Consider the following 57,291-nt stretch of genomic DNA (forward strand, 5'->3'; position numbering starts at 1 on the left):
ACGGTCGGGACGGTCAGGCCTGGTCGGGGAGGCTGATCACGGCCTCCACCGGATCCAGCGGCCGCGGCGGCCCCTCCAGGCCAACCTGCGCGATCCGCACCCCCAACTGGGTCCGGCTCGCCGCACCGAGCGTCTCCGACAGCCGGGCGATGTGCGCCCGGCAGGTGCGGACGCTGATGCCCAGCCGTTCCGCGATCACGGCGTCCTGGTGGCCCTCCGCGAGCAGTGCGGCGATCGACTGCTCCCGGTGGGAGATGCCCTCGATGCCGGTGTCGGGCAGGGGCGCGGTCAGCGGGATCGCCAGCCGCCACAGCCGGTCGAAGACGGTCACCAGGTACTCGACCAGCGCCGGGTGGCGCAGTTCGAGCGCCATCGTGCGGTCGGCGTTGGCCGGCACGAAGGCGACCGTGCGGTCGAAGAGGATCAGCCGGTCGATCACCTCGTCCAGGGTGCGGGCCTCCACCGCGTCGCCCATCAGGTCGAGGTAGTTCAGCAGGCCCTGCCCGTGCCGGGCCACATGGTTGTACAGGTCGCGCATGCGCACGCCGCGGCCGCGCAGCGCCAGCGCGCGGTGCAGGCCCTCGGAGAGTTCGTGTTCACGCCGGATCCCGCCGGGCTGGACGGTCAGCACCTCGGTCGTGCACGCCTCGGTCGCCTCGTCCAGCGCCGCCTGGATACGTGACGGGCCGTCCAGGACGCGGAGCGCGGTGCCCTCTCCGGCGCCGACCGTGGAGGTGCGTCCGCCGAGGCCCGCGTACCACTCGAAGGCGGCGACCGCGGATCCCATCCGCCGCTGGCTTTCGCTGACCTCGTCGTACACCCCGCGCAGCAGCCGGGTCATGACCTCCTGCGGCGAGGTCGGCACCAGCCAGTCCATGTCGTCGGGGTCGGGGTGGAGCAGGGCGAGCTCCAGCAGACAGGGCACCGTCTCGGCGTCCCTGCGCGCCACTCTTCCCCGGCGCACGGCCCGGGAATACACACGATCCCCGGCCTCGCACAGTCGGTCAGCACCATGTGGGTGCTCGTCCGTCCCGGGCCCGGCCATGGTTCATCCCACCCCCGGTTCCAGCGTCTTCCGCAGCGCAACTATGCGCGGACCGGACCTGCTCCGCAACACGGCTCCTTGCGCCATGGCCCGGGTGATCCCCTGGTTTGCGGGTTTTCGCTCCCCCCGCCGTCGGGCACATCGCAACAAGCCGACGGCGCGACCGACCGGAAATTTGCAGCCGACGCCCCGTCACACGCGGTACGCGCCCGAGCGCGTCCTGTCCCGTCGCGACGGCGTGGCAGCCGTACGGCCCGGAGCGGGCGGCCGTGGCCGACGCGTACGGGCGCTGCGGGCCCCGGAAGGGTCGGCTGGGGTTCAGCGGGCGGCCACGATGCCGGAGACAGCGCTCACGGGCCCTGCGCGGGGGACATACGGCCGACCCCCGAAGGTGACTGCCCGCCCCGGACCGCCACGGCGGCTGCGGACGGCCCGCACCCAGGACGGCTGGCGCCCACGGACAGCCCGCACGCGGACGCGGACGCACCCGCGCGGCCCAGCCCTGCGGGAGACCTCACCGGCCCGCGTCCGAACACGGCGCGGGCTGGCCGGAAACCGCCTGCCGCGACGAAGTCGACGACAGGGCGGCGGAACGGCTGCCCCTTCGCGTGCGGCTACTTGAGCCCGGCCGCCTCGCACGCCGCCTTGTAGTCGGCCGTGCAGATCTCGGAGAGCTTGTAGATCCCGTCCGCGACAACGGTGTCCTTGATGTTGTCCTCGGTCAGCGCGGTCACCGTCACCAGCTGGGCCGGGATGCCCTTGTGGGTGGGGCTGTCGACCTTGTCGCGGGTGAGGGCGTCGAACTGGATGTTCTTGCCCTGGACCTTGGCCACCGCCATCTCCGCGGCGGCCTCGGCCTCCTGCGGGTAGGACTTGTAGACGCTCATGTACTGCTCGCCGGTGAGGATCCGCTGCACCGCCACGAGCTCCGCGTCCTGACCGGTGATGGGCGGCAGTTCGGTGATGCCGACGGCCTCCAGGGCCTCGATGACACCACCGGCCATACCGTCGTTGGCGGCGTAGACGGCGGCGATGTCGTCCTTGCCGATCACCTCGATGGCCTGCGCCATGTTGGCCTTGGCGTTCTCCGGCTTCCAGTCCTTGGTGTCGAAGGACTGGGCGATGTTCACCTTGCCGCTCAGCTCCGACATCGCGCCCTGCTTGAACTGCTTGGCGTTGGGGTCGGTGGGCGAGCCGTTCATCATGACGATCTTGTCGGAGGAGTCGACGTCACTGCCGAGCGCCTGGAGGACGGAGCGGCCCTGCACCTCGCCGACCAGCTCGTTGTCGAAGGAGATGTACGCGTCGATGGGGCCTTCGGCCAGCCGGTCGTAGGCGATGACCGGAATCCCCGCCTCCTTGGCCTTCTCCACACCCTCGGCGATCGCGTGCGAGTCGACCGCGTCGAGCAGGATGACGTCGACCTGGTTGTCGATCATCCGCTGCAACTGGACCGCCTGCTGCTCCGCGGAGGCGTCGGCGTTGGCGTACTCGACCTTGCCCCGGTTCTTCGTGAGCGAGGCGACCCGCTCCTTGATGATGGGGTAGTCGAACTTGTCGTAGCGGGTGTTGGCCGTCTCCGGCAGCAGCAGCCCGACGGTGATGTCGTTGCCCTTCGTCGGACTCGCGTCACCGCCGTCACTCGTCGCGTTGAGCACACCGCAGCCGGCCAGCGACAGGGTCAACGACGATGCGACCACGGATATGGCGATACGACGACGCATGGGGGAGCTCACTTCTGCTGCCTTCCGGACGTGGCCGCGACGCTGCGACCCGGATGACTGAAAAGCCAACGCGGCGACGCACCCCAGCGTCAAGCGGAATCACTTAACGAGATGGCAACATCACGTTCCGCTTAGGGTGTGAACACACCGCGAAATCCCGTCCTGACAGCCTTCACAACCCCTCCTCGCAAGGGAAGTTGGGGTGTCGACCGGGAACCGCACAACCAATCCCTTTCCTCACGAGTCGTGATCACGAGGGCTGCCCCAGCCCTCGTGATTCGACCAGAGGACCGAATGAACCCAGCCAGACGCACGACCTCCGCGGCAGCCACCGCGGTCGTGCTCGCCACCGCGGGCGGCCTGCTCACCGCCGCCGCCGCGCCCGCGTCCGCCGCGACCACGTGCACCTCCCCCGTGTTCAAGCGGCAGTTCTACGCGAACACCTCGTTCTCGGGTACTCCGAAGAAGACGGACTGCGACAGCGCCGTCGACCAGAACTGGGGCACCGGCGCACCCGCCTCGGGGCTGCCGAAGGACAAGTTCGGCGTCCGGTGGACCGTCACCCGCGACTTCGGCTCGGGCGGACCGTTCACCTTCACCGCCTCGGCCCAGGACGGCGTGCGCGTCTATCTGGACGGCAAGCCCAGGATCGACCTGTGGAAGAACGTGTCGTCGACGGTCTCCAAGACGGTCAACGTCACGATTCCCAAGGGCAAACACGCTCTGCGCGTCGACTTCGTCAACGTCACGGGCCGCGCCAATGTCAAGTTCACCTACGCACCCCGTACTTCGGCCTCGGTGGACAAGGTCGCACCGCTGGTTCCGACGGGCGCGGCCGTCACATACGACCAGGCCACCGGCAAGGCAAAGCTGACCTGGGCCAAGAACAAGGAGATGGACCTCGCCGGGTACCGCGTCTACCGCAGGGCCAAGGGCGGCTCGTCCCCGGGCACCCGGTTGACCACGACGACGTCGACGTCGTACACCGACGCAACCCTCCCGGTGACCGGCGCGGCGTACGAGTACACGGTGCGCGCCGTCGACAAGGCCGGCCACGAGTCGGCGGGCACGGCCACGCTCCCGGTCACCACCACGGACCGCACGGCGCCCGAACCGCTCGGCGAGCTGTCGTCGGTGGGCACGACCGCGGGCAACGCGCTCACCTGGGAGGCTTCCCCGTCGTCCGACGTCCATCACTACGAGGTGTGGGCGGCGCCGGCGGGGCAGCAGGATCCGGACGGGCCCGCCACGGTGTTCGGCACGTCGTGGACGGACGTCGTCGCCGAGGCGGGAACCGAGTACCGCTACACGGTGCTGGCCGTCGACGGCGCCCGGAACGTCTCCCCGGCCTCCGTCGTGACCGCCACCCGGCCCGTGCCCTCCGGTGCCCCGGCACCCACAGGCGTCCAGGGCACCCCCGCCGACGCCCACACGCGCCTCACCTGGGCCCCGGCCGAGGGCGACATCGGCGGGTACCGCGTCTACCGGCGCACCGACCCCAACGGCGCCTGGAACGCCATCGGCGACACCGGTTCGGCGGCGGGCTCCTACGAGGACACGTCCGCCCCGCGGGGCAAGGCGTACTACTACGTCGCCACCGTGGACGGCGCGGGTGCGGAGTCGGTGCCTTCGGCGGCCGCCACCGTGGACCGGCTCACCCCGGCCACCGCGGCCGGGCCCGCCGCACCGCGTCTGACGGTGAACTCGCAGGGCGGCACACGGTTCCCGATCAGTGTCGGCGTCGAGCCGGGCGCCGGCGACGAGCAGCGGCTGCTCAAGGGCTACTTGTGGGAGATCTCCGGCGCCTGCGGGTCCAGCGGGCCTCCCCGGCTGACCACGACGGACACCATCTCCTGGATTCCGTCGGCCACCGGCCCCTGCGCGGTCGCCGTGCGGGCCGTGGACGCCTACGGGCGCACGGGGCAGGAGGCCTCCGTCGAGGTCATGGTCGCCCGCTGACGCCCCACCGCACAGCGCGAAGGGGCCGGGAGGTCTGCCCTCCCGGCCCCTTCGTCGTTCCTGTGCGTCAGTCCGAGGGCTGCTGCCGCTTCGGACGCCACACCACCAACGCGCTGGTCTGCTGGACCTCCTGGTACGGCACCAGGTCGCGCCGGTAGGAGGCGTGCACGGCGGCCTCCCGCTGCTGCATCGCCGACGCGGCGCCGTCCAGGGCCGCCTGGAGTTCGGCCACCCGGGACTGGAGCGCCGCGACCTGGTTCTCCAGTTCGATGATGCGCTTGATGCCCGCGAGGTTGATGCCCTCGTCCTGCGACAACTGCTGCACCTGCCGGAGCAGCTCGATGTCGCGGGCCGAGTAGCGGCGGCCCCGGCCGGCCGTGCGGTCCGGAGACACCAGGCCCAGCCGGTCGTACTGGCGCAGTGTCTGCGGGTGCAGGCCGGACAGCTGAGCCGCCACCGAGATGACGTAGACCGGGGTTTCCTCGGTCAGTTCATAAGGGTTGCGTCGTCGGCCGTCCATCTGACTCATGCTCCCTTCGCTGCCTCGAACAGCTCCGCCCGCGGGTCCTCGTCCGAGGTCGCCGCGCGATACGCCTCCAGTGCGTCACGAGCCTTCCCCGTCAGGTCCTTCGGGACACTCACCTCGACGGTGACCAGGAGGTCGCCGCGCGTGCCGTCCTTGCGGACGGCGCCCTTGCCGCGGGCGCGCATGGTGCGTCCGTTGGGTGTGCCCGCCGGCAGCTTCAGGGTGACCGCGGGCCCGCCCAGGGTGGGCACGCGGACCTCGCCGCCCAGTGCCGCCTCGGTGAACGTCACCGGCACCGTCACGGTCAGGTTGTCGCCCTTGCGGCCGAACACGGGGTGCGCGTCGACATGCACCACGACGTACAGGTCGCCCGCCGGGCCGCCCCGCTCGCCCGGTGCGCCCTTGCCGCGCAGCCGGATCCGCTGGCCGTCCGACACCCCGGCCGGAATGCGGACCTGCATGGTGCGGGACGACTTGGCGCGACCCGAGCCCTTGCAGACCTCGCAGGGGTTCTCGGCGATCAGGCCGCGGCCCTTGCAGTCCGGGCACGGATCGGTCAGCGAGAAGCCGCCGCCCGAGCCGCGCGCCACCTGGCCGGTGCCGACGCACGTCGGGCACACACGCGGGGTGCCGTTGGCGTCGCCGGTGCCCGAGCAGGCCTTGCACGGCGACTGGGACGACATCCGCAGCGGGACCGTCGCGCCCTCGATCGCCTCGGTGAAGCTGAGCGTGACCTCGGACTCGATGTCCTGCCCGCGGCGCGGGTGCGTCCGGCCGCCGGTCGTGCCGCCCCGGTTGAACAGGCCCCCGAAGACGTCACCGAGACCGCCGCCGAAGCCGCCGCCCGCTCCCTGGCCCTGGGCGCCGCCTCCGAAGAGGTCGCCCAGGTCGAAGTTGAACGATCCGCCGCCCGCGCCGGGGCCCGGACGGAAGCCGCCGTTGCCGAACAGGGCGCGGGCCTCGTCGTACTCCTTGCGCTTCTTGGGGTCGCCGAGGACGTCGTTCGCCTCGGAGATCTCCTTGAAGCGCTCCTCGGCCTTGACGTTTCCCTTGTTGGCGTCCGGGTGGTTCTCGCGTGCGAGCTTCCGGTACGCCTTCTTGATCTCGGCCTCGGTGGCGTCCTTGGGGACGCCGAGGACCTTGTAGTAGTCCTTCTCGATGAAGTCCTTGGTGCTCATCCTCGACGTCCCTCCTCTCTCGTCTGCGTCGTCAGTTCAACGTCAGCCCTCGTCCGGGCCACCGTTCTCCTTGTCGTCGGCGTCGGCGGACTGGGTGGTCTCCTCCGCCGGCTTGACCGTCTGCGCGCCCGGCTGGGGCTCGGCGACGGCCACCCGTGCGGGACGGATGGTGCGCTCGCCGATGCGATACCCCGGCTGGAGGATCGCGACGCAGGTCGTCTCGGTGACGTCCGGTGCGTAGCTGTGCATCAGGGCCTCGTGGATCGTCGGGTCGAAGGGCTCGCCCTCCTTGCCGAACTGCTGAAGGCCCATCTTGGCCGCCACGGTCTCCAGCGACTCGGCGACGGACTTGAACCCGCCGACCAGCTCGCCGTGCTCCCGCGCGCGTCCGATGTCGTCGAGCACGGGCAGGAGTTCCGTCAGGAGGTTCGCGACGGCGATCTCCTTGACGGTGATCCGGTCCCGCTCCACCCGGCGGCGGTAGTTCTGGAATTCGGCCTGGAGCCGCTGGAGGTCCGCGGTGCGCTCGTTGAGCGCGGTGCGCACCTGGTCCAGCTGGGCCACCAGACCCGCTGTCTGGCTCGCGTCCCCGGCCGGGGCCGCCCCCTCCTCCGGGGAGGGGGTGGCGGCCTTCGGCTCGGCGTCTTCAGGAGTGGCGCCGGAGGGGACGTCGGGCTTCTCTTCGAAACCCGGGGTCTCCTCCGTCACGCGGCACCGTCCTTGCGCTCGTCGTCCACGATCTCGGCGTCGACGACGTCGTCGTCGGCCTTGGCGCCGGCACCGGCGCCGGGGGCCTCGCCGCCCGCGGCCTGCGCGGCCTGGGCGTCGGCGTACATCGCCTGGCCGAGCTTCTGCGAGACCGCCGCGACCTTCTCCGTGGCGGTGCGGATCTCGGCGGTGTCCTCGCCCTTGAGCTTCTCCTTCAGCTCGGCGAGGGCGGCCTCGACCTCGGTCTTGATCTCGCCGGGGACCTTGTCCTCGTTGTCCTTGAGGAACTTCTCCGTCTGGTAGACCAGCTGCTCGCCCTGGTTGCGGACCTCGGCGGCCTCGCGGCGACGGTGGTCCTCCTCCGCGTACTGCTCGGCCTCCTGGCGCATGCGGTCGACCTCGTCCTTCGGCAGCGAGGAGCCGCCGGTGACGGTCATCTTCTGCTCCTTGCCGGTGCCGAGGTCCTTCGCCGTGACGTGCATGATGCCGTTGGCGTCGATGTCGAAGGCGACCTCGATCTGCGGGACGCCGCGCGGCGCCGGGGGCAGACCGGTCAGCTCGAACATGCCGAGCTTCTTGTTGTACGCCGCGATCTCGCGCTCGCCCTGGTAGACCTGGATCTGCACCGACGGCTGGTTGTCCTCGGCCGTGGTGAAGATCTCGGAGCGCTTGGTCGGGATGGTCGTGTTGCGCTCGATCAGCTTGGTCATGATGCCGCCCTTGGTCTCGATACCGAGGGACAGCGGGGTGACGTCGAGCAGCAGGACGTCCTTGACCTCGCCCTTGAGGACACCGGCCTGGAGCGCGGCGCCGATGGCGACGACCTCGTCCGGGTTCACGCCCTTGTTGGCGTCCTTGCCGCCGGTCAGCTCCCTGACCAGCTCGGCGACGGCCGGCATACGGGTGGAGCCACCGACGAGGACGACGTGGTCGATCTCGCTGAGCTGGATGCCCGCGTCCTTGATGACGTTGTGGAACGGCGTCTTGCAGCGCTCCAGCAGGTCCGCGGTCAGCTGCTGGAACTGGGCGCGGGTCAGCTTCTCGTCGAGGTGCAGCGGCCCCTCGGCGGAAGCGGTGATGTAGGGGAGGTTGATCGAGGTCTCGGTGGACGAGGACAGCTCGATCTTCGCCTTCTCGGCGGCCTCGCGCAGACGCTGCAGCGCCATCTTGTCGCGGGACAGGTCCACGCCGTGACCGGACTGGAACTGCTTGACCAGGTAGTCGACGACACGCTGGTCCCAGTCGTCACCACCGAGGTGGTTGTCGCCGTTGGTGGCCTTCACCTCGACGACGCCGTCGCCGATCTCCAGCAGCGAGACGTCGAAGGTGCCGCCACCGAGGTCGAAGACGAGGATCGTCTGGTCGTCCTTGTCGAGGCCGTACGCCAGGGCGGCGGCCGTCGGCTCGTTGACGATGCGCAGCACGTTCAGACCGGCGATCTCGCCGGCCTCCTTGGTGGCCTGACGCTCGGCGTCGTTGAAGTACGCCGGGACGGTGATGACCGCGTCGGTCACCTTCTCGCCCAGGTAGGCCTCGGCGTCCCGCTTCAGCTTCTGCAGCACGAAGGCGCTGATCTGCTGCGGGTTGAACGGCTTGCCGTCGAGTTCGATCTTCCAGTCGGTGCCCATGTGGCGCTTGACCGACCGGATGGTCCTGTCGACGTTGGTCACGGCCTGACGCTTGGCCACCTCGCCGACGAGCACCTCGCCGTTCTTGGCGAAGGCGACGACGGACGGCGTGGTCCTGGCGCCCTCGGCGTTGGTGATGACGGTGGGCTCGCCGCCCTCCAGAACGCTGACGACGGAGTTAGTCGTGCCCAGGTCGATGCCGACCGCACGTGCCATGGTTGATCCTCCAGCTGACTTGAGTGGAACGGACTCAAGTGTGCACGACGGCCCCCGTGGGGTCAACAGACCTGAGTCGGACCGACTCAAGTCTTATCCGTTCCTTACACGCAACTGCCCTGTGACCTGCACAGACGCCGTGGACGTGGCGGTGGTTGCCTTCACTCTTCCGGTTGTTCCGGTGATCCCGGTGGTTCCGGTGATCCCGGTTGTTCCGGCGATCCCGGTCGTCCCGGTGATCCCGGTGGTTCCGGTCACCCCGGTGGTTCCGGTCACCCCGGTCACCCCGGTCGCTACGCCCGCCCTGGCGGTCCGCACGGGCAGCAGCCCGCACACGACGACCAGCGCGCCGCCCGCCACCCAGAGCACGGCGCTCTCCCCGGCCCACCCGGCGTGCATGAGCACCCCCGTGAGCACCGCGCCGAAGGCCGAGACGCCCAGCAGCAGCGCGGCGCCCTGCGGACTGAGCCCCAGCCGCTGCAACCGGTGGGCCAGGTGGTCCGGTCCGCCGCGCGCCACCGGCCGCCCGGCCAGCCGCCGCGCGACGAGCACCAGCACCACGTCGGCGCTCGCCACCGCGCTGAACGCGAACAGCACCCCCGCCGAGGCCAGCGGCTCGTGCCCGGCCCGGGTCAGCACCGCCGCCGCGGCCAGCAGGAACCCGGTGAACAGCGATCCGCACGCGCCGAGCGCGATCTTCGCCGGATGCCGGTTCTGCATCAGGAACCCGGTCAGGGCGGCGGCCAGCACGCTGAGCAGGGCCGCGAGCCCGTCCATCATCTCGGCCGTCGCGCACGCGCCCACCCCGAAGGCGGTCACCACCCCGACCGTGCCGGCGAGCGCGTCCGCGTGGTCGAGCGCCCGGAAGGCGACGGCGACGGCGGCGATCCACGCCACGGCGAGCAGCCCGACCAGCGGCCCGGTCTCCTCGTACGGCACCACGCAGGCCGCCGCAACCGCCGTACCGCCGAACAGCACCCGCACCCGCAGCCGCCAGACGTCCGCCAGCAGGCCCACCGCGGCGACGCCGGCGCCCGCGATCAGCAGGCCGTCGGCCCGCGTGCCCAGCGGCGCCACACCCGTCCACTTGCCCACGCCCGCCACGCCGAGCGTCACCACGACCACCGCCACCCCGCCGAGCAGCGGCACCGGACGACGGCGCCGCCGCCGGTCGTGCAGACCGAGCCTCACCGCGGGCACGCGAAGCAGAGCCGCGAGCACGGAGGTGAGGAGAAGGGCCGCGACGGCGGCGGCAATCCCGTAGAGCACACCCCAAGCTAAGCGGAATGTAACGATTTGTGATGAATACTGAGATCAGCTCGGCGCGCCGCGCCCCCCTGCGGTCAGGCATGCCTCAGCGACGCAGATCACCGGCCCCCTGGCTACAGTGCGGCTGAGGAAGTGGGTAGTCTCAGACGGACTGCATAAGTTACCGCTTAGTAATTACGAATCACCCCCTCGCAGGCCCGAGGAGCCCCCAAATGCAACTCGCCGCGATCATCGTGTCGCTGGTCCTCACCGTGGTCGGCGTCGCGCTGCTCGCACGCGCCGTCGGCCAGTTCGTCCGGTTCTTCAAACTGGGTCAGCCCGTCCCGGCCGGCACCCGGACCGACAACCCCTACCAGCGCAGTGTGACGCTGGTCAGGGAGTTCCTCGGCCATACCCGGATGAACCGCTGGGGCGTCGTGGGCTTCGCCCACTGGTTCGTGGCGATCGGCTTCCTGACGCTGCCGCCGACCCTCGTCCAGGCGTTCGGCCAGCTCTTCCAGGCCGACTGGGTGCTGCCCGTGATCGGCGGCTTCCTGCCGTTCGAGATGTACATCGAGTTCATCGGCGCGATGACGATCCTGGGCATCGCCGTACTGATCGTGATCCGCCTGCTGAGCCTGCCCTCGCGGGCCGGCCGCAAGTCGCGGTTCGCCGGTTCCAAGGCGGGCCAGGCGTACTTCGTCGAGTACGTCATCCTCACCATCGGTCTGGCGATCTACGTGCTGCGCGGCCTGGAGGGCGCGCTGCACCACGTGGAGCACTACGAGGCCGGGTACTTCGCCTCGTACCCCCTGGTGCTGGCGTTCAAGGGCCTGAGCGTGACGACGCTGCAGAACCTGGTCTACCTGGTCGCGATGATCAAGGTCGGGACGTCGTTCGTCTGGATGATCGTGGTGTCGCTGAACACCAACATGGGTGTGGCCTGGCACCGGTTCCTGGCGTTCCCGAACATCTGGTTCAAGCGCGACGCCACCGGCGGGACGGCCCTCGGCGCGCTGCAGCCGATGACCTCCGGCGGCCGGCCGATCGACTTCGAGGACCCGGGCGACGACGACGTCTTCGGTGTCTCGCAGGTCGAGCAGTTCTCCTGGAAGGGCCTGCTGGACTTCTCCACCTGCACCGAGTGCGGCCGCTGCCAGTCGCAGTGCCCGGCGTGGAACACCGGCAAGCCGCTCTCCCCGAAGCTGCTCATCATGTCGCTGCGCGACCACGCGCACGCCAAGGCCCCCTACCTGCTGGCCGGCGGCGGCAAGACCATGGAGGGCGAGGAGAAGGCCTCCGAGGAGCAGCTGAAGGACGTCCCCGCCGCCGCGCTGGCCGAGGCCGAACGCCCGCTGATCGGCACCGTCGAGGACAACGGTGTGATCGACCCGGACGTGCTGTGGTCGTGCACCACCTGCGGTGCCTGTGTCGAGCAGTGCCCGGTGGACATCGAGCACATCGACCACATCGTCGACATGCGCCGCTACCAGGTGATGATCGAGTCCTCGTTCCCGTCCGAGGCGGGCACGATGCTGAAGAACCTGGAGAAGAAGGGCAACCCCTGGGGCCTGGCCAAGAAGCAGCGGCTGGAGTGGCTCAAGGAGGTCGACTTCGAGATCCCGGTCGTCGGCAAGGACATCGAGGACCTCTCCGAGGTCGAGTACCTGTACTGGGTCGGCTGCGCCGGCGCCCTGGAGGACCGCGCGAAGAAGACCACCAAGGCCTTCGCCGAGCTGCTGCACATCGCGGGCGTGAAGTTCGCGATCATGGGCGGCGACGAGAAGTGCACCGGTGACTCCGCCCGCCGCCTGGGCAACGAGCCCCTCTTCCAGGAGCTCGGCATGGAGAACGTCATGGCCCTGAACACGGCGTTCGGCGAGGAACTCGACGACGACGGCAAGGTGACGGAGGAGTCCCGCAAGCCGAAGTCGGCGAAGAAGATCGTCGCCACCTGCCCGCACTGCCTGAACACCATCGGCAACGAGTACCCGCAGCTCGGCGGCGACTACGAGGTCATCCACCACACCCAGTTGCTCCAGCACCTGGTCGACGAGGGCAAGCTGGTCCCGGTCACTCCGGTCGAGGGCATCATCACCTACCACGACCCCTGCTACCTGGGCCGCCACAACAAGATCTACACGCCCCCGCGCGAGATCATCGCCAACGTCCCCGGCCTGCGCAACGAGGAGATGCACCGCCACAAGGAACGCGGCTTCTGCTGCGGCGCCGGCGGCGCGCGGATGTGGATGGAGGAGCGGATCGGCAAGCGCATCAACAACGAGCGCGTCGACGAGGCTCTCTCCCTGAACCCGGACATCGTCTCCACCGCCTGCCCGTTCTGCCTCGTCATGCTGACCGACTCCGTCAACGCCAAGAAGAACGACGGCCAGGCGAAGGAGTCCATCCAGGTCGTCGACGTCGCCCAGCTCCTGCTGGACTCCGTGAAAACGCCCGCCGACCCCGTCGACGAGGCCGAGACCGAGAGCGAACCGGAGCCCGAACCGGTGAAGTGACCGGCCGCGACAGCGGTCCACGGCGCACGGCGACGCTCCCCCGCCCCGGCGGGGGAGCGTCGCCGTTTCCGTCGCCGTTTCCGTCGCCGTTTCCGTCGCCGCCCGGCATCCGTCACATCCGCCGCACCCGCCGCACGGATCACGTGAAGAAAATCTGAAATCCCGTACAACTTTTACCCACACACGCGTGTCTCTTGATCACCGACCGCTCGGTGCCCCCGAGGCCACCCCGCCTCGCCGGCCGGCCCGGACGGTCGACTCCATCGGCTGTGGATGCCCACCGGCATCCCCGCATGCAGCAGGAGAACCCGCATGCAGCACACCCTGCGACTCGCCCTCGCGACGGCCACCGCGGCCGCGCTGACGGGCGGTCTGCTCACCTTCTCGGCCGCGACGGCGACGGCCGCGGACGCGACGACCGTCCCGCAGGCCGACTTCAACAACGACGGCAAGGGCGACGTCGCCTTCTCCGCCGGCGGTGCCCAGGTCGCCGGCAAGAAGGCGGCCGGCCAGCTCGTCGTCCTCTACGGCACCTCCACCGGCGTCTCGTCGGCGAAGCGCTCCACCATCAGCCAGAACACCACCGGCACGCCCGGCAGCGCGGAGACCGAAGACGGCTTCAGCTCCGACACCGCGTACGCGGACTTCAACGGCGACGGCTACGACGACCTCGCCGTCTCCGCCCCGTACGAGGACGTCGGCAGCGACAAGGACGGCGGCGCTCTCGCCATCCTGTGGGGCTCGGCGTCCGGCATCACCGGCAAGGGCGTCACCGTCGCCGACCCCGCCCCCACGTCGCACGACCGCTGGGGCAGGACCCTCGCCGCCGGAGACTTCGACGGCGACGGCAAGGCGGACCTGGCCGTCGGCAGCAACACCGCGACCATCCACGTCCTCAAGGGCGGCTTCAACTCCTCCGGCACCCCGGGCGGCCGCTACACGATCAAGCCGCCGATCCAGGGCACCGAGGCGGGCGGCCCGCTCAACCTGACCGCGGGCAACATCAACGGCGGACCGGAGACCGACCTCGTGGTCGACGGCTACGAGACCGGCACCGAGTGGGGCTGGAACCGCAACTACTTCATCCCCGGCACCGCGAGCGGCCTGAAGTCCTCACTGGCCAAGACGCTCAAGCCCGGCATCATCACCGCGATCGGCGACATCGACGCCGACGGCTACGGCGACGTGGTCAGCGGCGCGTACTGGAACACCACCACCGAGGACGGCACCCCGGTGCCGGACTCCGGCAAGGGCGGCAAGGTCTGGATCACCCACGGATCGGACGGCGGCCCCCTGACCGGCAGCGCCACCGGCATCACCCAGGACACCGGCAGCGTGCCCGGCACCGCCGAGGGCAACGACTTCTTCGGCTACGAGCTGGACCTCGGCGACGTCAACGGCGACGGCTACCTGGACCTCGCGATCGGCGTCGCCGGCGAGAACATCGGCAGGGCGGCGAACACCGGCACGGTGGTCGTCCTCTACGGCGACGCGAACGGCATCAACACCTCCTCGGGCGCCCAGTCCTTCGCCCAGGACACCGCGGGCGTCCCCGGCAGCGACGAGACCGACGACTACTTCGGCCTCGACGTCAAGCTCGACGACGTCACCGGCGACGGCAAGGCCGACCTCGTCGTCGGCTCCATGGAGAACGCCGGCGACGGATCGGTGGTCTACCTGCCCTCCGGCGGCACGAAGATCACCACGTCCGGCGCGCGCTCCGTCTCCCCGAGCGCCTCGGGCGTCTCGACGACCGGCTCGCCGTACTTCGGCGCGAACTTCGCCGACTGACCCGCCGACCGGAGTCCTGACCCCGGTCCCCACGGGGGGCGCGGCGATATCGCGCCCCCCGTACCACCGTGGCGAAAAAGTTTCGAACTGACGTACAACCTTCAACGGGTCACGGCGGTCTCATGATCGCCGACCGCCACAAGCGTCCCGTCAGCCCATCGGCTCACCGGCGACCACGAGGCGGACCGCACCCTGTCGACCGTGGATGCCCGTACTCACCCGGGCCGGTTCCCCGACTGGAGCCCCGAACTTGCGCAAGCGAACACTCCTGCTCGCCGCCACCCTCACCACCGGCCTGCTCACCGCCCTGCCCGCCGGCCCGGCCGCCGCCGCGCCCTCCGGTCTCGCCTGGGACTTCAACGGCGACGGCTACCGCGACGTCGCCATCGGCGCGATGAGCGCCGACGTCGGCTCCGTACAGGGCGCCGGCGCCGTCGTCGTCCTGTACGGCTCGTCCTCGGGTGTCTCGACGGCCAAGAAGACCGTGATCACCCAGAACTCCACCGGCGTCCCCGGCACCGCCGAGTCCGACGACCGCTTCGGCAGCAGCCTCGCCGCCGGCGACCTCAACGGCGACCGCTACGCGGATCTGGTCGTCGGCGCCCAGTTCGAGAGCGTCGGCGACCGCGACGGCGTCGGCACGGCCACCGTCATCTGGGGCGGTCCGAAGGGCCTGACCGGCGGTTCGGCCCTGCCGCAGCCCGGCGGGCTGAGCGAGTGGGGCGGCTACTCCTCCGGCGTCGCCACCGGCGACTTCGACGGCGACGGCAAGACGGACGTCACGGTCACCGGCCAGAGCACCACCCAGCTGTACCGCGGCCCCTTCACCCGCACCGGCACCCCGCTGAGCCGGCAGCGCGTCGGCGAACTCGGCTCCACGTACGAGGTGTTCGCGGGCGACCTCGACGGCGACAAGAAGGCCGAGCGGGTCTACCCGTTCCTCGTCGACGGCGACTCGGGCGGCCAGATCCACTACTTCCGGCACGACCCGGGGAACGTGGAGCACCCCGAGTCGGACTACGCCATGCTCGAACTGCCCCAGGCCGACGGTGAGAAGGGCGCGATCGCCGACATCAACGGCGACGGCCGCGGCGACCTCGTCCTCGGCGACTACTCCGACCCCGGGAAGGAGAAGCCCGGCGGCCACAAGGGCGGCCAGATCACCGTCTGGTACGGCGGCGAGAACGGCCCCGACCCGGCGCAGAAACCGACCGTCATCCACCAGGACACCGCGGGCGTGCCCGGCGCGGGCGAGTACGGCGACGTCTTCGGTTCGGCGATCGCCGCCGGCGACGTCAACGGCGACGGCTACGCGGATGTCGCGGTCGGCGCCATGGGCGAGGACAACGGCACCGCCGAGGACTCGGGTTCCGTGACGATCCTGTTCGGCTCGGCCGCCGGCCTGAAGGGCTCCGGCGCCAAGTCGTACACGCAGAACACCACCGGTGTGCCCGGCAGCAACGAGGACGGCGACCACTTCGGCATCTCGGTCCGCCTCGTCGACCTCGACAAGAACGGCAAGGCCGACCTGGTCACCGGCACCGGCTACGAGAACGGCTACGGCTCGGTGACCGTCCTGAAGGGCACCTCCACCGGGCTGACCACGACCGGCGCCAAGTCCTTCACCGCCCGCGACGTCTCCCTCAAGGGCGGCGCCGACTTCGGCTGGGTGATCGCCCAGTGAGGTACCGCCGACTCGCCGTCCTGGTCGCGGCGTCCCTGACGCCGCTCGCCCTGTCCGCCCCGGCCGCCCAGGCGGCGACACCGGCGGCACCGTACGACTTCAACGGCGACGGCCGGGCCGACCTGGCCGTCGGCGCGCCCGCCGCCACCGTGGCCGGCAAGGCGCGGGCGGGCGCGGTCTCCGTGGTCTACGGCAGCTCCACGGGCCTGAAGTCCTCCACGTACAAGGTCATCACGCAGAACTCCCCGGCCGTCCCCGGTTCGGCCGAGACCGACGACGCCTTCGGCTCCTCCCTCGCCTCCGCCGACCTGAACCGCGACGGTTACGCCGACCTCCTGGTCGGCGCGCCCGGCGAGGACGTCGACGGCGACACCAACGACGGCACCGTCGTCATCGTCTGGGGCTCCAAGTCCGGCCTGTCCGGCGCCCGGACGCTGGTCAACCACAACCAGCGCGAGAACGACCGCTACGGCAAGGCGGTGGCCGCGGGCGACTTCACCGGCGACGGCCTGCCCGAGGTCGCCACCGGCTCGACCGGCATGTTCGAACTCAACTTCGTCTCCGGGCCGTTCACCAAGACCGGCCCCTTCGGCGGCGGCAACGGCGGCTCCCTCGCCGACGGCCTCCCGCCGTTCTCGTCGTCGTACGGCGTCGAGTACCTCTCCGCGGGAGACGTCATGGGTCGGGGCTTCTCGAACCTGGTCGCGCACGGCCGCGTCAAGGGCACCGACGACGCCGTCACCGTCCTGGTGGACGGCAAGATCGGCAACTTCAACAACTGGCTGGTGCGCATGCCGTCCGGCTACGTCTCCGCCGTCGGCGACATCGACGGCGACGGGTACGCGGACGTCGCGGTCGGCAACCACCGCGAGACGTCCGCCGACCCGGCGGGCGCGAAGGGCGGCCGGGTCACCGTCCGCTACGGCGGCCCCGACGGCGTCGACCCGAGCCGGGCCCCGCTCACCCTCACCCAGGACACGCCCGGCGTCCCCGGCTCCGCCGAGACCGGCGACGCGTTCGGCTCCGGCGTCTCCGTCGGCGACATCAACGGCGACGGCTACGCGGACCTCGCGATCGGTGCCTCGGGCGAGTCCACCGGCGCCGCGACGACGACCGGCTCCGTGACGGTCCTGTTCGGCTCGGCCCGCGGGCTGACCACGACCGGCGCCAAGACGTACACGCAGAACACCGCGGGCGTGCCCGGCGCCGAGGAGAAGTCCGACCGCTTCGGCGGCCGCACCTCCCTGCTGGACCACTCCGGAGACCGCCGCGCCGACCTGGTGATCTCCGCGCCGGGCGAGAACGCGGGCGACGGCGCGGTGACATCGCTGCGCGGCACGGCCACCGGCCCCACCACCACGGGCGCGACCACCTTCGGCCCGTCGACCACAGGCATCGGCACCACCGGCACCCCGGGCTACGGCTCGATCCTGGGCGGCTGACCCCGGAGGAAAGCGACCCGCGGCCGGCCGGGGCAAAGGCCGAGGTGACCGCCCCTCGCGGTCACCTCCCGACCTGACACCGGAGACGGCCGACCCGCCGTCCCCCAGGGGATGTCACAGCTCGGCCGCAAAGCCGGGCCCGGTACCCCGGGCCCGGCACACCGCCGTTCGAGACCAGGTACGTTCGATGACGTGGCTGGATTCAGGATGGGACGCGGCGGCCGCAACGACCGCGCCCCGCACACGCGACCGCAGCAACCCCCGTACGGACAGCAGGCGCCGCAGGCACCGTCGTACGGCTATCCCCCGGCGCCGCAGCCGCACCCGCGGCAGCAGCACGGGAACAGAGGCGGCGGCGCCCAGTGGCCGCAGACGCACGGCGGCTACGGCGGTCAGGGTGGCGAGCCCGAGTACTTCGGCGACGACCACGGGCACCGGCACGGCGCCCCGGACCCGTACGCGGCCAACAACCCCGGCCACACCCAGGCGTTCTCCATCAGCGAGGACCCCTACAGCCAGGGCGACACCTACCGCGCCGGCTCCGCCCCCGCCGCCCCGGCCGGCCCGCCGCTGCACTGGAAGGCCCTGCTGAAGGGCATCGTCACGGCGCCCGACCGGACCTTCCTGCGCATGCGCGACTACACGATGTGGGGCCCGGCCCTCGTCGTGACGTTCCTCTACGGCCTGCTCGCGGTCTTCGGATTCGACGGCGCCCGCGAGGACGCGATCAACGCCACGCTCTCCAACGCGATCCCGATCGTGCTGACGACGGCCGTCGCGATGGTGCTGAGCGCGTTCGTGCTGGGCGTGGTCACCCACACCCTCGCCCGCCAGCTCGGCGGCAACGGCGCCTGGCAGCCGACGGTCGGCCTCTCCATGCTGATCATGTCCATCACGGACGCCCCGCGTCTGGTCGTCGCGATGTTCGCCGGCGGTGACGCGCCCCTGGTGCAGATCCTCGGCTGGGCCACCTGGATCGCCGGCGGCGCCCTGCTCACCCTGATGGTCGGCCGCTCGCACGACCTGCCCTGGCCGAAGGCGCTGGGCGCGTCCGCGATCCAGCTGATCTCGCTGCTGTCGATCGTGAAGCTGGGCACGTTCTAGCCCACCGGCCCGGTCCGCCCGGCAGCGGGTCCGCGCCGGCCACCGGGCCGGCGTGCACCGCCCGGACCAGCCGCCCCTTCGTCGAGGCCCTCGGCGTGACCGTGCCGGACGCGCCCTTCCACGCCGAGGGGAACATCGCCACGGCCGGGGGCTGTACGGCGTCGCCGTACCTCGCCACACGGGTGATCACCCGGACGCTGGGCGAGGACGCCGCGCGCGGCGTCCCGGGCTACGTGGCCCCGGTCGGTGAGAACCGGGAGATGGCCGAGCGCGGCCTGCGGGCCGGCCGCACGGGCGAGGCGGCACTGCGCTGAGGCCCGGGACGGAGAGCCTCTGTCCTCACCGGGCCTCTCGTGTCCTCAGAGGGCCTCTTTGGACGGCGTGACCGGCTCCCCCGACTTGCGCACCACCGGCAGAACGCTCCACGGGAAGTTGATCCAGTCGTCGGTCCGCTTCCACACGTAGTCGCACTTCACCAGGGAGTGGGACTTCTCATAGATCACGGCGGACCGCACCTCGGCGACGGCGTCGAGGCAGAAGTCCCGCACCAGCTTGAGCGTCTTGCCGGTGTCCGCGACGTCGTCGGCGATCAGGACCTTCTTGTCGGAGAAGTCGACGACATTGGGCACGGGCGCGAGCATGACCGGCATCTCCAGCGTCGTCCCCACCCCCGTGTAGAACTCGACGTTCACCAGGTGGATGTTCTTGCAGTCCAGGGCGTAGGCGAGCCCGCCGGCCACGAACACACCACCACGGGCGATGGAGAGCACGATGTCGGGCTGGTACCCGTCGTCCGCGATGGTCTGCGCGAGCTCCCGGACGGCCACGCCGAACTGCTCGTAGGACAGGTTCTCTCGTACTGCGTCGCTCATGCCCGGCTCACACCTGCGTCCGATGGAAATTGATGAAGGACCGCGAGGCGGTCGGCCCGCGCTGCCCCTGGTACCGCGACCCGTACCGCTCACTCCCGTACGGGGCCTCGGCCGGCGAGCTGAGCCGGAACATGCACAGCTGCCCGATCTTCATGCCCGGCCACAGCTTGATCGGCAGCGTCGCGAGATTCGACAGTTCGAGCGTCACGTGCCCGGAGAACCCGGGGTCGATGAAGCCGGCCGTGGAGTGCGTGACCAGCCCGAGCCGCCCCAGCGAGCTCTTGCCCTCCAGCCGGGAGGCGAGATCGTCGGGCAGCGTGATGACCTCGTACGTCGACGCGAGCACGAACTCCCCGGGGTGCAGGATGAACGGCTCCTCCCCCTCCGGCTCGACGAGCCGCGTCAGATCGGCCTGCTCGACGGCGGGGTCGATGTGGGGGTAGCGGTGATTCTCGAACACCCGGAAGTAACGGTCCAGCCGCACGTCGATGCTCGACGGCTGCACCATCGATTCGTCATAGGGATCGATCCGTACCCGCCCGGCGTCGATCTCGGCCCGGATGTCCTTGTCTGAGAGAAGCACGCCCCGAGGATACGCAAGGCGCGCGGAGCCACGACAATCGTGGCAGCTCCGCGCGCCCTGTGCTGAACCGATACCGCCGGTGCTACCGCTTTTCGAGCGTGACCGGCACGACACTGCGCAATCGCGCGCATCGCGGACAGCGCAGGAGCCGACCCGGACCGAGTCGCTCGGCCTGCTGCATCGGGAACGAAGCGGTACTGAACACGTGCCCATCGGCACATCGGACGACGGTGCGCTCCATCAAGTCCTGAAGTCCCTTCCCCAAAGAGCCACGTCCGGCTGATGCCCTGACGAGGAAGGCCACATTACGGGATGAATGGGACGGCCCTCCAGGCGGCACTCCGACCCCGCGCGGACCCTCTCCCACCCCTCCACGGTACGCCCCAACTCCCCCCGCCCGCAGTCGCATCCACCCACCGAAACACCCGCAGGCCCCACGGCAAGAGCGCCTGGGGCCTGCGATGGGGTAGAGTGAGCGAGCATTCGGACCCGACCTCGGTCGGCGTCTTACGCGGGTGTAGTTTAATGGTAGAACATCAGCTTCCCAAGCTGAGAGCGCGAGTTCGATTCTCGTCACCCGCTCCATGTGAAACCCCCAGGTCGATGACCCGGGGGTTCTTTGTTGTCCAGACCATTCGGCGGCTGCCGCAGCACAGCCGCGCCAGCAGCCTTCCGGCGGCGCCTCCTTGTGGTACGCGCGGTCGCCGGTGTGGCGCTTCGCACGTTCGGCGCGCACCAGGTCGTGGAGCCCGGCGGCGGCCTCCCGTTGCCGCTCCTGCTCGGCGTGCCTCCCGGCCTCGCGCGCACTGCCGCGTGATCGAATGGGGCATGGCATCGTCCTGGACCGGTAGACAGGTACGTCTGCGTGCTGTCGAGCCCGACGACTGGACAGCGTTCATGCGCCTCGCCGGCGAGGACGGGCGGCGCGGGAGCCGGCTGGATCTGCCGCGGTCCGCCGAGAGCTACCGAGCCTGGGCGAAGGACCAAGCCGTGGCCGACTGCGATGACGACCGCTTCCGGCTGGCAGTGCAAACGACGGTCACGGGAGAGCTGGTTGGCACCATCGGCTCGCATCGCACCGGCCCTCGTTCGGGCTGGTTCGAGTTCGATGTCACGATCGGCGCGGACCACCGGCGCAAGGGCTACGCGGCAGAAGCCCTGGTGCTGCTGATGCGCTTCATGTTCGCCGAGCGGCGCTATCACAAATGCCTTGGAGCGATCTTCGCCCACAACGAGGCATCACTGGCACTCACTCGCCGGCTCGGCTTCACCGAGGAGGGTCGCCTGCGGGAACACGTCTTCTTCGCCGGCCGGCACCACGACCTCGTCATGATGGGCATGCTCGCCGACGAGTTCGACCGGCGACACACGCTGAGCGGACCGTGAGCCGGTCGTCCGAGTGTGCGGGACGGCACCTCAACCGGAAGCAGGACTTCCGTCAGCCGCGCGGAGTGGCACGCAGGCGCAAGCCGACAGTCGCGAGACCTTCGAAGGTGGTGACCTCGAAGCCGGGTTCCGGTCCGGGCGGCTCGCTCAAGTGGTGGCGGCGGGCGGTCTGCGCGGTCAGGAGCGTCAGCATCGCCATGGCCAGAGCCACTCCCTCGCAGGCGTGCGGCCCGGTGCCGAAGGAGAGGAAGGCCCCGCACTTCGCCGGCGAGCCCGAATCGTCGAGCCAGCGCTCGGGTTCGAACCGGTCCGGCTCGGGGTGTTCCCGTGCGTCGCGGTGGGCGGTGTAGGGGCAGACGAGAACGGTGGAACCGGCGTCGACGGTGTAGCCGGCGAGCTGCGTCCGCCGCGTGGCGCGCCGGGTCAGCAGCCAGCTCGGGGGGTGCAGTCGGAGCACCTCGCGTATCAGTGCCTGGGTGTACGGCAGGCAGTCGAGGTGGGTGCTGGTCGTCGCGGCCGGGTCCGCGGGCAGCAAGGCGGCTTCGGCCGCGACGCGGTCCGCTGCCCGGGGGTACCGGGCCAGGTGGAGCAGGATCCATCCGGCTGCCCGGGAAGGTGTCTCGAAGGTGGCGACGGTGATTCCCGGAAGAGTGTCGAGGACGGCCTCTTCCGGCAGTGGGCCGTAGCGGGAGGTGGGACGGAGCATCTGTCCGAGCAGGTCGTCACCGAGCCGGCCCGATGAACGGCGCCGGCGGACGATCGGCCGCAGAGCGTTCGTGAAGGCGACTTGCTGCCGTGTGCGGAACCGCCGTGCCGGTGTGGGGATCCAGCGCGGCCACACCCAGCGCGAGGGGCGTATCAGCACCTCCCGGGCCAGGAAGAGCTGCGAGGCGAAGGGCAGCAGGGTGGGAGCGTCTTCGGAGAAGAGGTAGTGCAGGCCGGTCTCCGCCAGGACGTGGCGGACCGGCGGCAGAACCTCGACGCACTGGCCCGCGGGCCACCGGTCGGCGAATCGAGCGGTCCTGGGCGCGATCTCACCGATCCGGGCTGCCACCGCCTGCGCGCGCAGTCCGCGCATACGGGCGGCGTGCGCATGGGCGCGCTCCTCCGCCGTCGGTGCTCCGTCCGACTGCTTCAACGGCGGGAAGAGAGGCGAGGGCGCCTTGGGGAAGTCCTGCGCGCGGCGCAGGACGTCTTCACACGACCCGGCCGTGGCGGCCACGTAGACACCCGGCTCCAGCTGCCAGACGTCCCCGCACTCGTCGGCGCCACGGCGCGCCAGCGCCAGCCGGTCGCGGCTCCATGCGGCGAAGCCGCCGTCGGGCAACCGCGGCGGCTCGTTGCTTCGGCCCATGAGATGGTCCCTGGCTCTTGTACCTTTCCGGTACCTTTCCAGGCCGATGTCGTCGGCAGCGCGGCCGACGGTCGGCGGGCGCCCGAGGGCACCCGCCGGCAGTTCGGTCAGGTTGAGTCGGCGCCGGCGTACGCGTCCCATTCGTGTTCCCCGTACGCACCGTAGTGGCGGGTGAAGGACAGCTTGCCCAGCAGCTTGGCGATCATGATGCACTCCTCTCGCCTGCCTGAGCTTTCCCGACTAAGAGTTCACTGATGAAGCTCCCCTCAGCAGTAAATGCCCTATATCCCATGTTGCCACATTTGTCACTTTGACATGTTCAGACTTTCGTGGGCGCGCATGGAGATACATCGACGAGCACCGACGGCAACCCGTGCGCGAGGCGCGCCCGGCTGCGGGAAGCCGGGCGCGCCTGTGGCTCGTCGGTGCGTGGGGAGAGCGTTCCAGGTCACGCACGCGGGGTTGTGATCAGCGGCGGTAGTCGCCGTGGCGGCGGTCGGAGCCCCAGGACTCGCTGTCGACGAAGCGTCCGCGGTCGTTGCGGAGAGTGGCGGTGTCGGAGCGGTTGTCCCAGACGTATTGGCGGCGGTCCTGGTAGAGGTCGGTGTCGGTGTCGCGGCCGTAGCCGGTGTGGATGCGGACCGTGGCGCGGCCTTCCAGGCGGTAGTGGTCGAAGGTGTAGGTGTGGCCGTCCTCGTCCTCGAGGGTCCAGCCGTCGAGGTTGACGCTGCGCCGGGTGGTGTTGGTGATTTCCACCCACTCGCGGTTCAGGGAGCGGGCGGAGCGGTCGTCGCGGCCCGGGGAGTCGTACTGGACGTCCGAGATCTGCACCTTCGGCCGCTCGGAACGGTCGTGGTCGGCGGCGGACGCCGGCAGCGTCACCACCGAGGCCAGAGCGCCGGCGGCGAGCGCGGCGGCGGCGAGACGGCGCGCGCTGACAGAAGTGGAAGCGGACAAGAGGTCTCCCATGGTGCGGACACCTTCCCCGAGAGGCCGCTAGGGCTGCCGGGGAGTCGGTGCGGTGTGGTGGCGGCCGGCTGGTCGCACGCACACCTTGTCCCCGACGTGGAGGACTTGAGGGGATAGCCTCACCCCTGTTACGTGTTGTCCATATTTCTATGACTCTCGGATGCAACGTCCACTTATGCCGTCTATGGCCACATGCTGGCGCACTGACGGGGCGGAAGGCCTTGCGGGCGTTGGGGTGTGACGTCTCCGCACCGCGACGCGGAACCCCGCGAGGGAGCGGGTCATCACCCGAAAGTGAGTAACAGCAGGTTGCCGTCTGCTCGGGCCCTGGCGTGGAGAACCCTGCCTCCGAGCAATCAGGGCGGGGTTCGGCGGGTGGTGTCGGACCAGGAGCAGCGCCGTCGACGCAGCAGCCCACGGCGTTCCACTCGCGACCCGCTTGGGCGGGGACACGGAGGCTCCTCCTTGTCCGAGCGGGCGCCTGCGTTGCGCTTCGGATGTTCGGCGCGAGTGCCGCCAGCGCCTGCCCCGTACGAGCCGGGTCACGACCTCGTACGGGGCAGCCGTCATGGCAGAAGCCGGCGGAGAGGTCAGCCGGCTGGAGCAGTGGTACGAGGCCCCGTGCGACGGCGATTGAGCCACCGTCCGAGCAGCGGACCGGTGTCGGTCGGTCGCGGCCCTCGGTGTCGGCGCATCGGTGATCGGGGAGGGAAGGGGCCCTCGCCTACGGCCCCGGATCGGCCACAAACCCGGTTTACCGGGAGGGAGTCGGTCGGTCAGGCTGGGGGTATGCCTCGACGGATCATGTTCGTACAGCTCAAGACGGGCTACGACACCGACCACGGGCCCGCGTGGATCGGGTGGGTGGACTTCTCCAAGACGTGGAGCACGGCCTACTTCCAGGGGCGAACGCTGCGGCGCGCCACCGGCCTGGGCCTGTTCGACGCGAACTTCTACGACGTCGAGTCCGGCGAGTCGTTCTGGATCTCCGGACCGAAGCGGGACCGGACCGACGCACGGTACGGACCGGAGGTTCCGGCCCTGGAGGACGACGCCGCGGACGCCTACCGGGCGTTCCTCCGAGGGGCCCCGCTCCCCGGCCGGGAAGCCGGCTAGCCACGGACCGCGCCTCCGCAAGCGTCCGGTGTCCTCCGGCAGCTGCCCGCCGCAGGCGCGAGCGTCGACTCAGGGTGTCCTGCGACAGCTCGCCCCTCCAAGGTGGTGGTCAGGGGACCGGCTCCGCCATACGCGCCCTCCGTACGCCGAGGCCGGCACGAGCCATTTCCAGGACGCGCTGCCGTGCCTGCCGGAAGTCCTCGTACGCCTGGTCCCGGCCGCCCGGTTCTGTCGCGGTACAAGCGAAGGTGCCGAGGTAGCGGGCATGGCCATGCTGTTACGCTTCGCGCTCACGCGCGTGGGGGAGCGGCTGGGGGGCCGGGAAGTTGCCAGGGCGATGCCGTACGTCCCGCCATGCCTTCTTCTTGGCTTTTTTCGCTCCTGGAGGAACGGTGGCCCGACTCGGCCGAACTCGTCACAGACACAGACCGTCTCTCGGAGCGGCTTCAACGCGGCCGGGCCCGGCCGCGGCGCGGGCCGCGGCCGTCCTGGCGGCGGCGCTGAGTCTCGGTCTCCCCCTCACCGCCCCGCCGTCCCCGGCCGTCGCCGCGGTCGCCGGCGAAGTCGTCCTGGACGCGGCCCCGCGTGCCGTTCCCAGGGCCACGCAGATCCTCAACGCCGGCACCAGCGGCTTCCTGTGGGCCCAGGAGGGCGATTACCGGCTCCTGTGGACGGAATACGCCACCGGCACCACGACCGCGCTGGAGCAAGAGCTGGACTTCGACCTCCAGTACGACATCGACGGCGGCTACTTCACCCGGTCCGCGCCCTCCGAACCCGGCTATTACGGGGAAGGTTCCGACACCGTCGCCCTCTATTCGAACGAGGACCGCAAGGTCACCCTGATCGAGGGGGCCGGTACCTCGGGCGGCACCGCCGTGGTGGCGCTGCCCGAGCGCCACTCCTACCGGGGCACCTTCGGTGACGCGGTCCTCACCAGCACCTACGGGTACAACGGCATCCCGGACAGCTTCCAGATCTGGCGTGCGACGACCGGGGGCGAGCCCACTCGGACTCCCGTCACCGGGCTGCCGCAAGGCAGCGACTTCCAGATCGAGGACGGCGACGCGCGGTCCGTCATTCTCAGATACACCGTGGACGGTCCCGACCGCTGGGGCATCGTCGACCTCGCCACCGGCACGTTCAGCGCGCTGCCCGACCGGGTCCGCCCCGAAAACGAGTGGGAGGTGACCGGCTTCCGGCTGGGCGCCGACTCGGTGTTGCGACTGCGGACCGAGCCCGCCAAGGCCGACGTCTACGACCGCGACGATCTGTCCGCCGCACCCCGCACCTTCGACACGAGCTCCATGGGCCTCGAAGCCGCGTACGGGACGGTCGGCGACGCGCTGCTCGGCGTGGAACCGCTGTCGTCCGGCGACAACAGATACCGGGGCCGGCCCTTGTGGGCCCTGACCTCCGACGGCACGGACACCGACCTGACCAGGGTCATGGACCCGGCCGCCTACGAAATGGTCCAGGCCCCGGACGGCTCCGTCCTGGTGGCGGGTGCCGAGAAGTTCCTGGAGAGGGGCGACCTCGACTGGGGCGTGTACCGGATCGCGCCGGGCGCCGACGGCTCGGTCACCCGCACCCGCGTGACCGCCGTGCAGCCGATGCCCGCGACGGTACGCGGACTCGCGTTCGGCAGCGGCGTCGTCACCACAGCCGACAACAGCACGCGGTACGAGCCGGCCGCGATCCTGGGCGCGTACCGCAGCACCTGGCTCGCCACCGGCGGCACCCCCGGCGTGGCGAAGTCCAGTGTGGACGCTCTGGTCACCGCATGGGACGGCATCAAGCTGCTCGCCGACGGCACCGGTCGCCACGGCCGCCGGTACTCCACCGAGTCCGGCCTGACCATGCTGTACACCAACGGCGACACCGGCTGGGGCCCTCGCCTCGACATCGGCGACAGTTCTCCGGAACTCCAGGATCTCTCCGGACGGTACGCGGTCGTCGACGGCGCGTCCTCCGGTCAGCAGTACATCGCCGAGTTCCCCGTCGACGGGACGACGCCGAAGGTCCTCCAGAAGCGCGACCGCGTCGCCGCGGCCGTGTGGGGCGACACCCTCTGGAGCGGGACGGCCACCGGCGGCAGAGTCACGGCCACCCGGCTCCCGTCCGGTGGCACCGTGGAGTCCTTCACCACCCGCGACGGCTGCAACCCGTCCGAACTGCAGGCGGTGGGCCGCTGGGTGTACTGGACCTGTGTGGACTCCTGGGGCGAGGTGCTGGGCTCGGGCCTCTACGACCGTACGACCAAGCGCGTGGCGAGCGCCCCCGAAGGGCCGGTTCTGCTCGGCGACGGCTACCTGGTCGAGCACCTCTCCGGCACCCAATCGGTCAGCGGGCTGACGCTCTTCGACCTGCACGGCGGACTGCCGTCCAGCGGCGACCACGCGGAACTGCCGAGCCGCAAAGTGGCCCACTGGACCGAAATCGGCCGGAAGAAGGGCCTGGTGGGTACCGACTGGACCGTGGACCGCTTCGGCGGCGGCGTGGCGTACGTGGACACCAAGCAGCGCGTCCACGTGGTGCCGCCCGGCTTCCCGGCTTCCGCGATGACGGCGATCGACTCCTCTGTCACGAACAAGACCGCGAGCTGGTCGGGTACTTGGTGGCTGTCGAAGCCCGCCGCTTCATGGAAGGTGACGATCCGCAACAAGGCTTCCGGAGCCACCGTGCGTACCGTGTCCGGCTCCGGCGCCCGCGGACTGCTGACGGCCGCATGGGACGGCAAGGACTCCGCCGGCCGCCTCGTCGCCAACGGCACCTACACCTGGTCGCTCACCGCCCAGCCCGCCGACGGCCAGGGCACCGCCCTCAGCCTCTCCGGCAGCGTCAAGGTGACGACCGGAGCGGCGGCCCCCCGCGACTACGCGGGCAACGACGGTGTCGGTGACGTCCTGACCCTCAACTCCTCCGGCACACTCACCGTCCAGCGCGGCACCGGCACGGGCACGTTGGGCAGCAAGGTGTCCGGCAGCGGCTGGCCGACGAGCGCGAAATTCGTGCCGTACGGCGACCTCGACGGCGACCGGTGCAACGACACCCTGGTCCGGCTGAGCAGCGGCGCGCTGCGGGCCTATCGCCCCGCCTGCGGCAAGGCACCGACCCCCTCGACGCCGTACACCTCCCTCGGCACGTCCGGCTGGAACCAGTACGACGTGCTGGCCTCGCCCGGTGACGTCAGCGGCGACGGCCGCCCGGACCTGCTCGCCCGCAGCGCCTCGACCGGTGCCGTCTACCTCTACAAGGGCACGAGCGCGGGCAAACTGTCGGCGCGCGTGAAGCTGTACGACAGCTGGAAGACGTACAAGAAGGTCATCGGCGCCGGCGATCTGAACGGTGACGGCATCGGTGACCTCCTCGCTCAGGACAAGTCGAACAACCTGTACCGCTACAACGGCACGGGCAAGGGTACGTTCGGCGCCCGCGTGAAAGTCGCCTCCGGCTGGGGTGCCTCGTACAACGCGGTCGTCGGGGTGGGCGACATCACCGGCGACGGAAAAGCCGACCTGGTCTCCCGCGACACGAGCGGGAACGTGTGGCGCAACAGCGGTGACGGCAAGGGCTCGATCGGCGGTCGTTCGAAGATCACGACGGGCTGGCAGGGGTACAAGGCCGTCGTGTGAGCCACCTCGCCCTGTGGCGCCGCCGGCCGCCGGCCGGCGTCACAGGGCCTTCCTGCCCCGCCCGGCTCCTCCTCCGGCACCGGCCCCGCGGCCTCCCCGGGAACCACCCCCCACCCCCGCGTCAGGCGAAGTACCCGATCTTCGCCCCCCGTTCACTCTCTCGTCCCGGCTGGCTTTGTCCGGGAGTGGCACGATCCGGCGCCGTAGTGGACCCACCGGAGGAACGATGTCCCAGAAGAGAACCTACGCCGCGCTCGCGGCCCTCGCCGTGGCCGCCGGCTCCCTGGCGGGCGCGGGCGTGGCGAACGCGGAGCAGAGAACCGGCGGCGGGCACGGCGCCCAGCGGCCCGCGGCGTTCGAGCGCACCGCCACCTACCCGGTCTTCCAGAACCGCCCCGCCGGCGAGGACGCCGCGGCCGCCACCGTCGCGGAGATATCGGCGGTCAGCGAGGACGGCCGCACCCTCGTGCACACCGACGCCGCCGCCCGGCGGATCGGGTTCCTCGACATCGGGGACCCCGGACGCCCGCGCGGCCTGGGCACGCTGTCGCTGGCCCGGCTCGGTGACGCCGAGGACGAGCCGACCTCGGTGTCCGTGGTCGGCCAGTACGTCCTCGTGGTGGTGAACACCAGCGCGAGCCACGCCGACCCGTCCGGCCGGCTCGACGTCATCTCGCTGCGCGACCGCCGGCGGGTCGCGAGCTTCGACCTCGGCGGGCAGCCCGACTCCATCGTGGTCAGCAAGGACAAGCGGTACGCCGCCATCGCGATCGAGAACGAGCGGGACGAGGAGGCCACCCCGCCCGGCGGGGAGGAGGGCGACCTGCCGCAGGCTCCGGCCGGGTTCGTGCAGATCGTGGACCTCAAGTCCATCTCGTCGCCGACCGGTTGGCGCACCCGGGCCGTGCCGCTCACCCAGCCCGACGGTACGGCGCTGCCCGTGCTGGCCGCCGCCGGGATCGCCGAACCGACCGACCCGGAACCGGAGTACGTCTCCGTCAACGGCCGTGACCAGCTCGCCGTGACGCTCCAGGAGAACAACGGCGTCGTGCTCGTCGACCTGCCGACCGGCCGGATCACCAAGGCGTTCAGCGCCGGTACGGCGTCGGTGAGCGGTATCGACACGGTCGAGGACGGCCGGATCGACCTGACCGGCTCGATCACCGACGTGCCGCGCGAGCCCGACGCGCTGGGCTGGATCGACGACCGCTACCTGGCGACCGCCAACGAGGGCGACTGGCGCGGCGGTACGCGGGGCTGGTCCGTCTTCGACAGCCGGACCGGCAAGGTGGTCTGGGACGCCGGCAACAGCTTCGAGCGGATCGCGGTGCGGCACGGGCTGCACAACGAGGACCGGGCCGAGAAGAAGGGCACCGAGCCGGAGGGCGTGGTGATCGCCGAGTACCGCGGGGTGCGCTACGCCTTCGTCGGCTCGGAGCGGAGCAACTTCGTCGCGGTCTACGACATCAGCAATCCGACCCGCCCGGTCTTCCGGCAGGTTCTGCCCGCCACCAACGGGCCCGAGGGCCTGCTGCCGATCCCGTCGCGCGGCCTGCTCGCGGTCTCCAGCGAGGAGGACGACGCCGAGACCGGCGTACGGGCCACGGTCAGCCTGTTCCGCCTCGGCAAGGGCACCCCCGAGTTCCCGGGCGTCGTCTCGGCGGAGGATTCCACCGGCGCTCCGATCGGCTGGGGCGCGCTCGGCGCGCTGTCCGCCGTCCCCGGCAAGCCGCACCAGCTGTACACCGTCACCGACGCCGTGTACTCCCCCACCAGGATCCTGACCGTCGACACGGCGCGGCAGCCGACGACCGTCACCCGGGCGCTGACCGTCAAGGACGCCGCGGGAAAGCCGGTCGGCTATGACGCCGAGGGCATCCACGCCCGGCCGCAGGGCGGCTACTGGCTCGCCGTGGAGGGCAAGACCGGTACGGGCAACCAGCTGGTCCGGCTGGACCGCGACGGCGTGACCCGCCAGGTCGTGCCGCTGCCGGCCGACGTGGCGGCGGGCCTCGGCGGACAGGGCTTCGAAGGGGTCACCGCGACCACCGACCGGCACGGCCGCGAGATCGTCTGGGCGACGCTCCAGCGCGAGGTGGCGACCGACCCGGCGGGTGTGGTCCGGCTCGGCCGGTACGACGTCGAGGCCGATACCTGGAGCTGGTTCGGCTACCGGCTCGGTTCCACCGCGACGCCGGGTGACTGGATCGGCCTCTCGGAGATCACCGTGGTCGGCGACCGGCTCGCGGTCATCGAGCGCGACAAGCTGAACGGCCCGGCCGCCCGGGTCAAGCGGATCTACACGGTCGAGCTGCCGAAGTCGGCCTCGGCACCGGGTTCGCTGCCCGTGCTGGCGAAGAAGCTGGCCCACGACGTGCTGCCCGACCTGCGGGCGACGAACGGCTGGACCCAGGAGAAGCTGGAGGGGCTGGCCGTGGCCGGCGACGGCGAGGTCTACGCCGTGACCGACAACGACGGCCTGGACAACGCCACCGGGGAGACGGTCTTCCTGAACCTCGGTTCCGGCAAGAAGGTCTTCGGCCGGCGCGGCTGACCGGTCGTACGGCACTCCGCGGGCGCGCGCCGCACGGCACTCGGCGGCGCGCGCCCTACGACACCCGGCGGCGCGCGCCCGTCGAGGTTCGGCGCGCGCCGCGCCGCGTTCAGCGGCGCGCGCCGCACCCCCCGCCCGGCCGGGTCAGGCCGGTGTCGTGGCTGCCGCGGCCTGCCCGGCCGGTTCCCGCACCACTCGGCGGCGCCGGGTCGGGAGACCGAGGGTCGGGTGGGCGACGGACCAGGCCGCGCCCTTGCAGACCAGTTCCTTGTAGCCGGCGGCGAGCCGGCCCGTCAGCGCCGACCGGACCGAGCGGTCGTCGGCGGTGACGTACTGGATCAGGCCCTCCCGGCGGCCCAGGGAGATGCACTGGTTGAAGTAGCGCAGCGGCACCTCGGGCAGTTTTCCGCCGGTCAGGCGGGCCGCGACGGCGTCGGCTGCCTGCCATGCCATGGGGGTGCCGGAGGCGCACGACATGCGCAGCGGCTTGCCGCCGGGGCCCATGGCCAGGGCGGCGTCGCCGATGGCGTACACGTCGGGGTGCGAGACCGAGCGCATCGTCGCGTCGACGACGATCCGGCCCGTGTCGGTGACCTCCAGGGCGGTGGCCCGCGCGATGGGGTGGACGGCGAAGCCGGTGGTCCACACGGTCAGTGCGGCCGGAATGGACGTGCCGTCCGCGGTGCTGACGTGGTCGGCGCCGACGCCGGTCACGGCGACGTCGTCGTGCACGGTGATGCCGAGCTTGTCGAAGACCTTCCGCAGGTGCCGACGGCCCTTGGGCGAGAGCCGGTCGCCCAGTCGGCCGCGGGCTGCGAGGGCGACGTCCAGGTCCGGGCGGGCCTCGGCGATCTCGGTGGCGGCTTCCAGCCCGGTGAGACCGCCGCCGACCACGACGACGGACGCTCCGGCGTCCAGCCGGGCCAGGCGTTCACGCAGCCGAAGTGCGCCGGGGCGGCCGGCGATCTCGGCGGCGTGTTCGGCGGTGCCGGGGACGCCCTGGTCGTGCCAGGCGCTGCCGAGCGCGTACACGAGGGTGTCGTAGGGCAGTTCCGCCGCGCCGTCCTCGTCGGTGACGGCGACCGTGCGGCGGTCGACGTCGACGGCGGTGACCCGCGCGAGCCGCACGGCGACACCGGTGCCGGCGAACATCTCGGCGAGGGGACGGGACCTGAGGTCCTGGCCGACCGCGAGTTGGTGCATCCGGACGCGCTCGACGAAATCGGGTTCGGCGTTGACGAGGGTGATGGCGACGTCCTCACGGCGCAGCCGCCTCGCGAGGCGCCCGGCGGCGATGGCTCCGGCGTATCCGGCACCCAGGACGATGATGCGGTGCTGCATCTTCTTGCTCCTGTCTTCAGCGGGGTCGCCACTTGAACCGGGTGGCCCGCCGATCCCTGACGGGAACACGGTGTGAAGCAGCTCACAACCGGATCAGAAGGCGTGGAGCAGGGGATCGCCGTGTTCGGTCGCGGCCCAGCGCAGGGTCGCGCGTTCGAGCTTGTCGGGGTTGACCTGGTTGCGGAACGCGGCGATGCCCTCGGCGGTGATCTCCAGGCACATCACGCCGACGACCCGGCCGTCGACGACCGCGACCAGCGCGGGGCCGCCGTTGGCGGTCGTCGCGTACAGCGCGGGTGAGCCGCCGACCAGGTCGCGCTTGGCCTTGGCGGGGACGAACAGGCCCCGCAGGAACTTCGCCACCGCGAGGGCACCCTCGAACGCCTTGGCGCGGGCCGGGACCTTCCCGCCGCCGTCGCCGACCGAGACGACGTCCTCGGTGAGCAGCCGCACGAGCGGTTCGGTCCGGCCGCTGGTGGCGGCGGTGAGGAACTCGGCGACGACCCGCCGGGCGGCGGCCTCGTCGATCTCGCTGCGGGCCCTGCCGTCCGCGACGTGCTTCCTGGCGCGGTGGAGGATCTGCTGGCTGGCGGCCTCGCTGATGTCGAGGATCCCGGCGATCTCGCGGTGCGGGTAGTCGAAGGCCTCCCGCAGGACGTACACCGCCCGCTCGTCGGGGGACAGGCGCTCCAGCAGGACGAGGACGGCGTACGACACCGACTCGCGCTGTTCGGCGGTGTCGGCCGGGCCGAGCATCGGGTCCCCGGCGAGAAGCGGCTCGGGCAGCCACCGGCCCACATAGGTCTCGCGCCGCGCGCGGGCCGAGGCGAGCTGGTTGAGGCACAGGTTGGTGAGCACCTTCGTCAACCACGCCTCGGGGACGCGGATGTGGCCGATGTCGGCGGCCTGCCAGCGCAGGAACGTCTCCTGCACGGCGTCCTCGGCCTCGCTCGCCGAGCCGAGGAGGCGATAGGCGATGGCTTCCAGGCGGGGCCTGGAGGCCTCGAACCGATCCACGTCGTTCGGGGTCAGGGCCATGGCCCGGATCCTAGTGCCGCCGTCCACGCGAGCGGTCGTCCGTGTGCACGACGCGTCCCGGCCCCGCGGGCCGGGCCACGCCCCCTCGTACGGTGGCCGCGATTCATGAGACGCGCCGTTTCAGTTCTCACATATAAGACCACAAACCAGGTCTTATTTGCCCATGCACAAAATTACGCGGCGCACTTTGCTCGGTGCCTCGGTCGTGGCCGCCGGCTCGGGAGCCCTGACAGCCTGCACCGGGCCCGGTGTGGCCCCCGGGACCGGGGCGCCCGACCGGACGGGTGGCAGGCACAGCGGCGGCGGCTTCATCCCCGAGGGACCCAAGGGTTTCGTCAACCCGTCCGATCCCGAGGTCGTCGCCGTCGAGAGGAGACGCGGATCGGGGCCGGTCCGCCGGTTCAGGCTCACCGCCACCGAGACGTCGCTCGACCTCGGCGGGCGGACCGTCAGGTCGTGGGCGTACGGCGACTCGCTGCCCGGCAAGGAGATCCGTATCAACGCGGGTGACGTGCTCGATCTGACGCTCGCCAACCACCTGCGCGAGTCGACGACGCTGCACTCGCACGGTGTGCGGATGCGCTGCGACATGGACGGCGTACCGGGTCTGACGCAGCGTTCCATCGAGCCCGGCGAGGACTTCTCCTACCGCTTCGCGGTGCCCCATCCCGGCACCTACTGGCTGCACTCGCACTCGGGCATGCAGCTCGACCGCGGCCTGTACGCCCCGCTGATCGTCGAGGACCCGAAGGAGCCGTTGTCCTACGACAAGGAGTGGGTCGTCGTCCTGGACGACTGGGTGGACGGCGTGTCCGGATCCACCCCGGACGGCGTGCTGTCGCAGCTGCGCAACGGCCGGGCCGTGTCGATGGACATGGGTGAGGACAGCGGGCACGGCAGGTCCGGCGGGCACGGCCCGGAACGCGCCGGATCCGGGCCGAACCGTGTCCTGCACGGCTCGCGCAGCCGCATCCTGGAGAGCGTCGGCGGCAACGTCGACTACCCGCACTACCTGGTCAACGGCCGTCTGTCGCAGGCCCCGTCGGTGTTCCACGCCCGGCCCGGGGACCGTATCCGGCTGCGGATCATCAACGCCGGCGGCGACACGGCCTTCCGGGTGGCGCTGGGCGGTCACGAGATGACGGTGACGCACACGGACGGCTACCCGGTCGAACCCATGACGACCGACGCCCTGCTGCTCGGCATGGCCGAACGCTACGACGTGCTGATCACCGCCAAGGACGGGGTGTTCCCGCTGGTCGCGCTCGCCGAGGGCAAGGGCAGAAAAGCCCTCGCGGTCCTGCGCACCAGCAGCGGGGGCATCCCCGGGCCCTCCGCGCACCCCTCCGAGCTCGACCGCCGGATCGTGCCCGCCAGACGGCTCGTGCCGCACGAGTCCGTGGCCCTCGGCGACGCCGAGCCGGACCGGGAGATGCGCATCAAACTGACCGGTGGCATGGCGAAGTTCGACTGGGGATTCGACCACAAGACGTACTCCATCAAGCAGCGCGTCCCGATCCGCGAGGGTGAACGGATCCGTCTGACCCTGATCAACGCCACCGACATGTGGCATCCGATGCACCTGCACGGACACACGTTCGCCCTGACCGGCTTCGGCACCGCCGGCGCCCGCAAGGACACCGCGCATGTGCTGCCGCACCACAAACTGGTCATCGACTTCTACGCCGACAACCCCGGTCTGTGGATGCTGCACTGCCACAACCAGTACCACTCCGAGTCCGGGATGATGACCATCCTCGGCTACCGGAAGTGACGGGGGCCGGGCGCGGATCACCCGTCCTCACCCGCGGGCGCCCGGCGAGCCGGTGCACGGCTCCTCGCCGGGCGTCCGCGGCGGCGACGTCCGTCAGGGCGTCTCCAGGTCGAACGGCGCCGGCGACGTCGCCACGCCGTTGACCTGGAGGGCGATGGCGTGCGGGCCCGGGTGGTAGCGGCGGGTCGTGATGGGCCGGAAGGAGTGCTCACGGCTCAGGTGCACCGACTCGCCCGGCGCGAGGGTGCGGGTGGTGAGTTTGAACGTCTTGGCGGTCTGCGAGCCGTTGGCCTTGTGGTGGTGCACGACGTAGTCGATCGAGAGCCGGGCCTCGTCGGCGCCGGTGTTGCGGACGGTCGCGGTGAAGCGGACGCTGCCGCCGAACGGCACCCGGGTGCGGTCGAGCACCGGCCCGTCGACGTCGACCGCCGCCGGCGGGAAGCCGAGCAGTTCCAGCGCGCCGGGATGGCCGCGCTTGACGAGGGTGCGCAGTCCGTGGCGGACCAGCCGCCCGGTCGTCGGGGCCGGGGCGGCGAGCCAGCGGCCGGCGGTGGTCACGACGAGGTCGGCGTCGTCGCGGCTGAGGTCGTTGAGGTGGTTGGCGACCGAGCGGCGGACGTACTCGCTGTCGTCGTCGTACAGGGCGTCCAGGACGGGCACGGTCACGCCGGCACGGGCGATCAGCGCCGGGACCCGGATGGACCAGGGCAGGTAGGGCCGGGTGCCCTCCGAGGCGAGGCGGCGCACATCGGGGTCGGCGGACGCCGTCCATCCGGTGACGACGCCGAGCGCCCGGTCGAGGTCGTGCCGCAGCAGCAAGCGGACGGCGAACTCCGAAGTCAGCCGGCCGGTGAGGTCGGCCAGCAGCGCCATCGCGTCGTCGAAAGCCTCGTCGGTGCCCTCGCCGACGGCCTTCGTGGCGACGGCGCTCGTGACCGGCCAGATCAGCCACCCGCCGAATTCCGGCGCGCCGTCCCGGGCGGCCCGCACCACCCGCGCCAGCTCGGCGTAGTCCCCGGGCACGTCCGCGAGCAGGGCGTCCCGCAGCAGGTCGGCCCGCTCGCGCAGCGAGAGGGGGCCGACCTGCTGTTCGGCGGCCCGCAGCGCGGCGGGCTCAGCACCCGGGGACGCGGCGCGGACGGCCTCCGTCAGTGAGCGCGCGGTACGGGCGTTGATGAGTTCGTCGGCGAAGGGCATGGACGTCGTTTCCCGGTTCTCTCCCGGCTCGCACCGGGTCCTCCCGGGTCGGCCCCGGCTTCCCGATCGATCGTGCCACGCACCACTGACAGAGCCCCCGGCCACCGGCGCAGCGCGCCACCCGCCGCGGACAGGGCCGGTCCGGCAACCGGCGCGGCGCGACACCGTGCCCCCTGCCGCGCGGACGGAGCCGGCCCGGCCACCGGCGCAGCGCGCCGTCGCGCCACCCGCCGCGGACAGGGCGGGCCCGGCCACCGGCAGCGCATGGGTACCGCGACGACGCTGCGCCGGCACTTCAACCGCACGCTCGGCGTGCCGCCGGACGCCTACCGCCGCACCTTCCGCGCCCGTCCCCGCCCCGGTGGCCCGCACGACGGCCCCCCGGACCGGCGGTTCTGACGACCGGTCGAGCGGCGGCCGGGCGAACCCGATCACCCGTCGTGGATCCGCCCCGCCGGGGACGGGGCGGATCCACGACGAACCGGCCTACGGCGCGGACTCGTAGGTCACTGTCGTGGCGGGGCACGCCTCAGCGACCTCGGTGAGCGCGGCGAGTTCCACGGCGTCGGCGGTGAGTTCCCAGCGGAGCTTGGTCGCCACCCACTCCGCGGCGTACCGGCACGTGACGTCGACGGCCGGCGGCAGCCACTGGGCCGGGTCCTGGTCGGCCTTGCTGCGGTTGGAGGCCGCGGAGACGGCGACGAGGGAGGTGTCGGCGCCCAGGTCGTTGGCGTACGCCTCACGCCGTCCGGCGGTCCACTGCGACGCCCCGGAGTCCCAGGCCTCGGCGAGCGGCACCATGTGGTCGACGTCCAGGGCGGAGGCCGCGGTGACCCATCGGGCGTCGTAGTACGACCACCAGCGCCCGCCCGAGAGCTTGCAGCCGGGGAGCACCTCGGGCGGCTCCAGCGCCTCGGCGATGAGCACCTCCGCCCGGGTGTTGCAGCCGTCCGCGGGGTTCTGGCCCGTGTTCCAGTGTCGGAAGCTCGTGCGCTGGTAGCCGTCCCGTACCTCGGCGGCGAGGGGCAGGCCCTCGATCGCGGCCGTCATCGGAACGGTGTACGTCTCGGCCGGCCGGTCGTACGCGTGAGCCGGAGTGGGTGCCGCGAAGGGCACGAGGAGGAGTGCGGCCGCGACCGCGGCACGCCTGAGGTTCTTGATCACGCATCGCAGAATCGACCGCGTGTACCTCGTTCGAGGGGTTCAACTCGAACGAATGCGCCACATGGAGGCGCGAGTTCACCGTACGGGTGTGCCAGGAGGCACCCGATGGAGGAACTCCCGGTCGGCTCGCCGGAGAAGGCGGCCCGCGAGGGCGAGTGCCCCGGCCCGCGCCCCGGGCGCCCGCGCCGTCTCCTGTTCGCGGACTGGCACCAGATCACGCGGGGTAGTCCTATCTGCAATTAATATGCAACAGCGTTTGTCCAGCAACAGGGGTGTGAGGTTCGATGACGGTCCGACGAATACGCGCGGCAGCGGCCACCGCCGGGGTGCTCGCCTCGGTGGCCGCCTGCTCGGCTCCCGGGGGCGGCGGTGCGGGCGGCGGCGACTCCGCGACGTCCGTCGTGATCGGGGTGGGGTACGAACCGGACACGTTCAGCCCGCTGCTCGGCTACGGCAAGGACGGCAACTCCAAGATCTTCGACGGTCTGCTGACCCGGGACGAGAACCTGGAGCTGAGACCGGCGCTGGCCGAGGCGCTGCCCGAGGTGGCCGACGACGGCCTCACGTACACCTTCACCCTGCGCGACGGGGTGAAGTTCAGCGACGGCGAGCCGCTGACCGCCGCCGACGTGGTCTTCACGTACCGGACGGTCCTCGACGACCGGACCAACAACGTCCACAAGAGCGAGCTGGACGCGGTCGACGAGGTGCGGGCACAGGGCGACGACAAGGTCGTCTTCACCCTCAAGTACCCGTACTCGCCCTTCGCCGCGCGCACCGTGCTGCCGATCGTCCCGGAGCACCTCGCGGGCGGGCAGGACCCCAACACCGGCTCCTTCAACACCGAACCGGTCGGCACCGGACCGTACCTGCTGGCCGGCTGGAGCAAGGGCGAGAAGCTCGTCTTCAGGGCCAACCCCGGCTACTGGGGCGGCGCGCCGGAGGTGAAGAAGATCACCATGGCCGTCATCGAGGACGACAACGTACGAGCCACCCGGCTGCGCTCCGGCGACCTCGACGGCGCGGTCCTGCCGCCCGAGCTCGCCACCACCTTCGGCGACGACGCCGGCCGCAAGACGTACCGCGCGACGTCCTACGACTTCCGCGCCGTCACCCTGCCCACCGCGAACAAGGTCACCGGCGACCGCGCGATCCGCCGCGCGCTGGACTCCGCCGTGGACCGCGCGGCCATGGTCGACAAGATCCTCGACGGAGCGGGCCGGCCCGCCTTCGGACCGCTGCCCCTCGACGACCCCTGGTTCGCCCGCGACGTCGAACGCGACCAGGACCTCGCCGGGGCCCGGCAGATCCTGGAACGGGCCGGCTGGCGGCCCGGCGAGGACGGCATCCGCGTCAAGGACGGGGTGCGGGCGTCGTTCACGCTCCGGTACCCGGCGGGCGACAAGGTCCGCCAGGACCACGCCCTCGCCTACGCCTCCGACGCCAAGAAGGCCGGCGTCGAGGTGAAGGTGGAGAGCGCCACCTGGGAGGTCATCGAACCGCGGATGAAGGACGACGCGGTGCTCGCCGGCTTCGGCTCCACCGGGGACCCCGACTTCGGCCTGTACACGCTGCTGCACTCCTCCCTCGCCGGCGACGGCTTCAACAACATGGCCCACTACGACAACGCCGCGGTGGACGAGGCCCTGGAATCCGGCCGCCGCAGCCAGGACCCCGCGGCCCGCAAGGCGGCCTACGACACGCTCCAGCGGGAACTGGTAGAGGACCCCGGTTACACCTTCCTGACCCACATCGACCACGTGTACGTGCTGGCCGACCGCTGGGACGGGCTGACCACACAGGTCGAGCCGCACGAGCACGGCTACGCCAGCGGCCCGTGGTGGAACGCCGAGGACTGGCGGCCCAAGAAGTGACCGCCGCGCCCTGGGGCGCGATGGCGCGGCTGGCGGGACGGCGGCTGCTGTTCGCCGTCCCCGTCCTCCTCGTCGTCACGTTCGGCGTGTTCGCGATCGCCGCCGCCTCCCCCTTCGACCCGGTCAAGGCGTACGCGGGCACCGCCGCCCTCGGCGCCGACGAGCGGACGCTGGAGCGGCTGCGCGCCAACCTGGGGGCCGACCAGCCGTTCGCCGCCCGCTGGTGGGACTGGCTGACCTCGGCCCTCGGCGGCGACTTCGGCCACTCCGGCGTGCTGCGGCAGCCGGTCGGCCAGGTCATCGCCGAACGCCTCGTGTGGTCCGCGCTGTTGTGCGCGGTCGCGTTCGCGGCGGCCGTGCTGGTGGGCACGGCGCTCGGTGTGCTGGCGGCCCGCCGCCCGGGATCCGTGCTCGACCGGATCGTCACCTCGCTCTCCTACACCCTGGAAGCGGCGCCCGTCTTCTGGATCGCCCTGCTCGCCGTCTGGCTGTTCGCCCTCCGACTGGGCGTCCTGCCGGCCGGCGGACTCACCGACACCGCCAGCGAGCAGGTCACCTTCGGACAGGTGGCACGGCACCTCGTGCTGCCCGCCGGGGTCCTCGCCGTCTCCCAACTGCCCTGGTTCGCCCTGTACGTACGCCAGGGCGTCGGCGACGCGCTCGCCGAGGACCCCGTACGCGGGGCCCGGGCACGGGGGTTGAGCGAGCGCACCGTCCTGCTCGGACACGCGCTGCGCTCCGGACTGCTGCCGGTCCTCACGCTCATCGGCTCCCGGGTGCCCGAACTGATCACCGGCGCGCTGCTGGTGGAGAGCGTCTTCAGCTGGCCGGGCATCGCGGCGGCCACCGTCGAGGCCGCGACCGCCGTGGACTTCCCGCTGCTCGCCGCCCTGACGACCCTGGCCACCGCCGCCGTCCTGCTCGGCAACCTGCTCGCGGACCTGCTCTACGGCCTGTTCGACCCGAGGGTGAGATTCAGTGACATGTGACTCCCCGGCGCCGGCCGGGACCGCCTGGCGGTCCCACGGCACGCGCCGCCGTTCCACCCGTACGGTGCGGGTGCGGGTCAGCGCCGTGCTGGTGACCGCGATCACCCTCACCGTGCTGCTCGTACCGCCGCTCGTCCGGCTCGACCAGCAGGCCGTCGACCTGGCCGCCGAACTCCTGCCGCCGAGTCCGTCGCACCCGTTCGGCACCGACGACCTCGGCCGCGACCTGCTGCTGCGCTGCGTCTACGGCCTGCGCGTCTCCCTGCTCGTCGGCCTCGTCGCCGCCCTCACCGCGACCGTGATCGGCACCGCCGTGGGGGCCGCAGCGGGCGCCCTGGGCGGCTGGGTCGACCGGCTCGTGATGCGGCTGGTCGACACGTTCTCGTCCGTGCCGCATCTGCTGCTGGGCGTCTTCATCGTGGCGATGTTCCGGCCGGGCGTCTGGCCCGTGGTCGTCTCGGTGGCGCTCACCCACTGGCTGTCGACCGCGCGGATCGTGCGCGCCGAGGTGCTGTCGCTGCGCTCCAGCCCGTACATCGACGCCGCCGTCTCCGGCGGCGCGTCGCGCCGGCGGGTCGCGGTACGGCACCTGCTGCCCGCCGTCCTGCCGCAGGCCGGTCTGGCCGCCGTGCTGATGGTGCCGCACGCCATGTGGCACGAGTCGGCCCTGTCCTTCCTCGGACTGGGCATGCCCACGCACCTGGCGAGCCTCGGCACCCTCATCCAGGGCGCCCGGGGTTCCCTGCTCGCCGGGCACTGGTGGCCGACGCTGTTCCCCGGCCTGTTCATCATCGTCCCGACCCTCGCCCTGGCCGGGCTCGCCGGGGCCTGGCGGGAGCGGCTCAACCCCCGCCGCCGATCGGAGCTGATGCTGTGACCGAGCGAACCGCCGCGCTGTCGGTGCGCGGCCTGTCGGTGCGCTTCCTCATGCCGGGCGGACGCCGGATCGCCGCCGTCAGCGACGCGCACTTCGAGGTGGCGGCCGGCGAGTGCCTGGCGCTGGTCGGCGAGAGCGGCTGCGGCAAGTCCGTCCTCGCCTCCGCCCTGCTGGGGCTGCTCCCCGCCAACGCGCAGACGGCGGGCAGCGCCCACGTCGGCGGCCTGGACCTGCTGGCCGCCGACGAGCGCACACTGGCCCGCACGGTCCGCGGCCGTACCGTCGGGCTCGTCCCGCAGAGCCCGGCCGCCCACCTCACCCCCGTGCGCACCGTCCGCTCCCAGCTGGCGGAGACGGTCGCCGCGCTGACCGGCACCCGTGGCCGCGCCGCCGTACGGGACCGCGCCCGGCGAGCCGCGGCGCGCGCCGCGTTCCCCGAGGACCACCTCGACCGCCACCCGCACCAGCTCTCCGGCGGTCTCGCCCAGCGCGCCGCCACCGCCCTCGCCCTGATCGGTGACGCTCCCGTGCTGATCGCCGACGAACCGACCACCGGCCTGGACCGCGACCTGGTGGACCGCACCGTCGACGAACTGCGCCGCCACGTCGACGGCCCCGGCGGCGAGGACGGGCCCGCACGCGCGCTGCTGATGATCACCCACGATCTGGCCGCGGCCGAACGCATCGCCGACCGGGTCGCGGTGATGTACGCGGGCCGGATCGTCGAACTGACCGACGCACCCTCGTTCTTCGGGTCCCCCGGCCCGCGCCACCCCTACAGCCGCGGACTCCTCCAGGCCCTGCCCGACCGCGCCTTCACCCCCGTCCCCGGCCTGCCCCCGGAACTCGGCGACCTCCCCGGCGGCTGCGCCTTCGCCCCGCGCTGCGAGCGGGCCTCCGACGCGTGCGCCGCCCTGCCCGCGGCGACCGCCGGCGTCGCCTGCCACCACCCGCTCCCACCGGCCGGCGCGACCGCCGCGCCCGCGCCCGCCGCCACATCCGCCACCGCATCGGGGGACGTCCGTGCTTGAACTGCGCGCCATCACCGCCGGGTACGACCCGCACGCGCCGGCCGTGCGGGACGCCTCCCTGACCGTCTCGCCCGGTGAGGCGGTCGGTCTGCTCGGCCCGAGCGGGTGCGGCAAGTCGACCCTGGCCCGGGTCGCCGCGCTGCTGCTGCGCCCCGACTCCGGCAGCCTGCTGCTCGACGGCGAACCCGTACGGCGATGGCGGCACCGCGCCCCGCGTGCCCAGCGCACCGCCGTCGGAGTCGTCTTCCAGCAGCCCCGGCTGTCGGCGGACCCCCGGCTGCGGCTGCGCGACATCGTCGCCGAGCCGCTGCGCGCCACCGGCCGGCGTGCGGAAGCCGCGGACAGGACCGCCGAGTTGGCCGCCGCGGTCGGTCTGACGTCCGACCTTCTGCACCGCCGCCCGCACGAGGTCAGCGACGGACAGCTGCAACGCGCCTGCCTCGCCCGCGCCCTCGTACTGCGCCCGCGCTGGCTGATCTGCGACGAGATGACCGCGATGCTCGACGCCTCCACCACCGCGGCGCTGGTCGCGGTGGTCGAGGACTACCGCCGCGACACCGGCGCCGGGCTGCTGGCCGTGGGCCACGACCAGGTGCTCCTGGACCGCTGGTGCGACCGCACCGTCCACTGGGCGGACCTCGGCCGAGCGGAACCGGGCACCGGGCGACCCAGGCCGGCAGCGGCCGACGGGTGGAAAAATACTCCCGGAATATAATTCCCGTCCGCTGCCCAAAGAAATCGCTGATCGGGCGCCACCTGCGACACTCCGCACGCCACTTTCGAGCTACGCGTATTCCCCCGATTGCCCGACACCTCACCCCCCGTGAGGCTCGTTAGGTGTGCGTGAGATGGAAGGAAGGGCATGCGGCCATGGAGCTTGCCAGGCATGAAACCGATGGGCTGGAACCCACGGACGCCGATGCGCGCCTCAAGCACTGCTCGGACCTGCTCGATGATTTCCATCAAAAGATCAGACAGATGGAAAGTGAATATCTTCGGGCGATGATGGGGCTGTATGACAGTTCTCATGTAGGCCCGGAAAATCCTCAGGATGCGTACTGCGGACGGAGCATCCTGAACCTGCGCGCGAAGGGGTTTTCGAATGACCGCGATGCGCGATGAAGCAGGCTTCCACGACTTCCAGTTCACGCTCGGAGCCGACCATGACGCGATGAGCCGGCACGCGTACGACACCACGTCGTTCGAGACGCAGCACACCTGGGGCGGGATGCCGGAGCCGGACATCCCGGCGAACGACTGGGACCCGGTCGAGGAACTGGCCCAGATGCTGTCCACCACGACCGGCAGGACCGCCGAGCCGGCCCGGCCGCCGGCCCCCGAGCGCCCGCACCGCAGGACCAACCGGCGGCGCCACCCGGACTCCCACTTCCTCGACGGCGGTCAGCGCGTCACCCACGTCACGCTCCTGATCGCGGCCATCACGTTGAGCGCGGTGTGCATGCTCGGCTGGTCCATCTCCTACTCCTACGACCAACTGCGCGCCATCGCCTCGCTCATACTGCCCGCGGAGTTCGCCCGGTGGTGGCCGATGACGGTGTTCGGACCGTGGCTGGTGGCGGCCCTGTCCATCCTGCGGGCCACCGTCCAGCACCGCAGCGCGCGCCGGTCCTGGTGCGTCATCCTGGCCGCCTCCGCGATGGCCGTGGCGCTGTCCGTCGGGCACTCGTCCCGCTCGGTCCTCTCATTAGTGATCTTCGGAATTCCGCCGGTCACCGCGCTGGTGTGTTTCTGGGAACTCGTCGGACAGGTCCCGACGAAGCGCCGCCCCCGGCACGCGGTGGGCAGCCGGGCCAAGCCCAAGACCTGAACCCGCCCGCCGGTCGCGCCCTCACGACCGCGGACCGGCCTCCCGCGTCACGTCGACACCGGGCGCCGGGTCCGTCGATCCGTCACGCGCCGAGGTCCTCCCGTGGGTGCGGCTCGGGCCGGGCCTGCTGGGGGACGGGCTGGCGGAGGCGGAGGGGACGGGGGACGAACGCTGCGACGGGGGAGTCGGGGAGGACGGGGGAACGGTGGGCGACACGGACGGCTCGGGGGTGGTGCCGGAACCGCTCGCGGGGGGCGGGGCGAGGGGGACGGCCGGCGACGCGGGGACGCCCGGTGCCGCCAGGTGCAGCGGCAGCGCGACGAGCACCGCGACGGCACAGGTCAGGCCGGCTCCCACGGCGGCACGCAGCAGACGGCGGCGGGCAGCGGCGCGGCGGATCGCCTCGTAGCGGCCGGGAGGCGGGCCGAGGCGGTCGGACGGCGGCCGCAGGATGACCGCGAGGGGGTCGTCGGCTCCGAACTCCGGGCCGTCGTCAAACCGTGTGGTCAAGACTTCTCCTCAGATGGACGCGGAGCAGTTCGCGGGCCGCGTGGAGGTCGGCCTTGACGGTTCCTTCCTTGCGTCCGGTGAGCACGGACACCTCCCGGATCGGCATGTCAGCGTAGTAGTGCAGCAGGATCGGGACGCGCAGTCGCTCGGGCAGCGACTGCACCAGCAGCCGGACCGACGGATCGGCCTGCTCGGGGTGGGGGCGCACGGCGGCCTCCGAGGTGACCTGCCGCACGGCCCTGCGCTCGCGCCCCAGCTTGCGCCAGTGGTCCCGGACGAGGTTGGCCGCGGTGACGTAGAGGAAACCGCGGGGTTCCTCCACGGACGTCCAGCGGGCCCAGAGCCGGGTGAACGCCTCCGAGGCGATCTCGTGGGCCGTCTCGTCGTCGTCGACCAGCCGGCGGCACCAGCCGGCCAGTCGCGGGTAGAGCACGGCGAACAGCTCGGACGCCGCCTCGTCTCGGGACCGTTTCAACGCTCTCCCGGTTCCTGATGGTCGCGCCTTGGAAGACGCCGGCGGCGCTGCGCGCGTTCCGCGGCCCGGCCCCGTGCCGTCACGTCGGACGTGCCGGAGGTCAGCACCGCGAAGACGATGACGTTGTCGCGGTACTCGTCGTCCCCGGTGCGCGGGCCGCCGCAGGTGATCAGACGCAGCTCCGGGCGGTCCACGTCCCCGTAGACCTCGTCCGCCGGGAAGTCCGCCTTGGCGACCGTGCGTACGTCGCGCACGGCGAACTCGGCCCGTGAGCCGTTCTCCAGTCGCGCCTCGATCCGCTCGCCCCGGCGCAGCCGTGCCAGGTCCCGGAAGACGCCGTCACCGTGGACGCCGACCGTGACGTGGCCGAGGATGACCGACGGGCCGGTCTGACCCGGCGTCGGCGAGTACCGGTACCAGCCCGCGCGGTCGTCCGCCGTGACCGGGGGCACCTGCACGGTGCCGTCCGGCGCCAACCCCAGCCGCATCACCGGGGTGTCGACCCCGATGGCCGGGATCCGCAGCCGCACCGGGACCGAGCGGCCGAGGGGGCGCGCCCGCCGCTCGGCGGCGGACGGCGTCGCCGCGGCGCGCGTGGCGGCCCGGTCGGACCGGTCGGACCGGTCGGACCGGTCGGACCGGTCGCCGCCGTCGCAGGCCGAGAGCAACGAGGCCGCCGCCGCGGCGGCGAAGGCGCGCCTGGAGAGCGGTGTCATGCCCCGGTCGCCCGCCGGCGGCGTACGACGAGGACCACCGCGCCGCCCGCGGCCAGCGCCGCGGCACCGCCGCCGATCAGCCCGGCGTCGCTCCCGGACTCGGTGGCCACCCCGGTGTCGGGCGCACCGCCGGGGACGACGGAGACCTGACCCTCCTTCAAGCGGGACGGGGCGGCGCTGGGGGCCGGGCCCGTGGTCCGCTCGCTGGTCGGCCTGGCGCTCTGGGCCGGGCGGGTCGGCGCGGGGGAGGCCGGCTCCGTGCCGGGAGAGGTGGCGGTGGGGCTGGGGACCGGGCTCGGGTCGTCGGCGAACGCGGGCACGCTGGTGGCGAGTACGGCGGTGGCCGCGAGTGCCACGGCGCTGAGGACGGTTCGGCGCATCGGGTCGCTCTCTTTCGTCGGCCCGGCCGGCGGGCGGCGGGCTGCGTGACGGATCGAGCGGAGAGACGACGCGGCCGCAGAGCGGGTTGTAAAGGGATGGCAAAGTCGTGTCACCGCTCTGACCTGCGGTTCACCCGAGTGACCGGCCCTGAGGCGCCGTCAGGGGAACTCCGGGACCCCGCGAGCCGTTGGCAGGAGGACGTCCGCGACGCCGCGGACGACCGGAAAGACATGGGCTGAAGCCGAGGTGGCACGCATGGCGATGTGGGATCGGATCAAGGACCAGGCCAAGGGTCTCCAGCAGCAGTCGCAGGGAACGCGCGGCTCCGGCGGACACGGGCGGCCGGGTGCGGGATCGTCCGGAGGGTCGCGGGCGCAGCTGGTGGGCACGCTCAAGTCCCAGCTCACCTCGCTCAAGACGGAGCTGAAGAGCGGCGCCTACCGGGACGCCAGCATGGCGATGTGCGCCCTGGTCGCGGCGGCCGACGGCCAGGTCGACCCGGCCGAGCGGCAGCATGTCGAATCGCTCATCCTGCACAACGACGTATTGCAGAACTTCCCGTCCGAGCAGCTGCGCCAGCGCTTCAACAAGCACGTCGACCAGCTGGCGTTCAACTTCCAGCAGGGCAAGGCGGAGGCCCTCCAGGAGATCGCCAAGGCGGCCAAGAAGCCGACCGAGGCCAGGGCGGTCGTGCAGACCGGCTTCGTCGTCGCCGGCGCGGACGGATACATCGCGCCGGCCGAGGAGCAGGTCCTGCGCGAGGCGTGCGCGGCACTCGGGGTGTCGCCCCAGGAGTTCGGTCTCTGACCCCGCTCGCGGTGCGGGCGGTGCCGTGAGCGGTCCGAGAATCTGTGCAGGAGCGTCACACGGACTGCACACAGCCGGTGGAATCCATCGTTAGCGTTGCTCGCCGATCGGCGCTGTCGACTAGGAAGACCGCAGATGGACTACTGGCGGATGGACTACTGCTCCTCGTGCCGTCGGCATCTCAACGGCGCCCTGGTGTGCCCGGGGTGCGGCGCCTACGCTCCCGACATCGCCCCGGTGCCGGCGGATCGCGCTCCCGCGCGGGAGCCCGACCCCGAGGCCGTCTCGCCCGCCGAGGCGGACGAGGCGATATCCGCGCCGGGCCGCGCGGCGCGGCGCCGTCAGCGCGCCCGCTGGAAGAAGAGCCGGCGCAAGGCCGTGGTCGCGACCGCTGTCGCGCTCGTCGGCGGCGGTCTCACCTTCACCGCGATGGACCGGCACTCCGGCGACCGGGCGCAGGCCGCGACAGCGCCGGAAGAGGTCGGGCTCGGAGCGGCCGAGCGGCCGGCGGGCGGTCCCTCGCTCCCCTCGGTGGAGCTGCCGGGGACGTCGCCGTCCACCGCGCCTCCCGCGGCCGACCCTGAGCGCGAGCGGTCCGCCGCCTCGTCCGGTGCCGCCGACCGCGCCCGGCAGGACACCGCCGCGACTCCCAGCCCGACCGGTGCGACCGGTGCGACCGCACAGACGGAGACGGTCCGTCCGTCACTGCCGCTGGTACCGCGCCAGAACACCGACTCCTCGTCCTCCGACGGGACGACACCCGCCACGGACGTACCGTCCGCCGAGCCGTCCGCGCCCTCGGACGGCGGCGACACCGACCCGGGCACCAGCCCGGCGGATCCCGCGCCGTCGACCCCTCCGTCGTCGCCGTCGTCCCCGGGACTGTGCCTGCTCGTGATCTGCCTCGGCTGAGCGGGCGGATCGCACCGGACGGCACGGCACCGGCGGCGTAACGGGCCGGAGCGCAGGGCGTCGGCGCATTGCGGCCGGAGCGCACGGCTGCGCCGGCCACCGCCGCCGAAGTCCCGCCGCAGCGCGGACCGTTCTGCCGCCGTGACGCGAATCGTCGTGCCGCCGGACCGCGGACCGTTGTCCCGCGGTGCGGCCGGTACGCCGGCCCTCGTACCGAAACACGAGCGGGCCCGGTCAGGACCGGGCCCGCTCGGTGTTCGGCGTGAGTCAGCCGCGGGTCTGGAAGCGCTGCTTCCTGCGCGGGCCGAAGCGGCAGGCCGCGGCGCCGACGGCCGCCAGGGCCGCGGCGAGGCCCAGCAGCGTGCCGAGCGCGCCCGTACCGGTCTCGGCCAGGCTGCCGCCCGCCGGAGCGGCGGTGTTGCCGCCGCTCGTGCCCTCGGTGCCGCCCGTGCCGCCGTCGGCCGGGTCGCTCGGGCCGGCCGGATCGGTCGGCTCCGCCGGGTCCGTCGGGTCGGCGCCGGGCAGCACGACGAGCGTGAAGCCGGTCGATGCCCCGCCGACCGTCGCGACGACGGTGTAGGTGCCCGTGCCGCGGCCCGCCACCAGGGCGGGCGCCGAGGCCTTGCCCGAGGCGTCGGTCTCGACGTGGACGGACTGCTCCTCGCCCTCGAAGCGGGGGCCGTCCTCGCTGTCGCCCTCGACGCGGAACTCCACGGCCCTGCCCTCGACGGGCGCGCCCGACTCGGTCACCAGGACCCGCAGCGCCTCGTCGAAGGACTCGCCCTGCCGGGCCTCCTGGTCGTCGCCGGAGACGACGGCGACGACGTGCTTCAGCACCTCCACGCGGCCGGTGAACACGGTCGAGGCGCCCTGGACCGCCACCCGGACCTTGAACTCGCCCTCGGCGCCGGTCGCGTCGATGAACGGCGACCGGGCGCGGCCCTGGGCGTCGGTCGTCAGCACGGTCCTGCGTTCGTCCCGGCCGCCGGCGGAGAAGACCACACCGAGGCCGTCCGGGTCCTCGATCGTGTACGTCACGGAGGCGCTCTCCACCGGGTCGCCGTCCTTGTCGCGGGCGACGACGGCCATCGGCTGGAAGAAGCCGCCGGGGCTCACGGTCTGGTCGGCGCCGGACACCTGGCTCAGTTCCGTGATCGCGGCGGTGTCCCACTGGAGGACGACGCGTCCGTCGCCGCCGGGCGCGTTGACGCCGCCCTCGGCGACACCGGAGGTCACCGGGTCGGAACCGGGGGCCCAGAACGGGTCGTTCTTCGCGGGCGGTGCCGAGCGGTCGCCGCCCAGCAGCCGCACGTCGGTCACCCGGTCGGGATCGGCGTAGCTGGAACCGCCGCCTCCGCCACCGGTGACGTCCTCGCTCCCCTCGGCTCCGGCGCCGCCTCCGCCGCCCGCGTACCCGGCGCCGCCGCCACCGCCGCCCTCGCGGGCCGTGCCCTTGCCGCCGTCGCCGCCCTTGCCGCCGGCCGCGTGGTCGGCGCCCGCGGCACCGTCGCCCGCGCCGGCCCCGCCGGTCGCGCCCTCGGCTCCCTTGCCGCCGAGTTCGCCGCCCGCGTCCTGGCCCCGCGCGGCACCGCCGGCGCCGGCCCGAGCGCCGTGCGTCGACACACCGCCGCCGGCCCCGCCGCCACCGGCCGCGACGAGCAGCGGCTTGCCGGCACCGGTGCGCACGGCGCTGCTGCTGCCGCCGTTCTCGGCCCAGCCGCCGCCGCCCTTGCCGCCGATGGCGTCACCGAAGCGCAGTCCGGCGACCGCCACGGACAGCTTCTCGCCCGGGGTGACCGAGACGGTGCCCGCCGCGTGGCCGCCCGCGCCGCCGCTCGCCATGGAGCCGCCGGTGCCGCCCTGCCCCCAGGCCCGTACGTCGAGTTCCGTGACACCGGCGGGGACCTGGAAGTCCACCGCGGCGCCCGTGAAGTCGAACAGCCTGCATCCCTCGAAGCCCGCCGTCGGCGTGCACGCCGTGCCGGCCCGTGCCGGACCGCCGTCGGCGGCGGTCGCGGCCGGAGCGCCCGCAAGGGCGACGCCGGCGCCGAACGCCGCCACGGTCAGCGCGGCCGCACCGCGCACGAGGCGGTGACGGCGCGACAGCGCGGAAACCTGATCCATCCCCAACTCCCGCAAGCTTGAACACAAGCTCCCCCCCAGGGAGCCATTGATCGATGAATCTGATCATATTCAGGCGGGGATGGCGAGATTCTTACCGACCGCGCCCGTTTCAGGCGGTGCGTTCGGCGGGGCCCTTCTTCGGCCAGTGCGCCGCCAGGGCCCAGATGACGAAGAGATCGAGCGCGATCAGGATCAGGGACCACAGGGGTGCGTAGGGCAGGAACAGGAACTGCGCGATCAGGCCGAGGGCGGCCAGCACGACACCGGCCACGCGGGCCCAGCCGGCCTCCTGGAGGACGCCCCAGCCGACGAAGACGCCGATGACACCGAGGATCAGCAGGATCCAGCCCCAGCCGGTCAGGTTGATCTCGTAGATGTAGGCGCCGATCCGGGCGTACACGTCGTCCTCGGCGATCGCGGCGATGCCCTCGAAGATCCTCAGCACACCGTTGAGGGCCAGCAGCATGCCAGCGAAGTGGAGGCTCCCGCTGAGGGTGCCGGGCCCGGCCGCGGAGGGCGGGGCGGTGCCCCGGGGGGCGCTGTCCCGGACCGGCGGCTCGGTGGGATGCGGCTGCTCGGTCATGGCCGTTCTCCGTCTCTGTCGTCCTTCGCCCCGTCGGCGGTCCGGTCCGTCCGCCGGCGTCGGTTCCCGCGCGTCGGCGTCCGTTCGTGTCCGCCGGCTTCGGCCGGCGGCCGTGCGTGGCCGTCAACAGGGCTGTGTGCTTCGAGGATCCGGGCCGGTACCGGCCGCCACCACGCGGCGTGGGCCATCCGGGTGGCGGCGGATGCGGTGCGGTGCTGCTGGGCCTTCACTGGAGGCAGGACGCGTCAAGGGAGGCGACATGGCCGGTTACCGAACCCGGTGGGCGATGGTGGCGACGATGGTGGTCGCCGTGGGCGGCGGGATCGCCGGCTGCACGGACGAGAACACCCCCTCGGGGCGGGTCGGTGACGCCGCGTCCGCCGCGTCGTCGGCCGCCGCGGCCGCGTCGTCCGCCGCCTCGCGCGCCACGGACGTATGGGCGTCGGCGACCGCGAAGGCGGGACAGAAGATCGAGGACATCAAGGGCGGCGTCGACGTCACTAAGGACGTCACGCTCGCCGCCCCGAAGACCGCCGACGGCCGGACCACCGTGGAGGTCACCGCCCGCAACACCACGGACTCCAGCAAGACCTTCGCCGTGCAGGTCAACTTCACCAACCAGAGCGGTGACTTGCGCGACGCCGTCGTGGTCACCGTCTCCGACGTGCCGGCCGGTCAGAGCGGCAAGGCCACCGCCCGCAGCACCCACGAACTGCCCGCCCAGGTGAAGGCGGACGTGGCACGGGCCGTGCGGTACTGAGACGGTCCGGCGTGCGGGTCGAGGACGTCGTGACCCGCACGCGGGACGGCGGCCACCGGGGCTCGGCGACGGCCCGCGCGAGCGGTCGTGGTCGGCTCAGGGCCGCTACCGCGGGCCGGTGACCTCCACGCAGGCGGGCCGCAGCAACTGGTCGCCGACCCGGTAGCCGGGGCGGAGAACCGCCGTGCAGACCGGGCGGGCGGCGGTCGCGGAGACCTCGTGGGCCAGGGCCTCGTGCCGGGCCGGGTCGAAGGGGTCACCCACCGCGCCGAACGCCACCAGGCCCAGCGCGCCGGTCCGTGCGTCCAGGGTCTCGGCGATGTCCCGCAGTCCGGGGGTGGGCGGCTCGTGCGCGCACGCCCGTTCCACCGCGTCCAGCACCGGCAGCAGCTCGCGCAGCACATTGGCCACCGCGACCTCCCGTACGGCCAGCCGGTCCCGGCGGACCCGTTTGCGGTAGTTGTCGTACTCGGCCTTCACCCGCTGGAGGTCGGCGGTCCGCTCCGCCAGCTCCGCCCGTACGGTCTCGCCCGGGGCCCGTGTCCCGGCCATGCGGACCACCTCCTCGCGGAAGCGACATCTCCTACGAGCCCTGGGTAAGTCGCCCGGCCCGGCTTGTCAAGGCCGGGCCGGCCCGGTCAGGGCCCGAGCCACGCCGTCGTGTCCGGGCCGAGCCGCCCGTCCGGCTCCAGGGGCGCGCTGGTCAGCAGCGGCTCCCCGGGCGGCAGCGGCACGGGTGCGCCGGACAGGTTGGCCACACAGCGCCAGCGGTCCGAGCGGGTGAACTCCAGGACTCCGGGCGGGCCGCCTTCGGCCCAGGTCAGCGACTCGCCCTCGACCAGCTTGCGGCGCAGCCGCAGGGCCCGGCGGTACAGCTCCAGGGTGGAGCCCTCCACCCCGTCCTGGGCCTGGACGGCGTACGCCCCGAAACCGGTCGGCTGCGGCAGCCAGGCGCCGCCGGGGCCGAAGCCGAACGAGGGGCCGGTCGTCGTCCAGGGCAGCGGCACGCGGCAGCCGTCGCGGCCCTTGCGGACCCGCCCGGTCTGCTCCCACACCGGGTCCTGGAGGACGGCGGTGGGCAGGTCGGCGACCTCGGGCAGCCCCAGCTCCTCGCCCTGGTAGAGGTACGACGAGCCGGGCAGCGCCAGCATCAGCAGCGTCGCGGCCCGCGCCCTGCGCAGCCCGGCCGCCTCGTCGAGCGCCGGTGCGCGACCGCCGGACAGCAGCCAGGCGTTGTCGTCCGTGCCGGGCGGCAGCATCAGCCGGGACGTGTGGCGTACGACGTCGTGGTTGGACAGCACCCAGGTGGCGGACGCGCCGGCCGCGCGGGCCTCGGCCAGCGATCCGGCGATCACCCGGCGCAGTTCGTCCGTGTCCCAGCCGGTCTGGAGGTACTCGAAGTTGAAGGCCTGGCCGAGTTCGTCCGGCCGGGCGTACAGGGCGCGGCGGGCACCGGGCACCCAGGCCTCGGCGACCGCCGTGCGGGGCGGGGAGTAGGCGTCGAGGATCTTGCGCCAGTCGCGGTAGATCTCGTGCACCTCGTCGCGGTCGTAGAAGGGGTGGGTGCCGGGCGCGAAGGAGGCGAGGGCCGCCTCGTCGCCGAGGCCGGGGGCGCCGAGGTCGCGCAGGGGCTCGGTCAGGTCCTTGGCCAGGGCGTGGGCGACATCGACGCGGAAGCCGTCGACCCCGCGGTCGGACCAGAACCGCAGGGTGGTCCGGAAGTCGGCCCGGACCTCCTCGTTCCCCCAGTGCAGGTCGGGCTGCTGCGGCGCGAACAGATGCAGGTACCACTGCCCGTCGGCCACGCGCTGCCAGGCGCTGCCGCCGAAGACGGACTGCCAGTCGGTGGGCGGGAGTTCGCCGCGGGCGCCGCGACCGTCGCGGAAGACGTAACGGTCGCGGGCGGCGGAGCCGGGACCGGAGCGCAGCGCCTCCTGGAACCAGACGTGCTGGTGGGAGGTGTGGTTGGGGACGATGTCGACGACGACCTTCAGACCGAGCCGGTGCGCCTCTGCGACCATCGCGTCGAAGTCGTCGAGGGTGCCGAGGCGCGGGTCGACGTCGCGGTGGTCGGCGACGTCGTAGCCGCCGTCGGCCAGCTCCGACGGGTAGAAGGGGCTCAGCCACAGGGCGTCCGCACCGAGTGCGGCCAGATGGGTCAGGCGCTGGGTGACGCCCTTGAGGTCGCCGAGCCCGTCGCCGTCCGCGTCGGCGAAGCTGCGCGGGTACACCTGGTAGATGACGGCCTGGCGCCACCAGTCGGGGTTCTTCGGGGAGAGGTCGGGCGCGCTCACTCGGTCTCCTCTGATCGGCTCTGCTTGCGGGCGACAAGGAGAAATCTGTCCCGTTGGCCGGAAAGGTGAACCTCGCCTCGCGCGGCGCCGGGTGGACCTCGGCCCGCACGGCGCCGCGCGGCAGAGGTGGGCCTCGGCCCGCGCGGCGCCGCGCGGGGGCTACCGCGCCGGGCCCTCCACCGCCGACAGCCACAGCTTCACGTACCGCTCCTCGTCGATGTCCAACGCCACGTCGACCGGGAGCGGTCGGCCGCTGTCTCCGTGGATCTCGGACTTGCCGAGGCGGGGACGGCGGTCGACGACGGTCTGGCCCCGGGTGAGGCCCGGCGCCAGGGACACCTCGACGGGCAGCGGCTCGGTGGTCAGTCCGGCCGGGTCGACGACCGCGCAGAGGGCACCCGCGTCGCCCAGTCCGCCCGCCGGGTCCTCGGCCGAGCCGGGGCCGCGATGGGCGAGCAGTTCACCGCCGAGCCGGGTGCCGGGATCGGCACTCGCCCGGAGGCGGCTCACGTCCGAGCCGGGCACGACGACCCGCATGAAGACGTCCAGCCCGTACATCGTGATCGGCACCCCGGCCGTCAGAAGCACCGCCGCCGCCTCCGGATCGTGCCAGACGTTGAACTCGGCGACCGGCGTGGCGTTCCCGGTGGCGACCGCGCCGCCCATGAAGACGATCCGCTCGATGTTGCGGGTCACCTCCGGGTGCGTGCGCAGCAGAAGCGCGATGTTGGTCAGGGGGGCCGTGGGCACGAGGGTGACGGGGCGGGGGGAGGCGAGGATCTCCCGGCGCAGCAGGGTCACCGCGTCCACGTCCACCGGCCGGCGGGTGGGGGCCGGCAGACCCAGGTCGCCCATGCCGTCGTGGCCGTGCACGGGGGCGGAGCGCGCCGTCTCGATCAGCGGGCGTTCGGCGCCCCGGGCCACCGGGACGCCGGGCGCGCCGGCCTGTTCGAGGACGGTGAGGGTGTTGCGGACCACGCCGTCGACGTCCGTGTTCCCGGCGACGCAGGTGACCGCCCGCAGATCGATGCCCGGGTGCCGTACGGCGAACAGCAGGGCGAGGGCGTCGTCGACACCGGTGTCGCAGTCGATGATCACCGGGATGGGCTGACCGCTCACGTGCGCACGCTCCTCTCGCCGGGCCCCTCCGGACCCGGACTACCGCAGTGACCCTACGCGGACTCCCACAGTCCGGTCCCCCGCATTTCGACTCTCGCGGCGATCACCCGAAGCAACTCCCCGTCGGGCACGCCTCCCGGGCGGCGGCCGTCCCGCAGCCGTACGGCCACCTCGTCGCCGTCGGCCTCCCGTGCCCCGATCACCGCCTGGTACGGCACCAGCCGCGCGGCCCGGATCCGGGCACCGAGGCTGCCCTGCTCGGGGCCGTGCAGTTCGGCCCGCAGCCCCAGGGCGAGGGCCCGCTCCACGACCGAGCGGGCTCGCTCCCGCTGGGCCTCGGACACCGGCAGCACCGCCAGTTGCACGGGCGCGAGCCACGGCGGGAACGCTCCGCCGTGCTGCTCGACGAGGTGGGCCACGGCCCGTTCCACGCTCCCGATGATGCTGCGGTGGACCATCACGGGGCGGTGCTTCGCCCCGTCGGGGCCGATGTAGTGCAGATCGAAGCGGGCGGGCTGGTGGAAGTCGATCTGCACGGTCGACAGGGTGGACTCCCGGCCCGCCGGGTCCACGATCTGCACATCGATCTTGGGCCCGTAGAACGCGGCCTCGCCCGGCGCGGACTCGTAGCGCAGACCGGCGGCGTCGAGTGCCTCGCGCAGCAGGGCGGTCGCCCGGCGCCACAGGGACGGGTCGGCCACGTACTTGCCGCCGTCGGCGGGGAGCGAGAGACGGTGGCGGGCAGCGCGGATGCCCAGGTCGTCGTAGGCCCGGCGGATCAGCTCCAGCGCGCCGAGGGCCTCGTCCACCGCCTGGTCCGGAGTGCAGAACACATGCGCGTCGTTGAGGTGGATCTCCCGGACCCGGGTGAGGCCGCCCAGCACACCGGACGGTTCCGAGCGGTACATGCCACCCACCTCGGCCATCCGCAGGGGGAGATCGCGGTAGCTGTGGGAGCGGGCGCGGTAGATCAGGGCGTGGTGGGGACACAGGCTGGGACGCAGGACGACCTCCTCGGCGCCCAGCCTCATCGGCGGGAACATGTCGTCGCTGTAGTGGGACCAGTGGCCGGAGATCTCGTACAGCTCCCGTTTGCCGAGGACGGGCGAGTACACATGCCGGTACCCGGCCGCGCGTTCGACCCCGCGGATGTACTCCTCCAGGGTGTGGCGCACCACGGCCCCGTCCGGCAGCCAGTACGGCAGTCCGGCTCCCATCAGCGGATCGGTGTCGAACAGATCGAGTTCACGGCCGATACGGCGGTGGTCGTGCATGGGGGTTCCTCCCTCGTTCGGGGGCGAGGGACCGGAGGGGACGGCGAAGCCCCGGGGCTCTCGCCCCGGGGCTTCGACTTCGGACCAGTGGTCAGCGCGCCGGGACTCTCTCCGGCGTCGTCGTGGGAGACGGATGGGCGCGCTTCATGCCACAACCGTAAGGCGGGACGAACGGCCTCGCGAAGGCTTTTCGCCCGGCGGCGGGTACGCCGAGGCCAGTACACGGGGTTACTCCCGCCGTCGGATGCCCCGGCGATCCGGGCCCGGCACGGTGTTTCACGTGAAACTGAGCCGCCCCGCACGCCGGGCCTCCCTCGTCGTCCATGTCACCGCCTCCGCGAGCTGGCTCGGGCTCACGCTCGGACTGCTCGCGCTCGGGATCACCGCCACCACGACCGGGTCCGAGGTGACCGTGGAGGCCTCCGTCCGGGCCATGAAGCTGTTCGCCGACCGGCTCCTGCTCCCCGTCGCGTTCCTGACCCTGCTGAGCGGACTGCTGCTCTCGCTGGGCACCGCGTGGGGACTGGCCCGCCACCGATGGGTCTTCACCAAGTTCTGGCTGACCCTGGCCACGACCACCGCCACGGTCTTCGCGCTGCGCCCCGGGGTGGACTCGGCGGTCGACGCCGTGGCCGCGGGCGGGGCGCTGCCCGATGCCGGCGACGTCCTGTTCGGACCGGTCGTCTCGCTGTCCGCCTACGTCTTCATGACGGTGATCTCGATCCTCAAGCCGTGGGGCCCGACCCGGCGCGGCCGACGGCCGCACGCCCCGGCCCGCCGACCCGCGAACACCGCAGACGCACGCCAGAAGGTCTGAAGCGGCCCGCCGCCCGCGGTGGGTGGGACGCCGGGCGACCGCGCGGGGCGGGGCGAAGTGTGCGGGTGGGAGCAGGAACGGGAGCGGGTCCGGGAGCGGGTGCTCGTCACCGGGCCGCCGCTCACCCCTATGCCTCTCACCCGTACGGCCCGGCGCGCTGGTGCCGCG

47 protein-coding genes, 1 tRNA gene and 2 pseudogenes are annotated in these 57,291 nt (G+C 72.2%); 25 read left to right on the top strand and 25 right to left on the bottom strand.

Features of this window, described 5'->3' with window-relative positions:
• Positions 1–13: 13 nt before the first annotated feature.
• Positions 14–1,045: a helix-turn-helix transcriptional regulator gene (locus tag DN051_RS19005; RefSeq protein ID WP_053756616.1), complete on the bottom strand. Its 1,032-nt coding sequence runs from the start codon at positions 1,043–1,045 to the stop codon at positions 14–16.
• A gap of 614 nt (positions 1,046–1,659) precedes the next feature.
• A complete protein-coding gene (locus DN051_RS19010) occupies positions 1,660–2,769 on the bottom strand; it encodes a sugar ABC transporter substrate-binding protein (protein WP_053756617.1) in 1,110 nt (369 codons plus the stop codon).
• 294 nt (positions 2,770–3,063) lie between these two features.
• Between DN051_RS19010 and DN051_RS19015 the strand changes: the two genes are divergently transcribed.
• Complete coding sequence (locus DN051_RS19015) at positions 3,064–4,728, top strand: PA14 domain-containing protein (protein WP_112439137.1); 1,665 nt, start codon at positions 3,064–3,066, stop codon at positions 4,726–4,728.
• Between the two features lie 67 nt (positions 4,729–4,795).
• On the opposite strand, the gene DN051_RS19020 is transcribed toward DN051_RS19015, so the two are convergent.
• The 5 genes from DN051_RS19020 to DN051_RS19040 all read right to left on the bottom strand — a co-directional run bounded on the left by DN051_RS19020 (position 4,796) and on the right by DN051_RS19040 (position 10,253).
• Positions 4,796–5,248 (bottom strand): heat shock protein transcriptional repressor HspR, encoded by a 453-nt coding sequence (locus DN051_RS19020; protein ID WP_053756619.1) that lies wholly within the window; start codon positions 5,246–5,248, stop codon positions 4,796–4,798.
• A 5-nt stretch (positions 5,249–5,253) separates the two neighbouring features.
• A complete protein-coding gene (dnaJ, locus tag DN051_RS19025) occupies positions 5,254–6,432 on the bottom strand; it encodes a molecular chaperone DnaJ (RefSeq protein ID WP_112439138.1) in 1,179 nt (392 codons plus the stop codon).
• A 42-nt stretch (positions 6,433–6,474) separates the two neighbouring features.
• Positions 6,475–7,140, bottom strand: coding sequence for a nucleotide exchange factor GrpE (gene grpE, locus DN051_RS19030; RefSeq protein ID WP_053756621.1), 666 nt, complete (start codon positions 7,138–7,140; stop codon positions 6,475–6,477).
• A complete protein-coding gene (gene dnaK, locus DN051_RS19035) occupies positions 7,137–8,984 on the bottom strand; it encodes a molecular chaperone DnaK (protein WP_053756622.1) in 1,848 nt (615 codons plus the stop codon). Before dnaK ends, grpE (DN051_RS19030) begins: the two co-directional genes overlap by 4 nt.
• A 93-nt stretch (positions 8,985–9,077) precedes the next feature.
• Positions 9,078–10,253 carry an MraY family glycosyltransferase gene (locus tag DN051_RS19040; protein ID WP_112439139.1) on the bottom strand — a complete coding sequence of 392 codons (1,176 nt, stop codon included), beginning with the start codon at positions 10,251–10,253 and terminating at the stop codon, positions 9,078–9,080.
• A gap of 212 nt (positions 10,254–10,465) precedes the next feature.
• Between DN051_RS19040 and DN051_RS19045 the strand changes: the two genes are divergently transcribed.
• The 6 genes and pseudogenes from DN051_RS19045 to DN051_RS19070 form a co-directional block, all read left to right on the top strand.
• Complete coding sequence (locus tag DN051_RS19045; RefSeq protein WP_053756624.1) at positions 10,466–12,748, top strand: (Fe-S)-binding protein; 2,283 nt, start codon at positions 10,466–10,468, stop codon at positions 12,746–12,748.
• Positions 12,749–13,060: 312 nt separating this feature from the next.
• Entirely contained in the window at positions 13,061–14,539 is a 1,479-nt protein-coding gene (locus tag DN051_RS19050) for a VCBS repeat-containing protein (protein ID WP_112439140.1), read from the top strand.
• A gap of 250 nt (positions 14,540–14,789) precedes the next feature.
• The gene (locus tag DN051_RS19055) at positions 14,790–16,223 is read left to right on the top strand and encodes an FG-GAP-like repeat-containing protein (protein WP_112439141.1); all 1,434 of its coding nucleotides are present in this window, start codon (positions 14,790–14,792) and stop codon (positions 16,221–16,223) included.
• The gene (locus DN051_RS19060) at positions 16,220–17,665 is read left to right on the top strand and encodes an FG-GAP-like repeat-containing protein (protein ID WP_079000308.1); all 1,446 of its coding nucleotides are present in this window, start codon (positions 16,220–16,222) and stop codon (positions 17,663–17,665) included. The genes DN051_RS19055 and DN051_RS19060 overlap by 4 nt, the downstream gene beginning before the upstream one ends.
• Before the next feature lie 111 nt (positions 17,666–17,776).
• Positions 17,777–18,769, top strand: a complete 993-nt coding sequence (locus DN051_RS19065) for a Yip1 family protein (RefSeq protein WP_112439142.1) — start codon at positions 17,777–17,779, stop codon at positions 18,767–18,769.
• 47 nt (positions 18,770–18,816) lie between these two features.
• Positions 18,817–19,083: pseudogene (locus DN051_RS19070) on the top strand (AraC family transcriptional regulator); the annotation flags it as partial.
• Positions 19,084–19,128: 45 nt separating this feature from the next.
• Here DN051_RS19070 and DN051_RS19075 read toward each other — a convergent pair.
• Both DN051_RS19075 and dcd read right to left on the bottom strand, forming a co-directional pair.
• Positions 19,129–19,641 carry a phosphoribosyltransferase gene (locus tag DN051_RS19075; RefSeq protein ID WP_107093792.1) on the bottom strand — a complete coding sequence of 171 codons (513 nt, stop codon included), beginning with the start codon at positions 19,639–19,641 and terminating at the stop codon, positions 19,129–19,131.
• A 7-nt stretch (positions 19,642–19,648) separates the two neighbouring features.
• Positions 19,649–20,224, bottom strand: a complete 576-nt coding sequence (gene dcd, locus DN051_RS19080; RefSeq protein ID WP_053756629.1) for a dCTP deaminase — start codon at positions 20,222–20,224, stop codon at positions 19,649–19,651.
• A gap of 511 nt (positions 20,225–20,735) precedes the next feature.
• Here dcd and DN051_RS19085 point away from each other — a divergent pair.
• Positions 20,736–20,809: transfer RNA gene (locus tag DN051_RS19085), tRNA-Gly, on the top strand.
• A gap of 228 nt (positions 20,810–21,037) precedes the next feature.
• Entirely contained in the window at positions 21,038–21,610 is a 573-nt protein-coding gene (locus tag DN051_RS19090) for a GNAT family N-acetyltransferase (RefSeq protein WP_159053891.1), read from the top strand.
• 52 nt (positions 21,611–21,662) lie between these two features.
• On the opposite strand, the gene DN051_RS19095 is transcribed toward DN051_RS19090, so the two are convergent.
• Positions 21,663–22,964, bottom strand: coding sequence for a cytochrome P450 (locus DN051_RS19095; protein WP_112439144.1), 1,302 nt, complete (start codon positions 22,962–22,964; stop codon positions 21,663–21,665).
• A gap of 468 nt (positions 22,965–23,432) precedes the next feature.
• Complete coding sequence (locus DN051_RS19100; RefSeq protein ID WP_199314953.1) at positions 23,433–23,933, bottom strand: lamin tail domain-containing protein; 501 nt, start codon at positions 23,931–23,933, stop codon at positions 23,433–23,435.
• Between the two features lie 789 nt (positions 23,934–24,722).
• On the opposite strand from DN051_RS19100, the gene DN051_RS19105 reads away from it, so the two are divergent.
• The 3 genes from DN051_RS19105 to DN051_RS19115 all read left to right on the top strand — a co-directional run bounded on the left by DN051_RS19105 (position 24,723) and on the right by DN051_RS19115 (position 31,238).
• Positions 24,723–25,049, top strand: coding sequence for a hypothetical protein (locus tag DN051_RS19105; protein ID WP_112439145.1), 327 nt, complete (start codon positions 24,723–24,725; stop codon positions 25,047–25,049).
• Positions 25,050–25,441: 392 nt separating this feature from the next.
• The gene (locus DN051_RS47280) at positions 25,442–28,684 is read left to right on the top strand and encodes an FG-GAP-like repeat-containing protein (protein ID WP_162624955.1); all 3,243 of its coding nucleotides are present in this window, start codon (positions 25,442–25,444) and stop codon (positions 28,682–28,684) included.
• 226 nt (positions 28,685–28,910) lie between these two features.
• A complete protein-coding gene (locus DN051_RS19115) occupies positions 28,911–31,238 on the top strand; it encodes an esterase-like activity of phytase family protein (protein ID WP_112439146.1) in 2,328 nt (775 codons plus the stop codon).
• Between the two features lie 144 nt (positions 31,239–31,382).
• Here DN051_RS19115 and DN051_RS19120 read toward each other — a convergent pair whose 3' ends face one another.
• Both DN051_RS19120 and DN051_RS19125 read right to left on the bottom strand, forming a co-directional pair.
• Positions 31,383–32,579 (bottom strand): NAD(P)/FAD-dependent oxidoreductase, encoded by a 1,197-nt coding sequence (locus DN051_RS19120; protein WP_112439147.1) that lies wholly within the window; start codon positions 32,577–32,579, stop codon positions 31,383–31,385.
• A 93-nt stretch (positions 32,580–32,672) separates the two neighbouring features.
• On the bottom strand, positions 32,673–33,617 hold the full coding sequence (locus DN051_RS19125) for an RNA polymerase sigma-70 factor (protein ID WP_053756635.1): 945 nt from the start codon (positions 33,615–33,617) through the stop codon (positions 32,673–32,675).
• A gap of 163 nt (positions 33,618–33,780) precedes the next feature.
• Between DN051_RS19125 and DN051_RS19130 the strand changes: the two genes are divergently transcribed.
• A complete protein-coding gene (locus DN051_RS19130; protein WP_053756636.1) occupies positions 33,781–35,391 on the top strand; it encodes a multicopper oxidase family protein in 1,611 nt (536 codons plus the stop codon).
• Between the two features lie 93 nt (positions 35,392–35,484).
• On the opposite strand, the gene DN051_RS19135 is transcribed toward DN051_RS19130, so the two are convergent.
• Positions 35,485–36,588 carry a DNA alkylation repair protein gene (locus DN051_RS19135; protein ID WP_112439148.1) on the bottom strand — a complete coding sequence of 368 codons (1,104 nt, stop codon included), beginning with the start codon at positions 36,586–36,588 and terminating at the stop codon, positions 35,485–35,487.
• 264 nt (positions 36,589–36,852) lie between these two features.
• Here DN051_RS19135 and DN051_RS19140 point away from each other — a divergent pair.
• Positions 36,853–36,987, top strand: a pseudogene (locus DN051_RS19140) (AraC family transcriptional regulator); the annotation flags it as partial.
• 87 nt (positions 36,988–37,074) lie between these two features.
• On the opposite strand, the gene DN051_RS19145 reads toward DN051_RS19140, so the two are convergent.
• Positions 37,075–37,752, bottom strand: a complete 678-nt coding sequence (locus DN051_RS19145; RefSeq protein ID WP_053756638.1) for an HNH endonuclease family protein — start codon at positions 37,750–37,752, stop codon at positions 37,075–37,077.
• A 284-nt stretch (positions 37,753–38,036) separates the two neighbouring features.
• Here DN051_RS19145 and DN051_RS19150 point away from each other — a divergent pair, with 284 nt between their 5' ends.
• The 7 genes from DN051_RS19150 to DN051_RS19175 all read left to right on the top strand — a co-directional run bounded on the left by DN051_RS19150 (position 38,037) and on the right by DN051_RS19175 (position 44,351).
• The gene (locus DN051_RS19150; protein ID WP_112439149.1) at positions 38,037–39,626 is read left to right on the top strand and encodes an ABC transporter substrate-binding protein; all 1,590 of its coding nucleotides are present in this window, start codon (positions 38,037–38,039) and stop codon (positions 39,624–39,626) included.
• 20 nt (positions 39,627–39,646) lie between these two features.
• Positions 39,647–40,615 carry an ABC transporter permease gene (locus tag DN051_RS19155; RefSeq protein ID WP_112442342.1) on the top strand — a complete coding sequence of 323 codons (969 nt, stop codon included), beginning with the start codon at positions 39,647–39,649 and terminating at the stop codon, positions 40,613–40,615.
• Positions 40,605–41,492, top strand: coding sequence for an ABC transporter permease (locus DN051_RS19160; protein WP_112439150.1), 888 nt, complete (start codon positions 40,605–40,607; stop codon positions 41,490–41,492). The genes DN051_RS19155 and DN051_RS19160 overlap by 11 nt, the downstream gene beginning before the upstream one ends.
• Before the next feature lie 50 nt (positions 41,493–41,542).
• Complete coding sequence (locus DN051_RS19165) at positions 41,543–42,523, top strand: ABC transporter ATP-binding protein (RefSeq protein WP_079000321.1); 981 nt, start codon at positions 41,543–41,545, stop codon at positions 42,521–42,523.
• A complete protein-coding gene (locus DN051_RS19170; protein WP_053756642.1) occupies positions 42,516–43,238 on the top strand; it encodes an ABC transporter ATP-binding protein in 723 nt (240 codons plus the stop codon). The genes DN051_RS19165 and DN051_RS19170 overlap by 8 nt, the downstream gene beginning before the upstream one ends.
• 155 nt (positions 43,239–43,393) lie before the next feature.
• Positions 43,394–43,645 (top strand): hypothetical protein, encoded by a 252-nt coding sequence (locus DN051_RS45100; RefSeq protein WP_159053892.1) that lies wholly within the window; start codon positions 43,394–43,396, stop codon positions 43,643–43,645.
• Complete coding sequence (locus DN051_RS19175) at positions 43,635–44,351, top strand: DUF2637 domain-containing protein (RefSeq protein WP_246041066.1); 717 nt, start codon at positions 43,635–43,637, stop codon at positions 44,349–44,351. The genes DN051_RS45100 and DN051_RS19175 overlap by 11 nt, the downstream gene beginning before the upstream one ends.
• Before the next feature lie 21 nt (positions 44,352–44,372).
• Here DN051_RS19175 and DN051_RS19180 read toward each other — a convergent pair whose 3' ends face one another.
• The 4 genes from DN051_RS19180 to DN051_RS19195 are packed head-to-tail and all read right to left on the bottom strand — an operon-like array spanning position 44,373 to position 46,432.
• Complete coding sequence (locus tag DN051_RS19180; protein WP_112439151.1) at positions 44,373–44,861, bottom strand: hypothetical protein; 489 nt, start codon at positions 44,859–44,861, stop codon at positions 44,373–44,375.
• Complete coding sequence (locus DN051_RS19185) at positions 44,845–45,336, bottom strand: RNA polymerase sigma factor (protein ID WP_053756644.1); 492 nt, start codon at positions 45,334–45,336, stop codon at positions 44,845–44,847. The genes DN051_RS19180 and DN051_RS19185 overlap by 17 nt, the downstream gene beginning before the upstream one ends.
• Positions 45,333–46,052, bottom strand: a complete 720-nt coding sequence (locus DN051_RS19190) for a class F sortase (protein ID WP_112439152.1) — start codon at positions 46,050–46,052, stop codon at positions 45,333–45,335. Before DN051_RS19190 ends, DN051_RS19185 begins: the two co-directional genes overlap by 4 nt.
• Positions 46,049–46,432 (bottom strand): hypothetical protein, encoded by a 384-nt coding sequence (locus DN051_RS19195; protein WP_053756645.1) that lies wholly within the window; start codon positions 46,430–46,432, stop codon positions 46,049–46,051. Before DN051_RS19195 ends, DN051_RS19190 begins: the two co-directional genes overlap by 4 nt.
• Before the next feature lie 256 nt (positions 46,433–46,688).
• On the opposite strand from DN051_RS19195, the gene DN051_RS19200 reads away from it, so the two are divergent.
• Positions 46,689–47,240 (top strand): tellurite resistance TerB family protein, encoded by a 552-nt coding sequence (locus DN051_RS19200; RefSeq protein WP_079000313.1) that lies wholly within the window; start codon positions 46,689–46,691, stop codon positions 47,238–47,240.
• A 135-nt stretch (positions 47,241–47,375) separates the two neighbouring features.
• Positions 47,376–48,152 (top strand): SCO2400 family protein, encoded by a 777-nt coding sequence (locus tag DN051_RS19205; protein WP_246041073.1) that lies wholly within the window; start codon positions 47,376–47,378, stop codon positions 48,150–48,152.
• A 267-nt stretch (positions 48,153–48,419) separates the two neighbouring features.
• Here the strand turns inward: DN051_RS19205 and DN051_RS19210 are convergent, their stop codons facing one another.
• Together DN051_RS19210 and DN051_RS19215 are read right to left on the bottom strand one after the other, a co-directional pair.
• Entirely contained in the window at positions 48,420–50,276 is a 1,857-nt protein-coding gene (locus DN051_RS19210) for a hypothetical protein (RefSeq protein WP_112439153.1), read from the bottom strand.
• Between the two features lie 109 nt (positions 50,277–50,385).
• Positions 50,386–50,859, bottom strand: coding sequence for a DUF7144 family membrane protein (locus DN051_RS19215; protein ID WP_053756648.1), 474 nt, complete (start codon positions 50,857–50,859; stop codon positions 50,386–50,388).
• A 259-nt stretch (positions 50,860–51,118) separates the two neighbouring features.
• Here DN051_RS19215 and DN051_RS19220 point away from each other — a divergent pair, with 259 nt between their 5' ends.
• Positions 51,119–51,619, top strand: coding sequence for an FxLYD domain-containing protein (locus tag DN051_RS19220; protein WP_213084367.1), 501 nt, complete (start codon positions 51,119–51,121; stop codon positions 51,617–51,619).
• A 105-nt stretch (positions 51,620–51,724) separates the two neighbouring features.
• On the opposite strand, the gene grpE (DN051_RS19225) is transcribed toward DN051_RS19220, so the two are convergent.
• The 4 genes from grpE (DN051_RS19225) to thrS form a co-directional block, all read right to left on the bottom strand.
• Positions 51,725–52,171, bottom strand: coding sequence for a nucleotide exchange factor GrpE (gene grpE / locus DN051_RS19225; RefSeq protein ID WP_112439154.1), 447 nt, complete (start codon positions 52,169–52,171; stop codon positions 51,725–51,727).
• An 86-nt stretch (positions 52,172–52,257) separates the two neighbouring features.
• Positions 52,258–53,913 (bottom strand): glycoside hydrolase family 13 protein, encoded by a 1,656-nt coding sequence (locus DN051_RS19230; RefSeq protein WP_246041075.1) that lies wholly within the window; start codon positions 53,911–53,913, stop codon positions 52,258–52,260.
• 159 nt (positions 53,914–54,072) lie between these two features.
• The gene (locus DN051_RS19235; protein ID WP_112439156.1) at positions 54,073–55,032 is read right to left on the bottom strand and encodes a nucleoside hydrolase; all 960 of its coding nucleotides are present in this window, start codon (positions 55,030–55,032) and stop codon (positions 54,073–54,075) included.
• 53 nt (positions 55,033–55,085) lie between these two features.
• Entirely contained in the window at positions 55,086–56,306 is a 1,221-nt protein-coding gene (gene thrS, locus DN051_RS19240) for a threonine--tRNA ligase (RefSeq protein WP_053756652.1), read from the bottom strand.
• Positions 56,307–56,586: 280 nt separating this feature from the next.
• Here thrS and DN051_RS19245 point away from each other — a divergent pair, with 280 nt between their 5' ends.
• On the top strand, positions 56,587–57,123 hold the full coding sequence (locus DN051_RS19245; RefSeq protein ID WP_107093793.1) for a DUF2269 domain-containing protein: 537 nt from the start codon (positions 56,587–56,589) through the stop codon (positions 57,121–57,123).
• Positions 57,124–57,291 lie beyond the last annotated feature (168 nt).

It is taken from the genome of Streptomyces cadmiisoli, from assembly GCF_003261055.1.
Taxonomy (GTDB): domain Bacteria; phylum Actinomycetota; class Actinomycetes; order Streptomycetales; family Streptomycetaceae; genus Streptomyces; species Streptomyces cadmiisoli.

Bases quoted from the DNA above. Each gene is read 5' to 3' on its own strand.
- DN051_RS19005 (WP_053756616.1), bottom strand. From the start codon at position 1,045: ATGGCCGGGCCCGGGACGGACGAGCACCCACATGGTGCTGACCGACTG.
- DN051_RS19010 (WP_053756617.1), bottom strand. From the start codon at position 2,769: ATGCGTCGTCGTATCGCCATATCCGTGGTCGCATCGTCGTTGACCCTG.
- DN051_RS19015 (WP_112439137.1), top strand. From the start codon at position 3,064: ATGAACCCAGCCAGACGCACGACCTCCGCGGCAGCCACCGCGGTCGTG.
- DN051_RS19020 (WP_053756619.1), bottom strand. From the start codon at position 5,248: ATGGACGGCCGACGACGCAACCCTTATGAACTGACCGAGGAAACCCCG.
- dnaJ (WP_112439138.1), bottom strand. From the start codon at position 6,432: ATGAGCACCAAGGACTTCATCGAGAAGGACTACTACAAGGTCCTCGGC.
- dnaK (WP_053756622.1), bottom strand. From the start codon at position 8,984: ATGGCACGTGCGGTCGGCATCGACCTGGGCACGACTAACTCCGTCGTC.
- DN051_RS19045 (WP_053756624.1), top strand. From the start codon at position 10,466: ATGCAACTCGCCGCGATCATCGTGTCGCTGGTCCTCACCGTGGTCGGC.
- DN051_RS19050 (WP_112439140.1), top strand. From the start codon at position 13,061: ATGCAGCACACCCTGCGACTCGCCCTCGCGACGGCCACCGCGGCCGCG.
- DN051_RS19065 (WP_112439142.1), top strand. From the start codon at position 17,777: ATGTCACAGCTCGGCCGCAAAGCCGGGCCCGGTACCCCGGGCCCGGCA.
- DN051_RS19075 (WP_107093792.1), bottom strand. From the start codon at position 19,641: ATGAGCGACGCAGTACGAGAGAACCTGTCCTACGAGCAGTTCGGCGTG.
- DN051_RS19095 (WP_112439144.1), bottom strand. From the start codon at position 22,964: ATGGGCCGAAGCAACGAGCCGCCGCGGTTGCCCGACGGCGGCTTCGCC.
- DN051_RS19100 (WP_199314953.1), bottom strand. From the start codon at position 23,933: ATGGGAGACCTCTTGTCCGCTTCCACTTCTGTCAGCGCGCGCCGTCTC.
- DN051_RS19105 (WP_112439145.1), top strand. From the start codon at position 24,723: ATGCCTCGACGGATCATGTTCGTACAGCTCAAGACGGGCTACGACACC.
- DN051_RS19115 (WP_112439146.1), top strand. From the start codon at position 28,911: ATGTCCCAGAAGAGAACCTACGCCGCGCTCGCGGCCCTCGCCGTGGCC.
- DN051_RS19120 (WP_112439147.1), bottom strand. From the start codon at position 32,579: ATGCAGCACCGCATCATCGTCCTGGGTGCCGGATACGCCGGAGCCATC.
- DN051_RS19125 (WP_053756635.1), bottom strand. From the start codon at position 33,617: ATGGCCCTGACCCCGAACGACGTGGATCGGTTCGAGGCCTCCAGGCCC.
- DN051_RS19130 (WP_053756636.1), top strand. From the start codon at position 33,781: ATGCACAAAATTACGCGGCGCACTTTGCTCGGTGCCTCGGTCGTGGCC.
- DN051_RS19135 (WP_112439148.1), bottom strand. From the start codon at position 36,588: ATGCCCTTCGCCGACGAACTCATCAACGCCCGTACCGCGCGCTCACTG.
- DN051_RS19150 (WP_112439149.1), top strand. From the start codon at position 38,037: ATGACGGTCCGACGAATACGCGCGGCAGCGGCCACCGCCGGGGTGCTC.
- DN051_RS19155 (WP_112442342.1), top strand. From the start codon at position 39,647: ATGGCGCGGCTGGCGGGACGGCGGCTGCTGTTCGCCGTCCCCGTCCTC.
- DN051_RS19165 (WP_079000321.1), top strand. From the start codon at position 41,543: ATGCCGGGCGGACGCCGGATCGCCGCCGTCAGCGACGCGCACTTCGAG.
- DN051_RS45100 (WP_159053892.1), top strand. From the start codon at position 43,394: ATGGAGCTTGCCAGGCATGAAACCGATGGGCTGGAACCCACGGACGCC.
- DN051_RS19175 (WP_246041066.1), top strand. From the start codon at position 43,635: ATGCGCGATGAAGCAGGCTTCCACGACTTCCAGTTCACGCTCGGAGCC.
- DN051_RS19190 (WP_112439152.1), bottom strand. From the start codon at position 46,052: ATGACACCGCTCTCCAGGCGCGCCTTCGCCGCCGCGGCGGCGGCCTCG.
- DN051_RS19195 (WP_053756645.1), bottom strand. From the start codon at position 46,432: ATGCGCCGAACCGTCCTCAGCGCCGTGGCACTCGCGGCCACCGCCGTA.
- DN051_RS19200 (WP_079000313.1), top strand. From the start codon at position 46,689: ATGGCGATGTGGGATCGGATCAAGGACCAGGCCAAGGGTCTCCAGCAG.
- DN051_RS19205 (WP_246041073.1), top strand. From the start codon at position 47,376: ATGGACTACTGGCGGATGGACTACTGCTCCTCGTGCCGTCGGCATCTC.
- DN051_RS19210 (WP_112439153.1), bottom strand. From the start codon at position 50,276: ATGGATCAGGTTTCCGCGCTGTCGCGCCGTCACCGCCTCGTGCGCGGT.
- DN051_RS19215 (WP_053756648.1), bottom strand. From the start codon at position 50,859: ATGACCGAGCAGCCGCATCCCACCGAGCCGCCGGTCCGGGACAGCGCC.
- DN051_RS19220 (WP_213084367.1), top strand. From the start codon at position 51,119: ATGGCCGGTTACCGAACCCGGTGGGCGATGGTGGCGACGATGGTGGTC.
- grpE (WP_112439154.1), bottom strand. From the start codon at position 52,171: ATGGCCGGGACACGGGCCCCGGGCGAGACCGTACGGGCGGAGCTGGCG.
- thrS (WP_053756652.1), bottom strand. From the start codon at position 56,306: ATGCACGACCACCGCCGTATCGGCCGTGAACTCGATCTGTTCGACACC.